This window comes from Kitasatospora sp. NPDC004669 (genome assembly GCF_040609455.1).
Classification (GTDB): Bacteria; Actinomycetota; Actinomycetes; order Streptomycetales; family Streptomycetaceae; genus Kitasatospora.
The window spans coordinates 1-47,213 of sequence record NZ_JBEXKB010000047.1; the positions used below are offsets into that span (position 1 = coordinate 1).

A 47,213-nucleotide genomic window follows, 5' to 3' on the forward strand; every position below is an offset into this window, starting at 1 on the left:
GATCCTGAGTCTCGACACCTCAAGATCTGCACAGGGGACGGCGTGTACTGCGTCAGGCGCTCCTCAGCGACCCACAGATGGAGCAGAAGAGCCCCATTTCGCCGTCCCCGCCGATCGGCTCGCCGGCTTCCGAAAGGCCGCTCTGGCCCAGGGGTACCCGCTGGAACAGGTCTGATGACCACCGGACGCCAGGGCCAATCGCTCAAGTAGCAGCCCGAACCCGCTCATCCGGAGACGGCAGGGAACCGACTCGGACGAGGTGAGCCGCAGTGAAGAAGTTCACTGCGGCGATCGTGACGTGCTGGGCGACGTTGCGCACCACCAGGTCGCGGCGTACAGCGAGGTTCAGCGCGGCGCACAGGCGGCCAAGGACCACCGCCCCGCTTCGAGTGCCTGGTGAAGCGCGACATGAGGCATTCCTTAGCGGAGTCGGAAGTTCGGGCTGGAGAGCGCTCCACGCGCCGAAAACCGTCTATGTTCGTTCTCGCCAGGTCGCGGACCAGGGCAACTCGTGAGCCGATCCGGCCTCTTCGCGCGTACCCGGAAGAAGGCTGGGCACCACTCCGTGCCGGCGCGCAGACACCTCAACCACCGCGAAATACGGAGGCACCGACAGATGAACGTCATCCGTGCTGTTCCAGGACCCGCTGCTGGCGGGTCACCTCTCGGCCAAGTGGCTCGGATGCCTGGCCGACATGACGCTGTAGCAGGGGGAGTGGGTGGAGGAGATGTCGCCGGCCCGGTTGACGGGCAGCGGCACGCTCCCGACCGCCCGCCTGCTCCGCATCCACCCGCTGGCTGTACGGAACCGGCTGCGCATCCTGGAGAAGATCTTCGGCAGCGGTCTGCGCGACCTCCGGGCCAGGTTCGAGCTCCTGCCGGCGTTGAAGATCGAGATCATGACGTCCGAGTAGTCGTGCCTGCGCCGCAGCGGGGGATTCGGTCTCTGCTCCAGGCGACAGGGCCCCAGCGGAACATCCGGACGAACGGGCGTTGAGGCCGGCCCGCTGACGCTGACCGATCCCTCACCGACGACGCACGGCACGCGGTGCGCCCCACCCCGGGACCGTCCTCGCCCTGACCGGGCCGGACCGCGGCCGCCGGTGATGCTGTCCGCGATCAAGCCCGTCACACCGTCCGTGACGCCGTCCCTCGTGCCGTCGGCGATCCAACCGTTGATCCCGCTGTGGTTCCGTCGGTGGGCCTGGTCGTGATCCCTTCCGGGGCGACGCCAAGCGTTCGGAGCCGGACCGTCCCATCGTGGCAGCCGTCCCGTGCTGCCGCATCATCCCCTCGTCGGCCGCGCCGTCCGTGGACCGTTGCGCGTGGGTCATCACCGCGCGGACCATCAAGGCCCACCCGGACCGGTTCCCGTGGGTTCCCCACGGCCCTGACCTCCGGGTGCAATAGAGGAAGAGCCCTATGTCATCCATGCGGAAGAAGCGCGGACCGGGAACGGTCGCGGCCGCCTACGGACTCCCTCGGGTGAGTCGTCTTCCGAGGTCGTTCGCCACCCTCCTGATCGTCGTCGCGATGATCCTCACCGCGGCGGCCCTGGTGTACCCGGTGGCGAAGTCGGCCGGTGCCTATCGCAGCGCGCCGGTGAGCGAGGACCAAGGAGTGACGCAGACGCCCACCGGGCCGCTCACCGCCCAAGACCGTGACTTCGTCAAGCGGGTTCGGCTGGCCGGACTGTGGGAGATTCCCGCAGGCCGGATGGCCCTCGCGAAGGGCACCAGCCCCGAGGTCAAGATGGCCGGCCAGCACCTGGTCCAAGGTCACACCGACCTCGACAAGGCGGTGTTGACCGCCGACCAGACCCTGAACCTGGAAGTGCCCAGCGAGCCCTCGGCACAGCAGCAGGGCTGGCTCAAGCAGTTGGATGCCGCGCAGGGCGCGGATTTCGACGAGCAATTCGCGAACATCCTGCGCAGCGCCCACGGGCAGGTGTTCGCGGTCGTGGCCCAGGTGCGCGCAAGCACCCAGAACTCCACGGTCCGGGATCTGGCGACCACGGCCAACGGCACGGTGCTCGACCACATGAACGTCCTGGAGGGCACCGGACTCGTCAAGTTCGACAAGCTCGCCCCGCTGCCGACCGGTTCGGTCGCTCCGTCCGCGAGCGCCACGCCGGCGCCCGCCGGATCGACCCACTACTAGGCGCGACCCGCTGGGCGACGACCCGGATGAAGGCTGTCCGTGGCCTGCCAGGCAGGCCCGATCCCGTCTGAGGAGTGTTGAAGTACATGAAGTCTCATAAACGCGGCACGTCGAAGCGAAGGGCCGGTGCCCTGCTGTCGGCGGTGATCCTGGGCGCCGGCGCGGCGGGGACGGTCGCGGCGGTGGCCTTCGCCGGCCAGCGTCCCCCGAGCGAGCCGTCGGCGTCCCCACAGCTCGGCACCGTCGCCTGCGCCGACGCCAGCGTGGCCCTGAACGAGGTGCCGGAAGCGTCCCAGGACGCGGTCGACAAGAACCTCGCCGAGCTCGACGTCCAGGTGGCGGACGCGTACAACCGACTGTCCGCGCCCGCCCCGGGCGACAACGAGAACCGCGTCATGGGCGATCTCGCCAACAAGCGCACGGACACCCTGAAGAAGCTGGCGGACGGCGCCGGTCCGGACTCCGGTCTGCCGAAGGACCTCTCGGGCATGGCGAAGTGCACGGTCAGGCACGACCTGGTGGCTCAGGACGCGGCCAAGGGGTTCAGTGCCGACGGCGTGGGCGGCGCCGTCGCCCAGACCCAGGCGGCCGCGCAGGTGAAGTCCTTCCCCAAGAAGGGGTTCGTCGACATCAAGAGCGTGTCCCCGAACGTCCCGGCGCCCGTCAAGAAGGGGTCGGCCACCGGCTCCTTCACGTCCCAGTGCGGGCGCAACGAGAACCGCCACCTCAACCCCGACAACGTGATCGTCGCCCCCGGTGTGAGCAACGGCGCGCACCACATGCACGACTACGTGGGGAACGTGGCAACGGACGCGTTCGCCTCCAACAACAAACTCGCCGCCTCGGGCACCACGTGCACCAACGGCGACGGGTCGGCCTACTACTGGCCCGTCCTGCGCGTCTTCGACGGCACCAACGAGAAGGACGCCAAGGCGCCCGGTGGTGGCAAGGACAAGAACGTGGGACGGATCCTGCAGCCGGCCGAGGCGGACATCACGTACACCTCCAGCGTCGGGAACCCCGTCCAGCCGATGAAGCGCTTCATGCGCATCATCACCGGCGACGCCAAGGCCTTCACCAACGGGCCGGCGAACGCCCATGCGTCGTGGAGCTGCACGGGCTTCGAGAACCGCCAGGTCGTCGACAAGTACCCGATCTGCCCGCAGGGGAGCAGGGTCGTCCGGACGCTGAAGTTCCCGGACTGCTGGGACGGCAAGAACATCGACAGCGCCAACCACCGGACCCACACGGCGTTCTCCGACAAGTCGGGCGCGTGCCCGAAGAACTTCAAGGTGATCCCGCAACTGACGCAGCGCATCACCTACGACGTGCCGGCCGGGGTCCGGTTCGCCGTCGACAGCTTCCCCGAACAGCTCCACAACCCGATCACCGATCACGGTGACTTCGTCAACAACATGAACCAGGGCCTGCTGGACCAGATGGTCAGTTGCATCAACCAGGGGCGTCGCTGCCAGTGACCCACCCCTTCCGGGGCCGACCCGTGCAGGGTCGGCTCCAGGAGAGCAACGGGCGGGCCCGGCCGGAACGGGGCGGCGATCGCGACCCCCGCGCCGCCGGCGCCGGGACCCCGACATCCGATTCGACAGCAGGTTCAGGACGAGGCCGGAGGGCTCAGCAATGGTGAGAGGGCAGAGGCGGCGGTCACGGCGGTTCGGCCCGGTACCGCGGGGCGTCGAGCGGGCCGGTCGGGCGCGCGCGGCGGCCGAGGGCGCCCAGCCCGCGGAGGGTGGTCGCAGGCGGCCGAGCCCGTGGTCGTTCCTGCCGCCGCTGGCGGCGGGCCTGGGCGTGACGGCCGTCGTGGTCGACCCCAGACTGCAGTCGTTCCTGACGTACGCCGTCGGGGTGCTCGCACTCGTGTCGTTCACCTCCGCGGTCCTGTGGGGGCTGGTGGCGACCGACCGGCTGATCCTGAGCCCGGTCCACCGGCTCGTCGCGCAGACCGTCCACCGTGCGATGGGCGTCGCCGGCGTCGTCTTCCTGGTCCTGCACGTGTGGATGAAGCTGGTCGTGGGACAGATCGGCGCGCTCGCGGCCTTCGTGCCGTTCGCCGACCCGGCCCGACCGGTGGTCCTGGGACTGGGCACCGTTGCCGGCTACCTGTTCCCCGCGGTGGCGCTCGCCGGGGCGGCCCGCGGAAGGCTCGCCCGCTCGGGTGACGCGCGCCGCTGGAGGGCCATCCACCTCGGCTCGTACCCGGCCTGGGGCGCGGGCCTGGTCCACGGGCTGCAATCGGGGCGGCTCGCGGCCTCCTGGGTGGTGCTGCTGTACGGCGTGGCCGTCGTGGGCGTGATCGTCGCGCTCACGCTCAGGCTGGTCCTCCAGGACCGCAGCGGCCCGCGCAGGGCCCCCGCCCGGCCGCTCCCGCCGGAGGCCGCCGGCCCCGAGGTCACCGTCCCGCGCCTGCCGGTGGCCGCGGGGCAGGCCATGGCCGCCGGGCCGGGCCTGGCCGGCATCGGACCCGGACGCGGGCGGCAGGACAGGTGAGCGGCCTCCCCCCGCCCGTCATCTGGTTCGGCCGGCCGGTCCTCTTCGCCGGCCTGGAGAGCCTGGACCGGGTCGACTACCGCTCCCACCTCGTGGTCCACGGCCAGCTGCCGGCACTGCGCGCGGAGGAGCTGGCCGAACTGGCCGAGAACGTGGACCTGCGCGGCCGGGGAGGTGCCGGATTCCCCTTCGCCCGCAAGCTCAGGGCGGTCGTCAAGGCGGTCGCCCGGCGCCGCACCAGTCCGGTCGTGGTCGTCAACGGAACGGAAGGAGAACCGAGTTGCCTGAAGGACACCACGCTGCTCCTGCGCACCCCGCACCTCGTGGTGGACGGTGCGCTGATCGCGGCCGCCGCGCTGAACGCGGAACAGGTGGCGATCGGCGTCACGCGGACCGACACCGAGGAGTCCCTGCGCCGGGCGCTGGCCGAACGGAGGTCGGTGAAGCCGCCGGTGACGGTGGTGCGGCTGCCCGAGCGGTTCGTCACGGGCGAGGGGAGCGCCCTCGCCCGCGGCATCACCAACGGGATCGCCCTGCCCCGGGGAGGCGGCGTGCGCACCAGCGACAGCGGTGTCGGGGGAGCCCCCACGCTGCTGTCCAACGCCGAGACGTACGCCCAGCTCGCGGTGGCGGCCCGGTGGGGCGCGCTGCCCTTCCGGGAGATCGGCACCCCCGAGGAACCCGGCACGGTGCTGCTGACGATCGCCGGCTCGACCGTGGTGGAGACCCCCACCGGAGTGCCGCTGGAGACCGTCCTGGCGGCGTGCGGCCTGGACGTCGGGCAGGGGGTCCTGGTCGGCGGCTACCACGGCAAGTGGCTGACCCCCGAGGCCGCCCGTTCGGCCGTGGTGTCCCGACAGTCCTTCCAGCGCCTCGGAGGGGCGCTGGGTGCCGGGGCGATCCTGCCGCTGCCGGAGACGACCTGTCCGCTGTGGGAGGTCGTCCGGATCTCCCGCTGGATGGCGGACGAGACGGCCGGCCAGTGCGGGCCCTGCTACCTGGGGCTCCCCGACCTGACCGGGTCCCTGGAGGACCTGGTGCGCGGCGGTGGCCAGCGCGCGTTCGACCGGGTGCAGGCCGGGATGCGGGCGGTCACCGGGCGGGGTGCGTGCAGCCACCCCGACGCCGCCGCCCGTTTCGTGGCCTCGTCCCTGGCCGTGTTCGACGACGACCTGGTCATGCACACGTACCAGGGTGGCTGCGGGCGACCCTCGCAGGACGTCCTGCCGCTGCCGGAGGTCGAGAGCGCCGGCACCATCGTGGTCGACTGGACGCTCTGCGAGGCCCACGGCCTGTGCACCGGTGTCCTGCCCGACGTCATCCGGCTGGGGGCGGACGGGTTCCCCGCCGCGGGCGTGATGCCCGTACCCGCGAAGCTGCTCTCCCAGGCGGCGCGAGCCGTCGACCGTTGTCCCGCGCTCGCGCTGCGGATCCAGTGAGGCCGGCGCGGCTCCGGGCGCTGCCGCTCCTTCCCGAGCGTGGCCCGTGCGGCCCGTGCGGCCCGGGGCGCCCGTCGGGGCGGCGGGCCGATCGAGAGGTTCCGGAGGGCTATCGACCCTGAAACCCCCATCCCGGGTCCGCGGACCGGCGTTCGACGCCGGACCGGATCACCGGGGACGCACACATCCACGGAAGGCCAGATTCCACCGATGGAAAGGCAAGGAACATGTTGACGAAGCGATACGGACTGGTGGGGCTCTGCATCCTGCTGGTCGGGCTCGTGGTGATGGCCCTGATGGGCAGCATGAGCAGCAGCGCGAAGACGCCGTCCGGGTCGGGCACCGGTCAGCTGGTGGGCGCGCAGGACGCCGCGCCGGCCGGATCCTACGACTCCTACGGCGGTGGCAGCGCGTCGCCGTCCGCCGGCGGTCAATCCGGCGGCGCGCCGGCGGGCGGGGGCCAGGCCGGGGGAGCGCTGACCGTGCGCAACGACGCCAAGCTCGGCATGGTGGTCACCGACGGCCAGGGCTTCACCCTCTACCGGTTCGACAAGGACACCGCCAAGCCCCCGATGTCCAACTGCAACGACGGCTGCGCCAAGACCTGGCCGCCGGTCACCAAGGAGGGCACGACCGCGGGCAGCGGGATCGACGCCGGCGCGATCGGCGAGGTCACGCGGGCCGACGGATCGAAGCAGCTGACGCTGGGTGGCTGGCCGGTCTACCGCTACGCGCAGGACACCGCGGCCGGCGACACCAAGGGCCAGGGCGTCGGCGGCGTCTGGTTCGCCGTGGCGCCCGACGGCAAGAAGGCGGCCGCCCCGGCCCCCGGTGCGTCGGCCTACCCGTCGGAGATGCCGACCAGTGCGGCGCCGCAGCCCGCCCCGGGTGGAGCCCAGGTCTCCGTGACCACCCAGCCGCAGCTCGGCCCGATCGTCGTGGACGCGCAGGGCATGACGCTGTACCAGTACGCCAAGGACCCGTCCTGGCCGATGCGTTCCCTCTGCGAGGGCCAGTGCGCGATGACCTGGAAGCCGGCGCCCGCCGTCGACCCGACCCAGGTCAAGGGCGTGAACCCGAAGCTGATCGGCAAGATGCAGCGCCCCGACGGCACCTGGCAGCTGTCCGTCAACTGCAAGCCCGTCTACACCTACACGGGTGACAAGGCCCCCGGTGACGCCAACGGGAACGGCAAGGACAACCTGTGGTCGGCGATCAACCCCGCGGGGAAGCCGGTGACCGGTAAGTGACGGCCGGGGACTCCACCGTGGCGGCCGTCCGGCCGCAGCGGACCGTCCGTCGCGCGCTCCAGTGGCTCGCGCTGACCGTCCTGCTCGTCCTGGGCGTCGTCGAACTGCTCGGCGGGGCAGCAGGGCTGCTCGCCTCGCCGCAGACGTCGGCCCACGCCGCCCGGGCCTCGGTGGAGGACCTGGCCCAGCGGATCGGCTGCACGGCCGACATCACCGCCGACACCACGGACCTCCGCCAGGGGCTGTGCACCCTCGGCGAAAACGAGGTCTGGATCGCCACCTTCCCGACCAGCGGGGCCCAGACGGCCTGGACGTCGGAGGCCGAGGCGTACGGAGGGTCGTACCTGGTGGGTGACCGGTGGGTGGTCGTCCTGTCCGACACCACGGCGGACCTCCTGCACGCGAAGCTGGGCGGGGTCATCACCAGCGGCGCCGACCACACCGGGCACGCCGATCACGGCGATCACACCGGCCACGATCCGTCAGGGGCCGGCTGACCCTGGCGAGCGTTTGATCGATCGGGCGGTGGCGGCGCCACGGGACTCCCCGGCCCTGGGCCGCGGAAGTCTCCGTGGCTCGCCACCGCCGTCGCAGTCCGGGCGTCCCCGGGGGCGCCCAGTCCCCGCACAGGGCTCCGAGATTGCCTCACGCTGCTGACCTCGGGCGCCCGAGCGGCATCGCCGGCCGGCTCGCCGAGCAGTGGCAGACCCTGCTCGGCACCCCGGTCGGCGGCGACGGCGACTTCTTCGCCCTCGGCGGCACCAGTCCGGCCGCCGCCAAGCTGGTTCGGCGATTCTGGTCAGAGGGTCCGCACTTGACGCATCTGCCATCGATCAAGTGCGCGGCGGCGGCATCGGCGATGTGCGTCCGCAGGCACGGCCTTCCACTCGGATCACGGCTTGTGGGCGTTTACGAGTGCCGGTGTACGGATCTGGGGGCGAGCTGGTCGGCGGTGGTGTAACCGAGTGTGAGGCCACCTGCGATGGCCAGGCCGATGGCCGCGGCTTGGCCGATGGTCAGGAGACCGGGGGCGAGTTGGCCGTGGCTGAGGCAGAGCATGCCCTGGTAGATGGTGTAACCGGGGGCGAGCGGTGCGATGCCCGCGACGGTGAGCAGCAGGGCCGGGGTGTTGGTGCGGTGTGCGAGGGCCTGGGTGCCGAGGCCGACGAGGGTGGCCGCGACCGCCGCGGCCAGTGGCGGCGGGAGGCGGTACTCCTGCCAGAGCACCAGGTAGACGGTCCAGGCCAGGGCGCCGGCCAGGCCGGCGGTGAGCAGGTTCCACCGGGTCGCCTGGAGGCAGAAGGCCAGGCAGACGCAGACCATCATCGCGGCCGGGATCTCCAGGAGGAGTGCGGCCCAGCCGTGCAGGGCGAAGTCGCCCGGCTGGACCTGTGGGGCCCGCAGCCCGGAGCGCACCGCTGTGTAGAGGACCGCTCCCACGCCGGCGACGATCGCGGCGACGGTCATCGCCGCTTCCAGGGCGCGTGCCGCGGCGGTGACCAGGTACCCGGCTATGGCGTCCTGCACTCCGCTGACGAAAGCCAGGCCCGGCAGCAGCATCGCGATGCCGCCCGCGACGACGAGCGGTGCCTGGGTGGTCGCGTCGGTGAGGAAGAGCGCCGTCGCCGTGGCGGTGGCCACGGCTCCCCCCAGGACCACCTGGTGGAAGCCGGGCACGCCGCGGTGCGACAGGTGGTGGTTGGCGCGATCGATGAAGGCGGCCACTGCGGCGGCGGCGGCGAACGCCGTCGGCCCGCCGCCCAGCATCACGGTGAAGAAGCCGCCCAGGGCCGCCCAGGCCAGGGTGACCTGCCAGGCGGGGTGGGCCGGTCGGGCAGCCTCGATCTGCGCCAGGCGGGACCGCACGCCACGGACGTCCAGGGGGCCCCGCCCGACCTGTTCGACGAGGCGGTGGACGGCATCGATGCGCGAGTAGTCGAGGGCAACGGTGCGCACAACCCGGATCTCGGTCAGGGGTACCGCTCGCGGCCCGCTGCGGTAGGACAGCGAGAGGGAGCCGGCGGTGACGTCCGCCGCGCAGCCGTGCAGTCCCAGGGCTGCCGCCATCGCGGTCGTCGTCGCCACGACGTCGGCCGCCGGCGCGCCGCCGGCCAGCAGCAGTTCACCGGTGCGCAGGGCGAGTAGCAGACGTTCGCCGGCGTCCTCGTTCGCCGGGGTGGTACGGCGGGCGAACTGGCGGACGGTCAGGGGCTCGTACGTGGTGGTCATCGGGTCGTGTTCTCGTCGAGGAGCCGCAGGAGCGGCTGGAATCCGTATTCGGCGCTCTGCCGGTCGCCGGTCACAAGGAAGTCGATCGGCAGGCCGCGGACGGCGGCGTTGATCGGTTCGGCCTGGCCTCGCGCCGTCGCCTCGTCCGGCCCCCGGCGATGTCCGGTTCGGCGAGCAGGCCCACCCACTGGTTCAGCGGGCTTCCGTGCCATCGGGGTGTGTCTGCAAGCAGGCCTCGGCGATGGGGAAGTGACGGAGGGCCTCGAAGCCTTCAGGAAGGTCGAGGTGGCCTTCGGTGACGCCTCTGGGACGTTCGGCGACGAGGCGACGTGCGTGGGCGAGGTAGCCCGCCAGGGACTTCTCGCCGTGGCGGGCCGGCCTGTCGGCGCGGTTCCAGTCGGGGCCGTCCAGGGTGTAGAAGCGGAAGTCGGCCAGGCTCAACGGGGCTTCCACCGGGCCGCCCTCGTGGCGCCAGAGGCCGGCGCCCGGAGTGAAGCGGTAGTCGGGAAGCAGGCGATGACCGTCCGTGGCTATGAAATCGACCGCGTCGATGATGAAGTCCCGGACCGTGTCGGACATGAAGTACGGAAAGCTGACTCGCGTCCAGCCGGGCTTGATGCCTTCGTGGCCGTGTGTGACGATCTCGTCGCGCAGTGCCGCCGAATGGTCGTCGTCGATCCTCAGCAGACGGTGCCCGTACGGGCCGGCGCAGGAGCAGCCGCCGCGGGCCTGGATGCCGAACAGATCGTTGAGCAGTGCGACCACGAAGTTGTGGTGAAGATAGCGGTCGCCGTGTCGGATCAGGAACGAGACGATCGGTAGGCGTGGCACGTGGGTGGCGCCGAGGATGACGATGTTCGGGTTGTTCTGCCAGCGGGCCAGGACCGCGTTCCAGGATCGCTCCTCCCTGGCGTGGATCAGCTCGGTACCGACCATCTCCTTGACCCCGAAGGCGAGGCCGGCGCGGATCGACTCGACGATGGCCGGCGTGCCGCCTTCTTCCCGGGCGACCACGTCGTCGAGGTAGTACTGATGCTGGGGATCCACGAAGGCCACGGTGCCGCCGCCCGGCATGGTGGGTACCCGATTGCGGACGAGGCTCCGCCGAACGATGAGCACTCCCGGAGACTGCGGGCCTCCGACGAACTTGTGGGGTGACAGGAAGACGGCGTCCTTGTGATCGATGCGGCCTGGTGCCGACTCGGTGACACGGATCGGCACGTATGGCCCCGCGGTCGCGAAGTCCCAGAAGGACAGGGCTCCGTGAGCGTGCAACAGGGAGGCGATGCGGTCGGTGTCGGTGAGGATGCCGGTCACGTTGGAGGCTGCCGAGAAGCTGCCGATGCGGAGTGGCCGGTCCGCGTGGCGGCCGAGTTGGGTACGCAGATCGTCCTCGTCGATCTGGCCGTTCGAATCCATCTTGATGACCACGACATCGGCGATCGATTCCCGCCAGGGCAGTTCGTTCGAGTGATGTTCGTAGGGGCCGACGAAGACGACCGGCCGCTGATGCGCTGCAATGGCGTGCGCCGGACCGTGTTGTCTGGCCAGCCCGACGGGGCTCTGCAGTTCCAGAAGGCCGACGAGTTTGTTCACGGCGGCTGTGGTCCCCGAACCGCAGAAGAGCACGACGTGGTCGTCGGTGCCGCCGACCGCGCGGTGGATGAGCCGGCGAGCGTCCTCGCGCAGGCTGGATGTCTGCAGACCGGTGGCGGAGCTCTCCGTGTGGGTGTTGGCGTACTGGGGGAGGACCGTCGCGCGGAGCCAGTCCTCGATGAAGTCCAGCGAACGCCCGGAGGCCGTGTAGTCGGCGTAGGTGATGCGCCGCGGCCCGTAGGGGCCCGGCAGCACGTCGCCGTCACCGATGAGGCCGCGCCGGATTCGGGTCAGGCGCGCCATGGCAGCGCCCGACGGTGCCTGTGCGTCCGACCGGTCGGCAGCCGTGCGTCCGGTCGCCTTGCTCCCGCCCGAGGCGTCCTGACGCATGCCCGGCTTGTTTCGGCGGGACCGGCCGATCAGCCCGAACGGTTTCCTGAAGGCCGTGATGACAGTGCTCTTTTCCACGCAAGGCCTTACGACGGTGTTCGGTCGAAGGTTCAACGTGACGCTGGTCACGGATGCCGCGCTCGGCGTGTTTCCCGCGCTCGTCAGGCCTCCAGGCCGACACGGCTCTGCCGGGCGGCCTCGGCGGCGATCTCGACCCGCGACCGGAAGGAGAGCTTGGCGAGGATGTGGGAGACGTGCGTCTGGACCGTCCGGGTGGAGAGCATCAACTCGGCGGCGATCTCCGGATTGGAGCCGCCGTCGGCGATCCCCTGGGCGACGCGCAGCTCCGTCGGTGTCAGGCTCTGCCAGCCGGAGGCGGCCCGGGGCCGGGGGCCGCGCGCGCCGAGGCGCAGCCCGGCCGCGCGCAGCCGGGCCTGCGCGCGCCGGAGCCCCCAGGTGGCGCCGAGTCCGGTGTAGACGGCCGCCGCTTCGTCCAGTCGGCGCCTGGCGTCCGCCGCACGCCCCTGCCGGGCCAGCAGCTCGGCCGCGTCCTCCAGGGCGTTCGCCCGTCGCAGTGGACGGGAGGACGCCGCGTAGTAGTCGGCGGCGGCCAGCAGCGGCGCCGGATCGGCCGCAAGCAATCCGGCGGCGTGCTCGGCGGTGTGCTCCCGGTAGGCGACGCCGGGCGCTCGGGACGAAACGGTGCCGGTGGCCGGGGTTGCGGCGGCGTGTTCGGCGGTCGCGCGGTCACCGACCGCCAGCGCCAGCCGGACGACGGCCGGCAGCCAGGCGAACCGGTCCTCCGGTTCCGTCGCGATCTGCCGGTCGAGGGCGGGCAGTAGAGCCGCCAGTGCCTGGTCCGGCCGCCCGGCACGTTCCGCGGCGATCGAACGCGCCATCGCGAGCCACTGTGCGGCTCCGGGGTCGGCGGGAGTGCGCAACGGGTGGTCCCGCAGGAGCCGCAGCCGTGCCTCGGACGCGGAGGTGTCATCCCGAAGGCCGGCCACCAACGCGGCCAGGCCGTGTACGTGGACGGCGGTGGGCGGGAGCCCCTCCCCGGCGAGGTGCTCGGACGCGGCCAGGTGCTCGATCTCGGCGAGTGCCTCGTCCCACTGCCCGGTGCGGAAGAGATGGGCGGCGATCGCGACCGCCGAGTGCTGACCGTGCGTCCGGGGGCTTTCGCCGAGGCGGCGAAGTTCGGTGATCTCCGTCTCGGCCTCGGGGATCCGGTCCCGGAGGCCGGCGATCACGAGTCGCTGGGTCCGGAGCAGCCGCTCGACCCGGGGCTGCGCGCCGTCCACGGACAGGGCCAGGCCGCGCTCGCTCAGGTCCACGGCGCCGTCGAGGTCGCCGTCCCGGGCCCGGGCGATCACCGTCCGCATCCAGGTGGCGTAGGCGACGGCGAAGGCCTCACCCGAGCGGCCACCCACGGCCACCGCGTCGACCGCCGCCTCGGCGGCCTCGTCGAGCCGGTCCGACCGGAACAAGTAGAGGGAGCCCTCGGCCTGCAGCCGCGCCCTGGACCGCTCGCTGATGCCGTCGATCCTGGTGGCGGAGGCCACCAGCTCCGCGGCCTCCCGAGCCCCGGTGCCGGTCGGCGACCGGGCGTACAGCGCCTCGCCGAGCAGCCAGGAGGCCTCGGCCGCGGCCTCGGGTTCGATGGAGGGCGCGGCCAGCAGCCGACGCGCGATCACCTCGGCCTCGTGGGGCCGGCCCAGTGCGTTGAGCGCCTCGGCCATGCACAGCCACAGGCCGGTCCGGTCGGCTTCCCGACCGGCCCCGGCGTCGGCTCGGGTCAGGATCTCCAGGGCGGTGGCCGGCGAGCGGGTGACCAGTTCGCGGGCGTGGCGCGCCACCCATCCGTGCAGCCAGGGGTCCGTGGCCGCGGAGGTGGCCTGGGTCACGTGCCCGGCCACCTGGTCGAGTGGTGCACCGGTCAGGTCGAGCGCCTCCGCCGTCTGGCGGTGCAGCGCCCCGCGCAGAGCCGTCGGGGTGCTCGCCACGAGCGCCTGCCAGATCAGCTGGTGACGGAACCTGAGCCGTTCTCCGGCCGAGTCCAGCACCGCCCCGGCGAGGGCTTCCTCAAGCACCGGAACGAGGGTGACGAGCGGACGGCGCGACACCGCGGCGAGATCGGCCGGCCGGAACTCGGCGCCCAGTACGGCGGCGATCCGCAGGACCGCGCGCAGCTCGGCGGACAGCCGCTGGAGACGGTCGGTGATCGCCGTCCCGAGCGAGAGGTCGCCGTGGTCGGGTGCGACCTCGAACCCGTGCGGCCCCCTCGTCAGCGCGCCCTGGCGGTGCAGCAGGGCCAGCATCTCGGTGAGGTGGAGCGGATTGCCACCGGCCCCGCCGAGTGCCTCCAGCAGGGCCGGCCCCACCGGGCCGCCCAGCTGACGGGCCGCGAGGGCCGACACCTCGTCCGGGACCAGCGGCTCCAGATCCACGATGAGACCGCCGCAGTGTCGTAGTGCCTTCGCCGCGGCGGCCTCGGCTTCCCCTCCGGTGCCGGGCGTGACGGCTGCCGCCACCACGAGCGGAAACCGTTCGGCATGGTGGGCCAGGCGCGTCCAGAGCGCCGCCGAGGTCTCGTCCGCCCACTGGAGATCGTCCACCACGACGAGGACCGGGCTCGTCGCGCACTGCCGTTCCACCACCTGGAACAGCCGCTCGGCCGCAGCCGACACCGGATCCGTCATGCCGGCGGCCGTGCGCAGTGCCGGGGCCGCCACCGCGGCCCGGTACTCCGCCCGCAGTTGCCCGGAGCACGACTGGTCCCGTTCCAGGAGGTCCAGGAACGTCCCCAGGGGGAAGTACCGCTCCGACTCGTTCGCCGTACCCCGGAGCACGGCGAAGCCCGATTCCGTGGCGTGGTCGGCGCAGGCTCCCAGCAGGGTGGACTTTCCACTCCCGGCTTCACCCCGGATCAGGACGGCGCGTCCCTGGCCGGCTGCGGCTCTGGACAGTACCTCGTCGAGCTGCGACGACTCGGTCCTCCGACCGATCGGCGCCGCTCCCGCCCGGGTGGTTCTCATTCGCGGGATTATCGCATCGGCGATCGTCGACGATGCACCGGCGAGATGTCGGCTGGTCCCGAGCCTCCGTTCCCGGAGTCCGGGTGTCCGCCGACGGTCTGGGATACTTTGTCCGGTACCGGGGTGGCCCGGCGAGCGCCGGCCCGAGGCGCTGAGCAGCTGTGATGGCCGGGCGACGGGGAAAGTGAAGCTGGATGGCGGTGACGGTGCAGGGCCGTGAAACCGAGCGGACGCGCCTTGAGCTCATGGTTCGACAACTGGCGGCGGGCACGGGCCAGGCGATGGTGATCCGTGGTGAGCCGGGCATCGGGAAGTCGGCCGTGCTCGACCTCGCCGATGCCCTGTGCCGGTCCGCCGGGATCACGGTCCTGCGCGGTGAGGCCGGTGAGATCGACCGGTCGCTGCCGTTCGCCGTGCTGAGCGAGTGCCTCGACGTGGGGGCCGCGGAACACCCCGGGGTCGCCCGGATTCGCAGGCTGCTACGGGGCGACGAGCGGGTCAGCGCACCGGCGGGGGCCGTCGGTCAGGAGTTCCTGATCGCCGAGGCCATCCTCTCGACGCTGGACGACTGGTGCTCGGCCGAGCCGCTGGCCTTGCTGGTGGACGACCTGCACTGGGCGGACCCGGCCAGCTTGGCCGTCATCCGTCGCCTGGCACGCGCGTTGGACCAGCTGCCACTCCTCGTACTGGTCACGTGCCGTCCCGCACCGGACGGTGCCGCCATTGCCGGGCTGCTGCGCGACTTGGAGGAGTCCGGCGTCCCGACGACCGATCTCGCTCCCCTCGCCGACGCCGGGGTCGCCGCCCTGGTCGCCGACCTCGCCGGCGGCCTTCCGGGCGACCGGCTGCGGTCCCTGGTCGCGGGCGCGGCCGGCAATCCGCTCTACGTGACGGAGCTGATCAGGGACCTGTCGGGCACGGGCCGCATCGAGCTCCGGGGATCGACCGCCGAGATCGGCGCGCAGACACCCCTCGTACCGGCTTCGCTGAGTGCCACGGTCCTCCACCGGCTCGAAACCCTGAGTGCGCCGACCCGCGAGATGCTCCGCGTGGTGGCACTGCTCGGCCGCGCCTTCAGCGCGGCCGAGATGACCGCCGTCCTCCAGCTCCCGGCCACCGACCTGGTGGAGCCGGTGGTGGAGGCGCTCGCGGCGGGAGTGCTGGAGGAGCGTGGGAGCGGGCTGGCGTTTCGGCACGACCTGATCCGACGGGCCGTGGTGCAGAGCCATTCCCAAGCGGTCCGGACGGCTCTGCACGAGCAGATCGGGGTCTCGCTGGCCGAGGCGGGCGCGCCCGTCGAGCGTGTCGCGGAGCACGTGCTGGAGGCCGGGCCGCCCAGCCGACGGGACGTGGCGTGGCTGCGCGAGTCGCTGGATCCGCTCCTGGTCCGGGCGCCGGCGCTCGCGGTCGAGCTGTTGCGCCGTGCCACCGCCACCGCGGGCGACGACTTCCGGGACTCGGACGTCGAACTCGCCCGGGCACTGCTCTGGGCCGGTCTGCCGGCGGAGGCCGAACACGCAGCCAGAGCCGCACTCGCACGGTCCCTCCCGATCGATCGTGCGGGTACCGTGCGCGGGTGGCTCGCGCAGGCCCTCATGGAGCAGGGGCGACTGGACGACACGGTGGCGGAGGTCCGTTCGGCGCTCGCCCTGGAGGGCCTCCCGCAGAACCAGGTGGCCCGGTTCCACGCTGTTCAGGCGCAGGCGCTCCACTTCATGAGCCGCATGGAGGAGTCGGAGGCCGCCGCTCTCCTGGCGGTGCGGAACGGGCAGGAGAGCGGCGACGGCTTCGCGACGGCGTACGGTCTCACGACCCAGGCGGCGGTCCTGGTGGTCACCAGGCGGGTCGAGGAGGCCCTCGCCCTCACCACTGAGGCCCTCGACAATCTCGGGGCGACGGGGATCTCCTCCGATTTCCAGCTCTCCCCGCACCTGGCCCGGGCCTACTGCCTGGCTGACCTGGACCGCCTGACGGAGGCCCACGAGCACCTGCGCACGGGCGCGCGCGAGAGCGAGCGGGCCGGTGTGGCGCTGCTGGCCGGGTACCAGTGCGCCATCGCCAAGGTCGAGTTCCTGCGCGGAAACTGGGACGACGCCCTGGTCGCCGTCCAGAGCGGCCTGGACTCCATCGACCCCCTGGACATCGGCCCCGATCTGCACGCGGTCGCGGCGCTGATCGAGGTGCGCCGCGACCAGCGGTCCGAACACACCGACGCCGTGGTGAACGCATCCGAAGCCCGGCCCGCGCGCTCCCACACGGAGTTCCTGCACTGGTGGGCTCGGGCCCTGGTGCTGGACGCCGAAGGCGACGGCGCGCGAGCCTTCGACCTCCTTGAGTCGTACCTGTGGGCGTCAGGAGGACTGCGCACGGTGGTGAACCTCGATCACCTCTTCCCGGACGCCGCCCGGATGGCCTTCGGCCTGGGCCGCTCGGACCGGCTGGCCGCGCTCGCCGCGCACGCTGAGGAGATGGCCGACTTCCAGCCGTCCCCGAACAAGCTCGGCACCGCCGCGCTCTGCCGGGGGCTGGCCGACGCGGACGGCTCGTTGCTCGCTGAATCCGCCACGGCGTACGACACGGCGGGGCGCCCGCTGTTCGCGGCGTTCGCCCGCGAGAACGAAGCGGTGCTGTCGGCCCGCGCCGGCTTGTCGGCCCGAGCCACCGCCGCCTCGGCCGAAGCCGTCGACGGCTATCTCGCACTCGGCGCCTCGTGGGACGCCCGCCGCACCCGGCAGCGCCTGCGGGCGGAGGGGATCACCGTCAGGAACCGACGGACGGTCGCCAGGAGTGAGCTGGGCTGGGACGCCCTGAACGCGACCGAGCGCACCGTGCTGACCATGATCGCGGAAGGCTGTTCCAACCCGCAGATCTCCGAGCGCCTGTACATGTCCCGCCGGACGGTGCAGGTGCACGTGTCGCGCATCATGGCGAAGCTCGGCGAGTCCTCGCGGGTGGGGCTCGCCGTGACGGCGACGTTGCGACGACCTCGGTGAGCAGCGGGGCCGGGCGCCGATCCGTCCCTACCGGGGGGCGGATCGGCGTGCACCGTGCAAGGCCCGCGGGATCGTCTTCCTGTCCCGCCGGGTCTCGGCCGCGGCCCTGATCCGCGTCAGTCGTGGGAGAAGCGGAGGGTCGGCAGGATCCTGCCGAGCCAGGCCGGGGTCCACCATGCGGCACGGCCGGTCAGCCGGAGCAGGACGGGCAGCAGGACCAGCCGGACGAGGACGGCGTCGAGCAGCACGGCCAGGCCCAGGACGATGCCCATCTCCTTCGGGGGCAGCGGGCCGGAGAGGGCGAAGGTGAAGAACACGGCGACCATGACGGCGGCGGCCGCGAAGACGACCCGGCCCGAGTGGGTGAGCGAGGCGACCATGGCCGTGCGGGGGTCGCCGCTGCGCTCGTAGTGTTCCTTGGCCGAGGCGAGGAGGAAGACGGTGTAGTCCATCGCGATCGCGAAGATCATGGCGAAGAAGAAGACCGGTGCCCACCCGTCGAGGAAGCCCTGCGGGGTGAAGCCGATCAGTCCTGCCCCGTGCCCGTCCTGGAAGACGAGACGGGCGGCGCCGAAGGCGGCCGTGGTGGCGAGCAGGTTGGTGACGGTGCCGATCAGCGCGACCAGTGGGGCTTGCAGGGCGAGCAGGAGCAGGACGAATCCGAGCGTCAGGATGACTCCGACGACCAGGGGGGTCTTGGCGTTCAGGACGTCCTGCAGGTCGAGGTTCTCGACCGCGGCGCCGCCGACCAGCGTCTGCTGGGGCAGGTGCCCGCGCAGTTCGGCGACGGTCGTCCTCAGGGCGGGGTCCGCGGGGTCGGCGGCCGGGACGGCCTGGAGGAGCGCGAGGTCGGAACCGTCGGCCGCGTTCGTCGCCGGCATCACGGCCGTGATCCCGGGGTTGCTCTTGAGGACCGCGGCGGCGGTCTCGGCCCGGGAGATCGGCGTCACGATCTGGAGGGCGCCGGGAGCCCCGGGGCCGAACGCCTTCTGAACGGCGACGTAGCCCGTCCGCGCGGAGGAGTCCGCGGGGATGACGGTGACGGACGGCATGGCGGTCCGCAGCCCGATCACGGGCACCGCGAGTGCCAGCAGGGCGACGAGAGCCGGGACGCCGTACCGCAGGGGGCGCGCCCACAGACGTTCGGCCCAGCCGGCGAAGCGAGGCGAGCCGGCGGGGTCCGCGGGACGGGTGAACGGCAGGGGCGCCGCGTTGACCCGGAGGCCGAGGCTTCCGAGGACCGCCGGCAACAGCGTCAGGGTCGCGGCCAGGACGAACGCGACCGCGATCATGATGCCCAGCGCCATGGACCGGAACGCGGGTGACGGGACGAGCAGAACCGCGGAAAGGCTGACCAGGACGGTGGCGCCGGACAGCGCGACGGCCTTGCCGGCAGTGTCCATGGTCTCGCCGACGGCGTGTCGGGCGGCGCCGTGTCGGGCGAGCGCCCCACGGAACCGCACGACGATGAACAAGGCGTAGTCGATACCCAGGGCGAGGGCGAACATCATCGCGAAGTTCATCGCCCAGATGGACGTCGGTGTCAGGTGGTTGAGCAGCACCAGCGCACCCGCCGAGGCCGCCAGTCCCGCCATGGTCAGCAGCAGCGGGAGCCCGGCGGCGACCAGCGAGCCGAAGGCCAGCACCAGGATCGCGAGGGTCACCGGCCACGACAGCATCTCCGAGCGCATCATCGCGTCGTGGTTGGCGGCGTTGAAGTCGCTCCACAGGACGGAGGCGCCCGTGGCGCTCACCCGGACACCACCTCCGGACAGCGCCCCGAGCGGACCCTTGAGGTCGTCCGCCGCACGGACCATGGCGTTGGTGTCGGCCTTCGCGCCGGCCAGCACGACCGCGGTGCGCCCGTCGGGGCTGATCGTGGCGCCGGGTTGGGGTGGCACCACCGTGCTGATGCGCGGGTCGGCCCTCAGCAGCGCCATCGCCCGATCGACGACCTGCTGAACGACGGGATCGGCCACCGGCCGGTCGGCGGCGACCACGACCTGGAGAGCCGAGGAGGTGTTGCCGTCGAAGTGCCGCTCGGCGAGCTCACGAACGCGGACCGACTCCGAACCGTTGGCCTGCCAGCCCGCGCCGGCCAGCGCGGACGTCACCTGCGGGGCGAAGGCACCGAGCCCGGCGACCACGACGAGCCAGAGCGCGGCGACCAGCCGCAGGCGGCCGGCAGCCCAGAGACCGAGACGGCCCAGGAGACCCGGCGGGCCGCTCCGTTCGGGATGAAGGCGCTCATCACGCCCGCCCTTCGTCGGGCGGGGAGGGTGGTGCACCGGGTCGTGGTGCAGCGCGTGCGGGTGGTCGGTCGTCGTCATGCGGGGCCTCCGTGGGGGCAGCCGAAAGCGGGTGTGGGCAGGCGTGGTTCTCGGCACGGCGGCGTGCGTTCCCGATGCCCACCGGCGGGCCGTACGTATCGCGCCGGGTCGGTCATGCGACCGATCGGTGCTCTCGCAGGGTCGTCCGAAGCGAGCGAAGCGCGTAGTGGCAGCGGGACTTGACGGTGCCTGGAGGCACGCCGAGGATCTCGGCCGCGGCGTTGATGGAGCGGTCCTCGAAGTAGACCTGTGTGACCACGGCGCGGTGCTGATCGCTCAGGGACGCCAGCGCCGAGCGAACCGACCAGGCCGTCAGGAGCAGGTCGATCTCGTTCGTGGCCGCGCTTTCGTCGAAGAGCGTGTCGGGGGCGTCGAAGCCGACCTCGACGGGCCGGTACCGGCGCGAGCGCAGGTGATCGATGAGCAGGTTCCCGGCCACCCGGTAGAGCCATGGCAGCGCGCTCTGGTGGTCGGACGACAGCACCTCGGGATGGTGCAACGCGCGGAGGAAGGTCTCCTGCGTGAGGTCCTCGGCCAGCTGCGGATCCCCGAAGGTGCGCTTGGCGAGGTAGGAGAGGACCGCGGGGCGGTGCATGGCGCTCAGTCGGCGAAACGCGACCTCGGACATCCGGGCCCGGACGGCCGGGGAGCCGTTCACCCGCGTGGGCCTGTTGTGGGTGAGCGTTCTCATGAAGGTCCTCGCGCGTCGATCAGGGAGTTGTGCCGGTCGTGCCGACGATCGAGGTTTGCATGGCGGAAAAGAGGGAAACATCCGCCAGCCGGGCACGCCTGGGCAGTCGGCCGGTTGGCAGGTGGGGACACGGCCGGGGCGGTCGGGCTTGGCATCGGCTACACCGGCAGCACCCGGCGACTCCCCGGCACAAGCCGTCTGACCTGCGCTTTTGTGTCGACTGGCGGATATCTGGTGCATCCGCGCACTCAGGCCGGGCCGGGCGCGGCGCCGGACTACGCGGCAGGCCTGTCGCCACGGTCGGGTGGGCGGGTGCTCCTCCGGTGAGCGGCACAGCCTGAGGGCGGGGCCGGACGACGCGGTGCGGGGGAAGTGCCGGCGATGAACCGATGGGCCGTGGTGGGCGTGGACCCGTCAGAGCCGAACCGGGCCGTGGCGGACCGGGTGGCCGCCTCGCCCTGGCTTCCCTCGATGGAGGACAAGGGGACTCGGGCGTAGGACAGCCAACGGACTTGGCGAAACGAAGAGGGCGTTCAGGCAGCCTGAGTGAGTCCTGCAAGAGGGCGGTGAGGCAAATCGCTCTCGAAGCCCTGGTTGTTCACTGCCTCTCACACGCCTCTCACGGATTGCGTGTCATGGGGTGGTATCAGGCGTCCTGTGCGGCGGACGTGACAGGCCCTGACCTGCGGGTTCCGGACTGAGTGGACGGACCGTCACGCCCTTCGGCCGCTGGGGGGCAAGGGGTCGCCGGTTCAAATCCTGTCGTCCCGACCGGAGTTCGCTCCAAAGTCGCAGGTCGGAGGCCGTTTTCTCCTTCGCGAGGAAGCGGCCTTCGGCGTGCGTTGGGGCCTACCTCTCACATTCCAGGCGTTGGGCCGCTCGACGACCTGCCGCACGGCTCCGAGGCCGGAGCCGTGCGGCGCGCCTCGGCGGGCGATGCCCGGCTTGATGCCCCGCTTCCACAGGCGGCGGCGGTACTTGTCGAAGTCGTAGCCGCCCTCGGCGAACAGCTGCCGGGTCCGGTGGCGCGGACGGCCGGTCCTGCCGTGAATGTGGGGGATCGCGTCCGGGAGCGGCAGGAGCTGGGTGACGTCGTGGCGGTTGCCGCCGGTCAGCGTGATGGCCAGCGGTGTGCCCCGGACGTCTGTGATCACGTGGTGCTGCGAACCCGGTCGGGCGCGGTCGACCGGGCTCGGTCCCGTTCTGGGCCGCCGCGGCGGGCCTGGCGGTGCGAGCCGTCGATCACCGCAATCCGTGGGTTCAGGGTTTGAGCTCCTGGAGGCGCACCGAACTGGGGCCAGGTCAGATACCTTCTGAACTGGCCTTTTCCAGCGCCCGGAGCCTCTCGGTAACTGCTCGGAAAACTCGGCGGTCCCATCCGCCGCATCCCCGGCCAGCAGGCGAGATTGCGTGGTCGGCGAAGCGGCGCGGCTACTCGGGTGGGAGCCGTTCGGCGCGCGGAGCCTCCGGTGCGGCGAGGTGGGCGCCGGTGCGGGTTCCGGGCAGCAGGCCGAGCCGTACGAGTTCGCCGTAGGGGTCGACGCTGAGGACGTCGGGGACGGGGCGGTCCCCGTCCGTGTGGCGGAGGGTTGCGGCGGTTCGTTCCTTCACGCTGATCGTTCCTTCACGCTGATCGGCTTCTGGGGTGTCGGCGGGACTGGCGGACTGCGTTGTGCCGGGCGGCTGAGCGGATCTCGAACACGATCTGGTCGATGACGGTCCGGATGTCGCCGCGGAAGTAGAAGTGGCCCCCGGTCCGCACTCTGAGGCCGAGGAAGTGGTCGGTGTGCTCGGCCCAGCTGGCGGCCTGGGCCGGACGGGCGAGGCGGTCCGCGGAGCCGCAGAAGGCGGTCAGGGCGACGGGCAGCGGGGCACCGAGCCGGTCCCGCGACCAGGAGGCCACCAGGTCCAGGTCCTGGCGCAGGGGAGGCTCGACGAAGGACCAGAGGGTGTCGTCGGCGAGGAGGCGGGGCTCCAGCCCGCCCCACTCGCTGACCAGCGCCCGCAGTTCCTCGCTGGGCAGGGCGGTCGGGTCGGCCCGGCCGCCGACGTGGTGGGCGGGGCCGGGGTGTGCGGAGACGCCGAGCCACAGCGGCGCAGGCAGGCCGTGGGCGATCAGGGTGCGGGCCAGGTCGTAGCAGACCAGCGCACCCATGCTGTGGCCGAACAGGGCGAGTGGCCGGTCGGGCAGCGAGGAGAGTTCGGCGACGAGCCGGTCGCTCAGCTCCGCGATGGTGCGCACGACCGGTGCTCCGCGGGAACCGCCCCGGCCGGGCAGTCCGACGGCCAAGACGTCCCACTCGGGCGGGAAGTGCCGGGCCCACCGCCGGTACTCCACGTCAGAGCCGCCGGCGTGGTGCACCAGCACGACCCGGTGGGTCGCATCCCGGGGGCCCGGAGCGCGGGTGGTGTCGGCGTGGAGGAGGGTCATACTGGGTCGGCCGACAGTCGTGGCGTGCGCCGGGCGGGGGCCAGCTCCCGGATCCGGCGGGCGATCCGGGGATCGTCGAACCGGCAGGCCAGCGCGATGATCCCGTCCGGACGGACCAGGATGACGCTCGGTTCCCTGGCGCCCAGCGCGGAGTGTGCCGCGCCGGTGGAGTCCGCGGGGTCGGTGGCGGCCTCCCGCCGGGACAGGACGACCGGACGGATCCCGACCGGGCTGGAGGCGGCGTGGTCCCGTACCCGCGCGACCAGTCGCTGGGCCGACGCGAGCCGGCCGGGGTCTCGCCGGTCGGCGGGGAGGACCAGCAGGAGCAGGTCGTCGGGCGACAGCAGGTCCCGCAGCCACCCGCCTTCGAAGCGAACGTCGGGCAGGCGCATGCCGGGCCGCAGCGAGCCGATGCCGGGCCCGTCGCTTGGGTAGGCGTTGCTCAACTGGGCGAACCTGGCGGGCATGTAGCGGTTGAGCAGCCCGGTGCGCTGGGCTGCCGCGAGGGCGAGGTCGCGGACGGTGGCCCGCCGGCCGGTCAGCATCCACATCCGGGTCTGCCGGTCGGTGTCGGCGACCACGATGCCGGCCATGTGGCGCCGCTCGGCGGCCCATTCCTCCAGCACCTCGTCGGAATGGATGCCTCGTTGCACCTGGGCGAGCCGCCAGCCGAGCCCGTGGGCGTCCTCGATGCCGGTGTTGAGCCCCTGGGCGCCGACCGGGCTGTTGACGTGGGCCGCGTCGCCGAGGATCAGCACCCTGCCGACCTTGAAGGAGCCAGCCAGTCGCCGCTGGACCCGGAAGTCCCCGGTCCGCTGCTTTCCGAGCAACTGGAGCGGCACCGGGCAGCGTTCGGCGGCGGCCGCCTGGACGAAGGCGACCGGGTCGTCGATCTTCATGTCCGCGGCCGCACTGGCGACGACCCGGTAGTCGCCTCCGGGCAGCCCCAGGACGGTCAGGACGCCGGTGGCGGTCATGAAGTGGTGGGCCTCGTCGTGGGCCAGCGAGGTGGCGCAGGCTCCGTCGGTGAGTACGAACTTCTGCTCGTACGGCGCGCCCTCGAAGCTGACCCCGATGAGTTCGCGGACCTTGCTGTGCGCCCCGTCGCAGCCCACCAGCCAATCGGCCCGGGCGATGTCGGCCTGGTCTGATCCCCGGGATACCAGCGTCGCCTCGACCATGTCGCCGATATCTTTCAGGTCGGCCAATTCGATGCCGAACTCGATTCGCCCGCCCAGTTCCGCAAACCGTTCCCGCAGCACCTTCTCGGTTTCCTGTTGCGGGATTGAAACCGGCGAGGTGAAACGGGACCCGGCCAGCCGTTCGAAGTCGACCCTGGCCTTGCGGCTTCCGCCGGAGTAGTAGACCTGGCCGTGGACGGGCATCGACCGGCCGGTCAGGGCCGCTCCGGCCCCGAGCCGGTCGAGCACCTCAAGGGCGCGCGGCCAGAGCACGAGCGCGCGGGAGTGCGGGTGCGGACGTTCGGCGCGGTCGACCACGCGCACCGGGACGCCGCGGGAAAGCAGTTCGACGGCGAGGGTCAGACCGGTCGGGCCGGCGCCGATGACGAGAACGCCGCCGGATGAATCAGACATCATGAATCCTTTCGGGAAAACTTCTATGAATGCAGGGCGCGTCGGCCTTCAAACGCAGAGCTTTCGTGAGCTTCCTTACACGGGGCCCATGCCGTGCTGGATGGCTGGTTTTCGATCAGCTGTGATGCGTCAGATGGATGAGAGGCTGGAGGGTTGATCGGCGGGTTATGATGATGGAAAGGCAGGCTTTGGGATTGTAAATATTCCCCACGGGAGGATTGTCTGTGCTTTCAACGGTGGAAAGCCCTATCCGCATCCTCGTTGCCGACGATCACACACTGTTACGCGAGGTGCTGTGTGAGGTCCTCGCGGCGCAGTCCGACTTCGATGTGATCGCCCAGGCGGGGGACGGGTCCGACGCAGTCGCGCTGAGCGCCAGGATCAAGCCGGACATCGCGCTGTTGGACATCGAGATGCCCGGCAGTAAACCGCTGCTCACCGTGCGCCGGCTGCGTGAGGCCTCACCCCGGACGCAGGTGATCATCCTCAGCATGTACGCGGACCCGAGACTCATCCAGGAACTGCTCGAACTGGGCATCCGCGGCTACCTGCACAAGACCATCAGCCGGCACGATCTGGCCGCCGCCATCAGGAGCGTCTGGCAGGACCGCGACCGGGTGATCCTCTCCGTGGCGAGGGACAGCATCCAGCTCGCCCCGGCCGTCGGCGACGCCGAGCTGCTGTCGACCCGCGAGCAGGAGGTCCTGGCCCTGGTCGCGGACGCCATGAGCAACCGTCAGATCGCGGCCCAGCTGTCGATCGCCGAGGGCACCGTCAAGCTCCACCTGCGCAACGTCTTCCGCAAGCTCGACGCGGTCTCCCGGATCGACGCGGTGAACAAGGCCGTCGAGGCCTCGCTGATCAGCCGACCGGAGCCGGTGCGCGCACCACGACACATCCCGCATTTCCGTCGGAGCCGACCGCGGTGACGAGCCCGACCCGGCCGGCCGACTCCGGCCTCGCCTGCCAATCGCCCAGCAGGGCGGCCAGTTGCAGGGACCCGGCCGCGCTGTAGCACTCGCCGATCGCTTCTCCGGCGCGCAGGAGCCGTTCGGGCACCCGCCCCAGCGCCGCGGTCACGGCGCGCTCCTCGATGCGCCGCAGTCCGCGTCGGCCGCCGGCACCCATGGAGACGAGGTCGACCTCCTCGGGATGAACGCCACTGCGCCCCATGGCCCGCTCTATCACCCCGGCCAGGCCCTCGGCCTGGCGGCCCCGATGGACTTCGCCCCCCAGATACGCGACCTCGCAGGCGAGCAACCAGGCGAGTGCCGGGGCGGTCGGTCGACCGTCCCCGGCAGGGGCCGCGGCTCCGCCGTCCGGGTCCGTCTCCTGGGGGCCGGAGACGGCGAACACCGCGCATCCCTCGCCCAGCCCCGCCTCGGGCGCCAGATCGCCCGCGAGGTGCCAGGCCCAGGCCGATTGCGGTCCGAGTTCCTCTACGCCGCCGACCAGCAGGCGTGGGGACTGCCGCCCGACCAGGGCGTTGCGTGCGTAGCGGAGGGCGAGCAGGCTGGACAGCTGGCCGCCTGCGAGGGTCGCGTTCACGCCGTGCAGGCCGTAGCGGATCGCGATCTGGCCGGCGCAGCAGTTCATGACCGTGTTCGGGAACGAGCCGGCGTCCACCAGGTACGGACGGTCGTGGACCAGGGTGTCCCGGCAGAACTCCGCAGTGCTGCGGATGCTTCCGGTGCTGGTGCCCATGACCACGCCAGTGGCCGGATCCGAGGTCTGCTCGCCCGTGCCGTCCAAGGCCAACTTGCAGGCCAGCAAGCCGAGTTTGGTGGTCCGGTCCAGGTGACGCAGCCCTTTTCGGCCGAGGTGCTCGGTGAAGTCCACCGGCGGCACGGGCATCATCGGGCCGGCCGGGTAGTCACCCGGCTGCGGGTCGGCCGGCGGCGAGTCGGCGAGCGGCTTCCCAGCGATCGCGTCTCCGAGCGCCGCGAGGCCGAGCCCGGCCGCCGACACCACGCCGGCGCCGGTGATCGCGAGGGGCTCGACCGTCCCCCGAGTATGGGTCTTCGGCATTACGTCAACCTCCCCAGAATCGTGATGGCGTTGTTCCCGCCGAAGGCGAAGCCGTGGTTCTGCACCACGTCGAGCCGGGCCGGCCGGGCCTGCCCCGGGACGCAGTCGAGCCCTGGGCCCAGCGCGGGGTCGACGGTCTGCACGTTGGCCGTCGGGGGGAGGAAGTCGCCCTCCAGAGCCTTGCAGCAGACCAGCGCGCCGAAACCACTGGCGGCTCCCATGGTGTGGCCGATCATTGACTTGATCGAACTGATCGGTGGCAGCCGGTCCCCGAACACCTCGCGGACCGCCCGTACCTCGGTGGCGTCGTTGGTGGGGGTGCCGGTGCCGTGCGCGCAGATGTAGTCGACCTGGTCGGGCTCGATCCCCGCGTTCCGGTGTGCCTGCCGGATGCAGTTCGCGATGCTGGTCGGGTCCGGGTGCACCATGTGTGCGGCGTCGCAGTTCACGGCGTATCCGAGGACCTCCGCGTAGATCCGCGCGCCGCGCTGGACCGCGTACTCCAGCGGTTCGAGGAGCAGCGAGACCCCGCCCTCGGCCGTTATGATGCCGGCCCGGTCGACGTCGAACGGCTGACAGGTGCTCTCGGCCAGGGCGCCCAGCCGGTAGAAGCCGGCGTGGGTGTAGCGGTTCACCGATTCGGCGCCGCCCGCCAGCATGTAGTCCGCCTCGCCGGTGCGGACCAGGTCGTAGGCGTAGCCCAGCGCGTAGTTGCTCGCGGAGCAGGCGGTGGGGATGGTCTGCGCGTCCCCGGTGAGCTGCAGCTCGTGGTTGACGGCGTTGGCGATCCGGCTCGCCGGGGCCTGGGCGATCAGGGCGGGGTCGAGCCCCTGGAGGCCGTGGGCCACCCACTGCTCGGTGAGCTGCTGGACGACGGTCGACTCCCCGCTCGTCGTTCCCATCACCGAGCCGGCGGCCGAGCGGGACAGCTCGCCCGGGTCCAGGCCCGAGTCCTGGACGGCCAGCCGGGCCGCGGCCGCAGCCAGCAGGCTGCTGCGGCCCCAGCGCTCGGGGCGGATCCGCTCCAGGACCGCGGACGGCTCGAAGTCCTTCACCTCGCCGGCGTTGGTGTACGGAAATCCGGCGGCGTCGAAGCTGGTGATCGGTGAGACGCCGCTGCGGGCGGCGCGGATCCCGTTGCTGAAGGCGTCGGCGCCGATGCCGAGGCTGCTGACCGCGCCCAGGCCGGTGATGACGACCCGTCGGTGCGTGAACTCAGGCACCGGTCGATCCCCCGTCGATGTACTGGGCGACGACCTCCTCGAGGGCGTCCAGGCTGACCATCGCCGTCATCTGGCTCTGCGGGATGGAGACCGCCAGCTCCCGCTCGATGCGGGAGAAGACCTGGATGAGGGAGAGCGAATCGGCCTCCAGGTCCTCGATGAAGAGCGCGCTTCCGCTCAGCTCGGCGGTCTCCAGGTCCAGTTCCTCGGCGACGATCCGGCGGATCACTTCCTGTTGGTCGGTGGTGAGCTCGGTGCTGTTCGGGGCCATGGTACGAACTCCTTCCGGGTTTGCGGACGTCAGGCACGCTAGGCGGGGTCGATCCGCTTCGGTCGCCGCCTATCACCAAGAGGAGTGCCGGATATAACCAAAGTGATAGATGCACCTGGCTCTTGGGCCGATCGCCCAGGTGAAGGGGCACGGCGGTGGCCCATCCTGCGGCTATGACGTCGAATCAACTGAGCGACACCGCGCCGGAGGCAATCGGCGAAGTCAGCTTCGGTCGAACCGTGGAGCGGCAGTTGGTACACCGCACCGCGCTCGCCGAGGTCTTCGTGACGGACATGAGGCCGGTCGGTGGCGACCGATACCTGGCCGGCGCACAACTGCCGCTGGCGCACTCCTACTACAGCGATCACCCGGCCGCCGCGCCCTTCGATCTCCTGCTGCTGCTCGAAGCGTCCCGCCAGGCCGCCGTCTACGGGGCGCACCGTTTCCTCGAAGTGCCGGTCCGGACCGCGTTCCTGGTCAATACCCTGGCGATCGAACTGGACGGCCCCACGGCGGCGCTCCGCGGCCGGCTACCCGGAGAGCTGCACATCAGCGTCGGCTACCCGGAGGTCTCGCGGAAGAGCGACCGGATCCGGAGCATCGCCGTGGACCAGCGGCTCTACCTGGACGGGTCCCCGGCCGGTTCGGCGACCATGGCCGTCAGCGCCCTCACCGCCCGGGAGCACGACGCCCTGCGCTACCTGCAGCGGCGCGCCCCCCCGCCCTCCACCTCGGACGCCGGACCGGCCCCTGCGGGGACGGCGGTGGTGCCGGAACGCGTGGGACGGGGACGGGCGGACAACGTGGTCCTGGCCGATCCGGGGTGGGCAAGAGGCATGCTCCGCGCCGTCGTAGCCCCGCGCTTCGACAACCGCAGCCTGTTCGACCACGCCTACGACCACATTCCGGCGATGGTGCTGCTGGAAGCCGCCCGGCAGCTCGCGCTGCTGGCCTTCGCCGAGGGCGCCGGCCAGTCGGCAGGCCGCGTCGCGGTGGTGGGTGCCACCGCCGTGTTCCTGCGGTTCACCGAGCTGGACGAGCCGGTGACGGCGGCCGTACCCGCGGCCCTCTCGGAGGGCCCGGCCGGTCGGTGGACGATCCCGGTGACGTTCACCCAGGGGGACGTGACCGTCGCGAAGACGACGGTGACCCTGGCCACCGCCAACCCCGTCGAGGAGGACTGACATGGCGATCCGCGCGGTCTGGACCGACTTCGGGGGTGTGCTGACCCCACCGATCGAGGCGACCATGGCGGCGTTCTGCCGTCCGATGGGCTTGGAACCGGAGCTGCTCCGGCGGGCCATGTACGAGGTGGCGGCGCGGTACGGCACCGATGTGATGGCCCCGCTGGACACGCCCATCGTTTCGGAGTCGGAGTGGTCCCGGCAGGTGGAGGAGGTACTGCGGACCGAGCACGGCACCATGGTCGACCTCTCCGACTTCGCCGCCAAGTGGTTCACCGACCGCCAGGTCAACGAACCGTGGCTGGCGCGGCTTGCCGAGCTCCGCGATGCCGGGTACCGGATCGGCGTGCTGTCCAACATGGTGCCCAGTTGGGACGAGCACTGGCGGCGGATGGTCCCGGCCGAGCTGTTCGACGAGATCGTGCTCTCCTTCCAGGTCGGGCACCGCAAGCCGGAGCCCGGGATCTTCCGACTGGCTGCCGAACGCCTCGGGTTGAGGCCCGAGGAGTGCCTCCTGGTCGACGATCTGGGCGTCAACTGCACGGGCGCCCGGGCCGCGGGCTGGCACGCCGTGCACTTCACCGGTACGGCCGAGGCCCTGGCCCGGCTGGCCGGCTTCACCGGTGCCGGCGGCGAGACGCCGGCGGATCAGTTGGCGTCCGCCCAGGAGGGGAAGCGATGAGTCGTTCCGTACTGGTCACCGGTGGCAATCGGGGAATCGGGCTGGAGGTCGCCCGTACTTTCGCGGAGGCCGGTGACAAGGTCGCGGTCACCTACCGGTCCGGGGAGCCGCCGACCGGCCTGTTCGGCGTCCGGTGCGACGTCACCGACCCGCAGTCGGTCGATCGGGCCTTCGCCGAGGTGGAGGCCGAGCAGGGACCGGTGGAGGTGCTGGTGGCCAACGCCGGGGCCACCCGGGACATGCTGATGCTCGGGATGTCCGAGGAGGACTTCGCGGCCGTCATCGAGACCAACCTGATGGGGGCGTTCCGGGTGGCCCGTAGGGCGGCCGTCCGGATGGCCACGGCACGGTGGGGCAGGGTGCTCCTGGTGTCCTCCACGGTCGGGATGGCGGGCTCGCCCGGCCAGACCAACTACGCCGCCTCCAAGTCCGCCCTGATCGGCCTGGCCCGGTCGATGTGCTGGGAGCTCGGCCGGCGCAACATCACGGTCAACGTGGTGGCACCCGGGCTGATCGAGACCGACATGATCGCCCACCTCACGCCGGAGCGCCGCGCCGAGCTGGTGTCCGGGACGGCGTTGCGCCGCCCTGGTACCGCGGCCGAGGTGGCCGCCGTGGTCCGCTTCCTGGCCAGTGAGGAGGCGAGTTTCGTCACCGGCGCGGTCGTCCCGGTCGGCGGCGGCCACGGGATGGGGCACTGATCCGCGCTCCACGATCCACGACGAGGGGCACCCGTCGGGCCATCGGCCCGACGGGTGCCCCTCGCGTTCCCCGGCCAGGGCGGCTACCGGCCCGCGGGCTCGGCGGCCGGCGCCTCCGTCGGCTCGTCCGCCTCCGACGGCTTGCCGGAGGCCGTCGGCTCGTCCGTGCGGCGTTCGGCGAGCAGGAACCACACCGCGATCGTGGCGACGGCGCAGAGGCCGACCACCACCCAGAGGATGGTGTGCATCGCGCCGGTGTAACCGTTGGCCAGCAGGTCCGTGAACGCACCCCGGTCGGCGGCGGGCACCTGGGCGGCCGGCCCGGTGAGGTCGCCGCTCGCGACGCTGTCGGCCAGGTTGCCGGCGCTGCTCGGGGTCTTCCCCGCGAAGGCGTCGATGCCGTCCGCGAGCCGGCCCTTGACCAGCGAGACCAGCACACCGCCCATGGCGGCGATCGCCACCGCCTCGCCCGCCAGCCGCATGGTGTTGAACATGCCCGCGGCCATGCCCGCCCGGGCCGGTTCCACGGCGGAGACGGCGGCGCCGTCCATCAGACCGGAGGACAGGCCCTGACCCACCCCGATGGTCAGCAGCGGGCCGGCCAGGGCGAGCGGCCCGATGCCGGGGTGGATGATCGTCAGCCAGGCCACCCCCAGGGTGGTGACCAGCAGGCTGACTGTCAGCAGCACCCGGCTGGACAGGCCGCGTTGGAGCATCCGGGAGGCCAGCAGCGGAACGACCAGGACGGGCCCGGTGAGCAGCAGCATGGTCAGGCCGGCGTCGCCGCTCGACAGGCTGTCGGCGCCGATCAGATACGAGGGCACCAGCACCACCAGGCCGACGAAGCCGAAGGAGAAGATCACCGGGAGCAGGCACAGGGCCACGAACCGGGGACTGGTGAGGAGGCCGAGGTCGAACATCGGCTGGGCCTGTCGGCGCTCGGCCAGCACGAAGGCCGTCATCAGGACCACGAAGAGGACGACGAGCGCGATCATCTCCGGCCCGGTCCAGCCGAGTTGGGATCCCTCGGCGGCCGCGATGGTCAGCACCGACAGGGCCGAGGTGAACAGCACCGTGCCGGTCCAGTCGACCTTGCCGCCTTGCGGGTTGCGGGACTCCGGGATGATCCGGGCGAGCAGCAGCACCACGGCCGCGATGGCGAGCTGGGTCAGGAAGATGCCGCGCCAGCCCATGACGGAGATCAGCCAGCCGGAGGTGGTCGGTCCGAGGGCCAGGCCGGCCCCGATGACCACACCGGTCACGGCGAACGCCTGGTTGCGCGCGGTGCCGTCGAAGGTGCTCGCCAGGACCGCGGTGCCGGCGGTGAGGATCGCGGCCGAACCGATGCCGGCCACCGCGCGCGCGGCGTCGAGCAGGTAGATGTCGCCGGCTAGTGAGCAGGTGAGCGAACCGGCGGCGAAGAGGGCGGTGCCGATCACGAACATCCTGCGCCGGCCGATGATGTCGGCCAGCGACCCGGCGGCCAGCATGAAGCTGGCCGCCGTCACGTTGTAGGCGTTGACCGCCCATTGCAGCGGGACGATGTCGGCGTCCAGCGACCGGCCGATCGCGGGCAGGGCCAGCGAGGTGCCGCTCAGCGACACCGGGACCATCAGGACGGCGAGACAGATCGCGAGCAGGACCAGTCGTTCCCGGGGCTGCGTGGTGCCGCCCGGTGGTGAAGAGCTCATGGTGGGTCGACTCCCTGGCGTGAGGGGCGGGTGGACGGAGCGGTCTGAGGAGGGGGCCTTCCGGGCCCGCGCCGGGGCGGGCCCGGAAGGTTTCACCGGGCGCGGGGGTCGCCCGGAGCTCGGTGGGCCGGTCAGCGGCGCGGGAGCGTCCGCAGGAACTCGGCCAGGGTGCGCAGGAAGAGGTTCTGCTCGGGGACGGCGTACAGCAGGTCCTGGTGCGTCAGTTCCAGGTCGGTGTAGGTGGTGACCGCGGGAATCGCGGTGCTCGCCGCCAACTGCTCCGCGGCGGCGGCCACCGTGCCGTTGGTGAGGCTGCTGCCGAAGGCGTACAGCGGGATGTCGATGGCCTCGACGTGGTGAAGGCGCAGGCCGAGTTCCCGGGTGACGTCGTTGTCCGCGAAGGCGTTGCCGGCCACGTAGTCGAGCATCACGCGGTTCAGGGTGTACCAGATGAAGGCCCCGGACGGACCCTCGGCGTGGGCTTCGGCGATCCGGGCGAGCGGCGTCGGGCCGTCGTCGATCCAGTCCCCGTCCTGACCGAGCCGTCCCGAGTGCACGGCGTACCCGGGGTGGCCGACGGCGGCATCGACGAGCTTGCCGAAGAGGCCGGCGTTGGTCAGCGGACCGTCCGTCGCGTAGGCCGCCGGGAGCCCGCCGGTGAGCAGGGCCGGACCGTGCGGGTCGGTGAGGGCGCAGCGGGCGGCCAGGTGGTAGAGGATGGCGGCGTCCTCCGGGCGGTCGCCCGCCCGGACGGCCAGGCTCGTCGCGTTCTCGAACACGGAGCCGTCGGCGATGACGTTCCGCCAGCCGACGGCGTCCTGAGCGGTCAGCGAGAACTCCATTCCCGCGCCCTTGAAGGCGTCCCGGACGCCGCCGTCGATCTGCACCAGCCCGGACAGGCCGATGTAGCCCGGGGTCCCGTCGAAGTCCCAGGCGGCATAGTGGGCGACGGCGGCGCCGCCGACCGAGTGGCCGCCGAGGACGACGTCGCGGCGCCCGTCGTCGGCCGCCGCCTTGACCACCTGCCGGACGTCCCGGAGCAGTACGTCGAGCCCCCAGGAGCCGGCGAACGGTGCGCCGGAACCCTCCACGTTGGTGTACTTCCCGCCGAGGTAGTAGCCGATGGCGGTGTTCAGGTCGGCCTGGTAGTCCCGGAGGTCGGCGAGGTTCTGCTCTCGCCGGTCCACCGCCCAGACCTGGAGTCCCGGTACGGTGCGGGCGAGTTCACGGGCCAGGACGCGGAATCCGCCGGCCGCGCCCTCCCGGCCGCCGAGCAGGACCAGCACCCTGGTCGCCTCGGCCGGGCCGACCTTCAGCACCTTGACGTGCTGCAGCTCGTCGGGCCCGGCGGCGGGTGCGCCGGCGATCGTCTCGACCGTCTCCAGCCAGCCGTCTTCGCCCGCCGGGCGGCCGGTCGAACGGTGCGGTGCGTCGTGGGATGTGGACATGGCACTCCGAATCTCGCGCTGTCGGGTCCGGCCTGGCTGCTCCGGCCGGGCATCCACCAGCGTTCCGTCGGGCGCTCGCCACAACCAGTGCTCAACTCTGCCTAGGCATCGTGTTACCAGGCTGGTCCTCGTGGTCGCACTCGCACGGCGGCAGCGGGATCGAGAGGTCGATCACCGTTCCCACGTCCGGGACGCTGGCGAGCCGCATTCGGCCGCAGAGCAGCTCGGTCCGTTCGTGCATCGACGCCAGCCCGTGCGAACGGCCCTGTGCGAGGGCGGTGGCGACATCGAACCCCACGCCCTCGTCCTCGATCACCACCCGGGCGCGGTGGGGCGTGACGTCCAGCCGGACGGTCGCCCTGGTGGCGTGGGAGTGGGCGAAGATGTTCCGCAGCCCCTCACGGATGATCACGAAGATCTGTTCGCGGTGCTCGCCGGGCAGCCAGCACTCGTTCCCGGTGACCCGGATGTCGACCATGTCGCCGTTCTGGACCGAGGCCAGGAAGGTCTGGAGACCGCTCGCCACCGTGCCCGGAGGATTGAACATCCGCAGTTCGGCGATGGTGCTGTGCATGGCGCAGAGCGCTTCCAACAGCACCGCCCGGGCCTGGTCGAACCGATCGGCGGCGACCGTCGGCGCGTTGTCGCGGTAGATCTCGTACAGTTCGAAGCCCCGCAGGGCGGCGCTCACGCTGTTGCTGATGTGGTCGTGGATCTCGCGGGCGAGCCGGCGCCGTTCGGCGAGGTGGCCGTCCTTGAACCGGCGGTAGAGGAAGGCGTCGTAGCCCGTCATCATGGCCTCGGCTCGCTGGTTGACGCTCCGGTTCAGCACGTGGGCCAGGGTTCCGAGCAGGTCCTCGGAGTCCGGGTGCCCGTCCAGCGCCTTGGTGATCTCCGCCATGATCACGTCGAAGAGCAGCGAACTCGCCCGCAGGGCCTCGATGGGGTGCAGATGGCGCACCGCCCGCCCCGCGTTGATCAGTTCCAGGGGGTCGGACGCCACCCGGTCCGGGACGGGCACTCCCCGGGCGAGCGTTGCCACGCAGACGCTGATCACCTGGCCGGCCTGACGCTCCAGCTCCTGCCAGGTATCCTCCTGGCTGTCCAGCACGCTGCCGATCTCCCATAGACCGGCCCGGTACGCCTGCAGGATGTCGGCCCTACGGCTGTCCAGGTATTCGGCCGCCGACGTGACGGCGGCGCCAGTGCTCCTCGGCATCTCCATAACCCCCATGCGTCACATGCCGCTTCATGCATGTACCTGACGGACAGTCGGCTTCCGTCGGGCACAGTCCGGACCAGCATGCCCCAGGGCCGGTTCCGCAGCCTGGTCAAAATTGGGCCAGGCTGGGCGCGGGGAGCCGGGCGATACTCGATCACATGAACCTGAGCGCCGAACTCAGCGAGTTCCTGCGGACCCGACGCGCGCGCCTGCGGCCCGAGGAGGTCGGCGTGGTGCCGGTCCCCGGAGTCCGTCGGGTCGCCGGACTGCGTCGGGAGGAGCTGGCCCAACTGGCCGGAATAAGCGTCGACTACTACACCCGGGTCGAGCAGGGCCGGATCCGCCGGGTCTCGGACAGCGTGATCGAGTCACTGGCCGGCGCACTGCGGTTGGACCAGCACGAGCAGGAGCACTTCCGGAACCTCGCGCAGCCCCCCCGCCAGGCGTCGCGGGAACCGGGGCAGCAGCGTGTCCGGCCGGGGCTGCGGATCATGCTCGACGCGCTGACCGACGTCCCCGCCTACATCGTCGGGCGCCGGCTGGACGTCCTCGCGTGGAACGAGATGGCCCGGGCGCTGGTCGCGGACTTCCCGGCGCTGACCCCGAAGGAGCGCAACCTGGCCCGCCTGGTGTTCCTGGACGAGCGCGCCCGGGAGATCTATCCGGAGTGGGAGCACATCGCCAGGAACGTGGTGGGCAACCTCCGGCTGGAGGTCGGGCGCCACTTCGACGACATCCGGCTGGCCGGACTGGTCGGCGACCTGTCGCTCCGGAGCCCGGAGTTCCGCAGCTGGTGGGCGGGGCACGACGTCAAGTCCAGGACGTTCGGCACCAAGACCTTCAGGCACCCCGAAGTCGGGCTGGTCAGGCTTCACTTCAGCACGTTCCAGCTGGCGGAGGACCCGGAGCAGAAGCTCATCGCGTACGCCGCCGAGGCGGGCTCCGACGCGGCCACCGCGCTGCGGCTGCTGGCCAGTTGGAACGCCACCCTGGCACCCAGGCCGGTCTCCGCCGCGGACCCCGCCGACGCCATCGACCGCTCGTGACGCCCCAAGGACGTAAATCGTGATCATCACTGTGTTCGGCGCGACCGGCCGGACCGGCTCCCGGGTCGTCTCCCTGCTGCTCGACGCGGGTCACCGGGTTCGTGCGGTCTCGCGCGACCGCAAGCGCACCGGGACCGGAGGGCAGCAAGGGCCGGCCCCGGTCCTCGGTGACCTGACCGCGGGGACCACCGCCCTGGCCGAGCTCCTGACCGGCAGCGAGGCCGTGGTGAACTGCGCCGGGGTGTCCAGCCCCCGCTCGCGCGACCTCCTCAGGGTGGACCGAGACGGAGCGATCGCCGCTGTGGAGGCCGCCCGGATCACCGGCGTCCGCCGTTACGTCCAGGTCTCCGCCATGCCGGCGGACCGCGCCGACCAGGCACCGCTGGGCTTCCGCTCCTACTTGCGCGCCAAGCACGAGGCCGACCTCGTGCTCGCTCGCTCCGGCCTGGAGTGGACGGTGTTGCGCCCGGGCGGCCTCACCGACCGCAGCGGCGACGGGTGCATCGCCCTCGCCCCCGCGCTGTCCGACGGAAGCATCCCCCGCGACGACCTCGCTGCTGTCGTGGTGGCCGCCCTCGCCCACGAGGCCGCCCGGAACCGCGCCCTCGACGTCACCTCCGGTACCCTGCCGGTCGAGCAGGCCCTGGCCGGCCTGGCCGCGGGTTGACGGTGCGAGAGAGGCCCCCGAGAGTCATCGGACCCGTCGAACCAGGGCGCGAGCTCGCGGACCCGCTGGGATAGGAGCTTCCAGTCGTCGACCACGCCTTCCAAGCGGATACGCGGGATCCCGCAGAGTGAGACCCATTCGGAACGGTAGTAGGGCCCGATGACGGACATCAGCGGGACGAGCGCCGAGGCCTATCAGTGGTGATGCCGGGCAGGTCATCACCCTGCTGCCGTGCTTGCACAACTGGAGCCCTGACCGTGTGGTGGCCCAGAGCATCCGCTCCAACGGGGTCTCGTACTCCGCCCGGGCGACCCGGAGGCCGTCCGGGCCGGCCGTGACGAGCAGCCGCGAGCCGCGATCGGTGAACGGCCGTTCGGCGCGGTCCAGTTCGTCGAGGTCCGGGGTGACCGTCAACGCCCTCCGAGGCCCCAGGGGGCCAAGCCGCAGAACGGGATCCAGGCGAAGGCGCAGGCCGCCGTGGCACCGGTGAGCAGGGTGGCCGCGACGGTGGCGGCCGCGATGTACCTGCTGTTCCAGTAGACCCGCCCGATCGGCACCTTGTCGAGGACGCCCGGGTAGTTCTGCGGGCACCACGGCGCGGGCCGCGTTCGGCGGGCCCGGCCGCCCGGGCTGGCTGTTCGCGGACAAAATTCCTTGCCGGGAGGCCGCTTCCTGTCGTAGCGTCAATTCCGATCTTCATCCGTACCAGCAACCCGGCCGTCCTGAGGTGCTCCGCGAGGACCCCGACGGCCGGGAACCCCGCGCGAAGGGCCGACCGCATTGCCTCACGGATCGTTTTCGACGGGCGAATCCCGCACTGTCGAGCCGCTGTTCCCGTACGGATGGACCGACGAGATCGCCGACCTCTTCGCGCCGCACGGCGAGGCCGGTTCGGTCCTGGGCCGGATCGTGCGGGTGGACCGGGGGCGTTGCGATGTCGTCGTCGCCGACGGGGAGTCGGTGGCCGTGGTGCACGCGGACACCGGTCCGGTCGCCGACCCGGACCCGACGCGGATGCCGTGCACGGGCGACTGGGCGGCGCTGTCGGTCAGTGCGGCGGGCACGTACGTGCAGGCCCTCCTGCCGCGGCGGACCGCGGTCATCCGCTCCAGCGCCTCGCAGCGCTCGGAGGGACAGCTGCTCGCGGCGAACGTCGACACGGTCGCCGTCGCCGTGTCCCTGGCCGTCGAACCTGACCTGGGCCGGATCGAGCGTTTCCTCGCCCTCGCCTGGGAGAGCGGCGCGCAGCCGCTGGTGGTGCTGACGAAGGCCGACGTCGCGGAGGACGCGGACCGGGTCAGGGAGGAGATCGAGCAGGTCGCGCCGGGGGTGGACGTCCTCGTCGTGAGCGCCGCGACCGGTGAGGGCATGGACGTGCTCGCGGCCTGCCTGAACGGCACCAGCGTCCTGGTCGGACAGTCCGGTGCCGGCAAGTCCACCATCAGCAACGCGCTGCTCGGCCGCGCGGCGATGGAGGTCCAGCAGACCAGGGGCGACGGCAAGGGTCGGCACACGACCACGACGCGCGAACTGCTGCCCCTGCCGGGCGGCGGAGTGCTGATCGACACCCCCGGTCTTCGCGGCGTCGGCATGTACGACGCGGCCGACGGTCTTCAGCAGGTGTTCTCGGAGATCGACGCCCTCGCCGACGACTGCCGGTTCCGGGACTGCGAGCACGTCTCCGAGCCCGGGTGTGCCGTGCTGGAGGCCGTCGAGGACGGGGTGCTGTTGCAGCGGCGGCTCGACAGCTACCGCAAGCTGCTCCGCGAGAACCGGTGGATCGCCGCCCGCTCGGACGCCCGCCTGCGGCAGGAGCAGCTCAAGAACCTGAAGCAGCAGGGCAAGGAGGGCTGGGCGAACATGATGGCCAAGCGGGGCTGACCGCTACGCCCGTTCCGCCGTGCTGCGCACCACGAGGCTGAGGAAGCCGAAGCAGTCGCGGTACTCGGTGAGCCATTCGGCGCGGCGGGCGGTGGCCAGCGCCAACGCCTCGTCACTGTCCGGGGCGTCGGGGTGGTCCAGTGCCCACGCGGTGAGGTCGCCGGTCCAGCACCACTCGTACTCGTCCAGCTCCGCGCGGGTGCTGACATGGCCGTACACGGGAGCCCAGCCGCGGCCCACCACGTGATCGACGGTGGTGGCCAGATCGTGGTACTCGCCGAAGATCTCGCGCGCGACCGGACCGGGAGGCCGCTCCCAGAACGCGTCCCCGATCAACACCCGTCCGCCGGGGGCGAGATGGCGGCGGATTGCGTCGAGCGCCGGCCGCACGCCGCCGAAGGCGTAGGCGGAGCCGACACACAGCACGGTGTCGAACGGCTCGGGCGAGACGAATCCGGCGGCACCCTGGCGGTGCAGCACGAGGCGGTCCGACACGCCCGTCTCCTCCGCGACCTGGCGGGCCCGGGTGAGGGCGGGCCGGGAGATGTCGACACCTTCCGCGGTGACGCCCGGGTTGGCGGCCAGCAGCGGCAGCAGCCACGCGGCCTCGCCGCAGCCGAGGTCGAGCACCCGCTCGTCGCCGCGCGGGGCGGCCTCGCGCAGCAGCCGGCGTACCGACTCCTCGCCGACGGGGTTGGAGACCGGGTGGCTGGTGTGCGTCAACTCGTAGATCCGTTGGGATCGCATCCGATGGGCTCCCATCTGCGGGCACTCCGGGGAACCGCCTCGGCTCGCGTCGGGCGAGGCGGCTCCCCGGGGCGTGAACGACCGGGTCAGACCAGCGCGCGGCCGTGGGCGGTGTACCGCCGGCCCTCCGCGCGGCGCAGGTCGGCAAGCACGTTGATCCGGCGCAGCCAGCGGTCGGTGCCGTCGTACCGGGCGCGGAACGGCCGACGGCCGTGCACCGACCGCTTGTTGTCGACGATCAGGAGGTCGCCTGGGCCGAGGACGATGTCCCGAAGCTTCGCGTCGAAGCCCGCGATGACGGCGTCCAGGGCGGCCACCGCCTCCTCGTCGAGGTCCTTGGGCATGAACGCGGGGTCGATCCGCACGAACGGAGCCGCCGGGTCACCGGACAGCACCGCGGCGCGGCGCGGGCTCTCGTTCATCTCGGCGATCTTCCGGAACGCCTCCTCGATCCAGCTGCCCTCGTCCATGCCGGTGGTCTCGCTGTTGAAGGAGGCCGTGTGCGACTCGTCCGGCAGGATGACGAACCGCTCCTGGAACAGCAGCTCCCGGGTGCGGTCGTCGAGTTCGAGGTCCTGCACGGGCGCGAAGGTGGTCGGCACGCGGTCGTGGTTGCGCAGTCCGATCAGCATGATCCAGTCGGCCCGCAGCGGGTGGAACGCGTCCTCGTTGTGCCACTCCAGGTTGGTGGTCGAGCTGGAGCCGAGCTGCTGGTACTCGTGGCCCTTGATCGGGAAGACGTCGAGGACCATGCGACCGCGCTGCTGCGTGAGGTAAGAGACGGGATCCCCCAGCAGCGAGCCGAGCAGGAGCAGCAGCGCGGTGGCCCGGTCCGCCTCCCGGCTGTCCGGCTCGGCGGTGTAGCTGGTCGGCGTCGGGCCGGCGAGGGCCTCGTCGATCGGGAGGTTGGACAGGACGAAGCCGCCGTAGGGCCGGCCGGTCAGCCGGAAGTCGACCAGCTGCGCGCGGATCCGAGCGGGGACGTCGTGGGCGGCGAGTGCCAGCTGGTCGAGGCGGTGGTCGAGGGGGAGGCCCCGGGGATCGTCGAGCAGGCTGTCCGCGAGATCCTTGAGTGCCGCGCGCTCCTCGGAGGTCAGCTCCAGGCAGGGAGCTCCGTCGTCGGCACGCAGCGGAAGCTCGCCCGCGGAGCGGTGGGTCGGGAGGTCCATCGGATACTCTTCTCGTTCTTCGGGTGGAGTGGTCAGTGGCGTGGGGAGGCCTCAGTGACCTGGTGTCCGGCGGCTCGCAGCGTCTCGACGGCCCGGGGCAGCCGATCGCGCGGAACGAGGATCAGATCCGCGTCGTAGGTGGAGGCGACGAAGACAGACACGCCGTCCGCCGCCAGGGGCGCGAGGAGTGCGGCGAGCATGCCCGGCACGTCCAGGCCGTGCGCGGTGTCACCGCTGTACAGGGCCACCCACGACTCCCGCGGCTCTTCGCTCCGGTGCTCCCCCGCCCTGCGCACCACGGTGAGGCCCTCGGGCCCGCGGACCGCTGACAGCCAGTCGCCGGCCGGCGGTCGGTCCTCGTCGAGGAGGTCGATCAGGTACGAGCCGGGGAGCACCCGGAGGCGTTGCGGAAGCATGGCTGCCTTTCTGTCGCACGTGCGGATCCGGCGGTGCCTGGCGGGGCGGCATCGTGCCTGCGCCACGGGCGCGGCCGACCGGACGTCATGCAGCGGGGTGGGATCCGCGCGGTGCGCGGTACCGGTGCCCGCACCAACGGGCCACCGCTCGGACGGAGGCTGTGGCGCGGTCCTCAGCCGGAAAGCGGCGGAGCGACCCAAAGGACACCGACGATACGTCTGATGTGAGATCGCCGACGGCTATCACTCACCCCGTCCGTCGGCCCAACTGCTTAGGAGAATGCCAGAGCGACGATAGATCAGCAAGGCTGTTCGGACGGTGACTTGATGCCGATTCCGAGCCGGGTCGACAGGCTTCTGATGTGCTCTTGACATGGCTGATCACCGGCGGGGTATCGTGCGAAGACGGCTGCCCGATTTCCGTCGGAGGCCGTCGTCCGCGGCCGAAGAGCGAGCGATTTCGGGCATGCTCCTTCCCCGGTCCCTTTCCTGGATTCCGCGGCGGCATCCGATTCCCCTCCAGATGGTTCGTCTACTGACCATTGGGGTGGTGGTCGACGTTTCCTCCCCGCTCGGCAGGGACCTTCCGAGAGCGGGAAGACGGCCGGGGTGCCGGGAGGCCGGCCATGGCCTGCCGGCGCCCCGGCCGCCGTCTCACATCCAACCGTCGGCGCGGGCCGAGAAGGTCCGACCTCGCTGACGCAGCGTCTGTTCTGGAGGCACATCACATGATTCCCGAAGTCGGGTTCCCGGCAGGGGAGACTGGGGCACCGGAGGACCTGACGCCCGTGCGCGCGCGCCTGACCGCGCCCGGTCCGCCCGGACGGGCGCATGCCTTCGTGGACCTCCCGGACACCACGACCGCGGGCCTCGACCGGGTCGCGGGCGGCCGGCCGGTGGAGGAGCTGGTCGTCGTGCTCGCGGCCGCGGCCCTCGTGCTGGCCGCCGCGGAGGCGCAGGAGCGCGTGATCCTCGCCACGGCCGGCCCGCACGGCCCGGTCGCCTGCCCGGTGGAGACCGCGGCGGCCGGCTCGCTGCGCGACCTCGTGCTCGCCGTCGACGCCGGACTGCGCGCGGCCCGCCCCACCGACCTGGCCGCGGCCGGCGCCACATTCGCGCTGTCCGTCCGGACGGAGCGGCTGGCCGGGACGGCCGTGCCGACGACGGCGCTCGACCTCACGCTGACCGGCGGCCCCGGCGAACTCCGCCGCCTCACCGCCGACTTCGCCACCTCGCTGCTGGAGCCGTGGTGGGTCGAGGTCGTGCTCCGGTCCCTCGCCACCGTGCTGGCGGCGTTCGCCGAACCAGGCCGGTCGCTGGCTCAGCTCGACCTGGCGGCTCCGGAGGACCTCGCGGCGGTCACCGACTGGGGCCAGGGCGGCTACCGGCCCGAGGCCGAGCCCGGCACCCTCCTGCGGTCCGTCCTGGAGCGGGCCGCCGAGGACCCGGAGGCGGTCGCCGTGATCGACGGCGGCCGCGAGGTGCGGTACGGCGCGCTGGTGGCCGGTGCCGACCGCGTCGCGGCCCGGCTGCGGGCCCTCGGCGTCCGCCCGGGCGACCGCGTCGCCACCGTGTTGGGCAAAAGCGCCGACGCGGTGGCCGTGATCCTCGGCATCCTGCGCGCCGGCGCGGCGTACGTGCCGCTCGCCCCGGACCTGCCGGCGGACCGCCTGGCGTTCATCCTGGCCGACGCGAGGTGCGCGCTGGCGGTGGTCGACGATCCCGCGGTGCCGGTCGGCGCGGACCTCGCGACCGCCACGGTCACGCAGCTCGCCGCCCCCGGCGAGGGGCCCGCGCCGGACGCCCTGCCGACGGCCGGCGACCTCGCGTACGTCATCTACACCTCGGGCTCCACCGGGCGGCCGAAGGGCGTCCTGGTCCGGCACGGCGCCATCGACAGCTACCTGGCGTGGAAGCGGCGCTACCACGGCCTCGGGCCGGACACCCGCCTCGTCCAGGTCCCGTCGTTCTCCTTCGACAGTTCCGTCTCCGACCTGTTCTCGGTCCTCGGCAGCGGTGGCACCCTGATCCTCCTGGCGGAGGCGGACCGGCTCCAGCCGCAGCGGGTGCGCGACCTCGTCACCCGGCACCGGGCCACCCACATCACCCTCGTCCCGTCCCTCTACGAGGTCCTCCTGGACGCGCTGGCCGAGCCCGGCTGCCTGCGGCTGGTGACCGTGGCGGGCGAGGCCACCCCGGAGGAACTCGTCGAGCGGCACCGGAAGCTGCTTCCGGATGCCCGGCTGGTCAACGAGTACGGGCCCACCGAGAACTCGGTCGGCGCCACCGCGTTCGACTACGACGACCGGCCGCGGCACGGCTTCCCGATCGGACGGCCGATCGACAACACCGTGGTCCGGGTGCTCGACGACAGCGGGCGCGTCGTCCCGCCGGGCTTCCCCGGCGACATCCAGTTGGCCGGCCCCGGCCTCGCCGACGGCTACCTCAACCGGCCCGACCTGACCGCCGAGGCCTTCCTCACCGCGCCCGACGAGCCCGGCGGCCGCCGCTACCGCACCGGCGACCGCGGCTGGTGGACGCCGGCCGGCCTCGAGTTCCTCGGCCGCAGCGACACCCAGGTCAAGATCCGGGGCAACCGGGTCGAGATCGGCGACGTCGAGGCCGGACTCTGTGCCCTGCCCGGTGTGCGCAGTGCCGTCGTCCTCCCGGCCACCGGGCCGGACGGCTCGCTCGCCCTGGTCGGGTTCCTCACCGGCCAGGTCGACCCGGGCGAGGTTCGTACGGCCGCACGGGTGGCGCTGCCCGGCTCCATGGTTCCGGGCCGCCTGACCGTCCTGGACGAGCTGCCGCTCACCCGCAACGGCAAGGTGGACCGTGCCGCGCTCGCCGCACAGGCCACCGAGGAGCTCGCGGCGGCGGCCCGGTCCGCCACCCCGGAGGACGGCCCGAGGGCCGCACAGGAGGGCGCCCAGGGCGCGGTGTCCGCGGTTTTCGCCGAGGTGCTCGGTCTCGACACGGTGGGCCCGGACGACGACTTTTTCGACCTCGGCGGGCACAGTCTGATGGCTGCGTTGCTGCTGATGGAGCTGGAGACCCGCGCCGGGCTCTTGGTGGACCTGGACGACTTCTTCGCCGAACCCACGGTGGCGGGTATCTGTCGGGCGCTGGGCGCGTAGCATCCGGACAAACGATGAGGGCCGGCGGGAGGAGATCCCGCCGGCCCTCATCGTTTCGGTCCGGGTCGTTTCGGTTCGGTCAGCGGCGCAGCTCCACCGGGAGGCTGGTGATTCCGTTCAGGAAGTTGGAGTAGAAGCGCCCGATCGGCCCGGTGACTTCCACGTGGGAGACCTCGTCCCGCAACGCCTCGAACAGCGCCGCCAGCTCGATCCGACCGAGCTGGGCGCCGACGCAGAAGTGCGGGCCGAAACCGAAGCTCACATGGCGGTTCGGCCGACGCGAACCGTCGAAGACCTCCGGCGCGGTGAAGACTGCGTCGTCCCAGTTGGCCGACGTGTTCCACAGCGTGACCACATCGCCCTCGGCGATCCGCCTCCCGCCGAGTTCGGTGTCGCGCAGCGCCGTCCGGGCGACGTGGACGGCGGGTGTCGTCCAGCGCATCACCTCCTCCACCAGCAGCTCGACCGGGATGTCGCCGTCCTTGAACCGCTTCCACTGGTCCGGGTGCTCGGTCAGCGCGACGAGGCCGCCGACCATGCCCAGCCGGGCGGTCTCGTCGCCGCCGAGCACCAGGCTGTAACAGTTGAAGACGATCACGTCGGCGGGCAGCGGGCGCCCGTCGATCTCGCTGGTCACCAGCATGCTCACGAGGTCGTTACCCGGCGCGGCGCGCAGCTGCCGGGCGTGCTTGGTGAAGTAGACCAGGATCTCGCTCTGGGCCAGCTGCGCGTCCCGCAGGGTCTGCCCCGGCGCGTCCGAACCCATGGCCGAGTTCGCCAGTTCCATGAGGTATGTGCTGTCGGCCTCGGGAACGCCCAGGAGCTGGCAGATCAGGGCGATCGGGATGCGCGCCGCGACGTCCTTGGCGAAGTCGCAGGAGCCGCGCTCTACGGCCTCGGTCACCAGCTTCCGGGTGGAGATCCGGGTCGAATGCCCCAGCTCGTCCAGCATCTTGGCGGAGAATCCGCGCTGGACCACGCGCCTCACCTCGCGATGCTGCTCGCCGTCCGAGACCGCGAGCATCCGCCCGGACGACGAGTCGCCGCCGTGCAGCAGGGTGTCCATGACGTTACCGGCGGCCGAACCGAAGTCCTGGGGACGCCGATAGGCGTCCATCACGTCGGCGTGCCGCGAGACCACCCAGAAGCCCTGCTGGCCGGGGACGTGGTCGTGCCAGAGGACCGGGTCCTCGGCGCGCAGCCGACGCCACATCTGTGTCAGGTCGAGCTCGGCGTGGACGGAGGGATCGGCGAGGTTCACATTCCGCAGATCGGTCGGCCGGGGCCGTTCCGATGTCTGGTACGTCATACTGCTCATCCCTTCACGCCGGCGTCGGCCGGTGAGTCGAACCGGAAGCCGCCGAAGCCCGTCACCGTGGGGCCCTTCGGTGGGACAGGGGCACCCAGGTCCACCTGCGACCACGGTTCGTCCGGCGCCCCGGCGAAGGCTTCGAGGGCGCGCCGCCACTGGTCCACGAGCAGGCGTGCGGTGTCCTCCTGGTAGAGGTCGCAGTCGTACTGGAGGATCAGAGTGAGCCCGTCCTGGTGCTCGCAGCCCTGGAAGGACAGGTCGCACAGGCCGGAGTCGAGCTTGATGACTCGTCCGGAGAGCGTCAGGCCGGGCTCGGTGCCAGCCTCGCTCTGGCCGTAGCAGGTCACGAACACGTCGAACAGCGCGTTGCGCAGCGGCTCGACCGGGACGTTGAGGCGGTCCACCAAGTGGTGGAACGGGACACGCGCGTGGTCGATCGCCTCGTGCATCAGGTCCGCGACCTGCCCGAGCAGTTCGGCGCGGGAGGCCGGCCGTAGGTGGAGACGCAGCGCCGTCGAGTTGGCGCCGTTGGTGAGGTGCTCGGTCAGGCCGAGTTGGCCGCGCAGATTGACGGGAGTGCCGAGGCAGATGTCGTTCCGGCCGGTGGACCGGTGTAGGAGGACGGCCACGGCGGCGGCGAGCGGGGCGGCGAGACCGGTGCGGGCCCGCTTGGCGAGGCCGCGCAGCGCCTCGGTGTGGGCAGCGCCGAGCTCGACCTCGACGGCTGCGGTGCGGGTGCCGCCGGGGCGGGTGCGGGGCCGGTCGACGGGCAGCGGCAGCGGGGCGGGCGCGGGCAGCAGCCGGGAGCGCCAGTGGTCGAGCTGGTCGTCGAACCGCCCCCCGGCGAGCAGGTCCGACTCCGTGCGGCCGACGATCAGCGGGTCGCGGGTCAGCGGCGGCAGCTCGGCGTCGGTGTTCTCGTACGCGGCGACCAGGTCGCGGGCGAGGACGTCGATGCCGGGGCCGTCGCTCACGATGTGGTGGCAGACCGTCAGCAGCTCGTACCGGTCGCCGGGGAGCCGCAGCAGCGTGGTGTGCAGGGCGGGGCCGTTCGCGAGGTCGATCGGGCGGTTGGCGCGGACGCGGATCGCCTCGGCGCGGGCGGCCTCGGGGTCCGCCTCGGTGCGCAGGTCGAGGACCTCCAGCGGGAGGCCGGGACCGTCCAGGGCGACCTGCGGCGCCCCCTTCACCTCGCGGATGGTCGCGCGCAGCATCGGGTGGCGCTGCCGCAGGGCGGCCAGGGCGTGGCGGAGCCGCTCGGGGTCGGGAGTGCCGCCGCAGCTGAACAGCGTCGGCACGTTGTAGGCCGCATCTTCCTCCGGCCGGGCCTGGCGGAGCAGCCACTGCCACGACTGCACCGGGAGCAGGCCGAGTTCGTCGTCACCGCTCGCCGGCTCGGCCGCCGACCCGCTGGCTGTGGGGAGGAGTTCGGTGATGCGGGTGGCGAGGGTGGTGGGGGTGGGGCATTCGAAGAGGTCGCGGGCGCGGATGTCGATGCCGTAGCGGTCGTTGAGGCGGGCGGCGATCTCGGCGACGCCGAGGCTGTGGCCGCCGGAGGCGAAGAAGTCCTGGTCGGGCGCGACGTCGGAGGTGCCGAGGACGGTGGCGAACGCGGCCCGTACCTCGGCGAGGGTGGGGTCGTCCGTGGTGGGGAGGAGTTCGGTGATGCGGGTGGCGAGGGTGGTGGGGGTGGGGCATTCGAAGAGGTCGCGGGCGCGGATGTCGATGCCGTAGCGGTCGTTGA

At 71.9% G+C, this 47,213-nt stretch carries 36 protein-coding genes and 2 pseudogenes; 16 read left to right on the forward strand and 22 right to left on the reverse strand.

What is annotated here, in order from left to right; all coding sequences use genetic code 11:
- The first annotated feature begins 728 nt into the window (after positions 1-728).
- The 7 genes from ABZW30_RS31415 (at position 729) to ABZW30_RS31445 (ending at position 7,851) form a co-directional block, all read left to right on the forward strand.
- The gene (locus ABZW30_RS31415) at positions 729-914 is read left to right on the forward strand and encodes a helix-turn-helix domain-containing protein (RefSeq protein ID WP_355674661.1); all 186 of its coding nucleotides are present in this window, start codon (positions 729-731) and stop codon (positions 912-914) included.
- A 571-nt stretch (positions 915-1,485) separates the two neighbouring features.
- Positions 1,486-2,160 carry a DUF4142 domain-containing protein gene (locus ABZW30_RS31420; protein WP_355674611.1) on the forward strand — a complete coding sequence of 225 codons (675 nt, stop codon included), beginning with the start codon at positions 1,486-1,488 and terminating at the stop codon, positions 2,158-2,160.
- An 86-nt stretch (positions 2,161-2,246) separates the two neighbouring features.
- The gene (locus ABZW30_RS31425) at positions 2,247-3,638 is read left to right on the forward strand and encodes a DUF1996 domain-containing protein (protein ID WP_355674662.1); all 1,392 of its coding nucleotides are present in this window, start codon (positions 2,247-2,249) and stop codon (positions 3,636-3,638) included.
- A 160-nt stretch (positions 3,639-3,798) separates the two neighbouring features.
- The gene (locus ABZW30_RS31430) at positions 3,799-4,665 is read left to right on the forward strand and encodes a hypothetical protein (RefSeq protein WP_355674612.1); all 867 of its coding nucleotides are present in this window, start codon (positions 3,799-3,801) and stop codon (positions 4,663-4,665) included.
- Positions 4,662-6,104 carry an NADH-ubiquinone oxidoreductase-F iron-sulfur binding region domain-containing protein gene (locus tag ABZW30_RS31435; RefSeq protein WP_355674613.1) on the forward strand — a complete coding sequence of 481 codons (1,443 nt, stop codon included), beginning with the start codon at positions 4,662-4,664 and terminating at the stop codon, positions 6,102-6,104. Before ABZW30_RS31430 ends, ABZW30_RS31435 begins: the two co-directional genes overlap by 4 nt.
- A gap of 227 nt (positions 6,105-6,331) precedes the next feature.
- Positions 6,332-7,354: an SCO0930 family lipoprotein gene (locus ABZW30_RS31440; protein ID WP_355674614.1), complete on the forward strand. Its 1,023-nt coding sequence runs from the start codon at positions 6,332-6,334 to the stop codon at positions 7,352-7,354.
- Positions 7,351-7,851: a hypothetical protein gene (locus tag ABZW30_RS31445; protein WP_355674615.1), complete on the forward strand. Its 501-nt coding sequence runs from the start codon at positions 7,351-7,353 to the stop codon at positions 7,849-7,851. The genes ABZW30_RS31440 and ABZW30_RS31445 overlap by 4 nt, the downstream gene beginning before the upstream one ends.
- A 412-nt stretch (positions 7,852-8,263) precedes the next feature.
- Here ABZW30_RS31445 and ABZW30_RS31450 read toward each other — a convergent pair whose 3' ends face one another.
- The 3 genes from ABZW30_RS31450 to ABZW30_RS31460 form a co-directional block, all read right to left on the reverse strand.
- Complete coding sequence (locus ABZW30_RS31450; RefSeq protein ID WP_355674616.1) at positions 8,264-9,583, reverse strand: threonine/serine exporter family protein; 1,320 nt, start codon at positions 9,581-9,583, stop codon at positions 8,264-8,266.
- Positions 9,584-9,775: 192 nt separating this feature from the next.
- Positions 9,776-11,698 carry an aminotransferase class V-fold PLP-dependent enzyme gene (locus ABZW30_RS31455; protein WP_355674617.1) on the reverse strand — a complete coding sequence of 641 codons (1,923 nt, stop codon included), beginning with the start codon at positions 11,696-11,698 and terminating at the stop codon, positions 9,776-9,778.
- A 32-nt stretch (positions 11,699-11,730) separates the two neighbouring features.
- Entirely contained in the window at positions 11,731-14,604 is a 2,874-nt protein-coding gene (locus ABZW30_RS31460; protein ID WP_355674618.1) for a BREX system ATP-binding domain-containing protein, read from the reverse strand.
- Between the two features lie 194 nt (positions 14,605-14,798).
- Here ABZW30_RS31460 and ABZW30_RS31465 point away from each other — a divergent pair, with 194 nt between their 5' ends.
- Positions 14,799-17,597, forward strand: coding sequence for an AAA family ATPase (locus ABZW30_RS31465; RefSeq protein WP_355674619.1), 2,799 nt, complete (start codon positions 14,799-14,801; stop codon positions 17,595-17,597).
- A 116-nt stretch (positions 17,598-17,713) separates the two neighbouring features.
- On the opposite strand, the gene ABZW30_RS31470 is transcribed toward ABZW30_RS31465, so the two are convergent.
- The 6 genes and pseudogenes from ABZW30_RS31470 to ABZW30_RS31495 all read right to left on the reverse strand — a co-directional run bounded on the left by ABZW30_RS31470 (position 17,714) and on the right by ABZW30_RS31495 (position 24,644).
- On the reverse strand, positions 17,714-19,927 hold the full coding sequence (locus ABZW30_RS31470; RefSeq protein ID WP_355674620.1) for an MMPL family transporter: 2,214 nt from the start codon (positions 19,925-19,927) through the stop codon (positions 17,714-17,716).
- Between the two features lie 112 nt (positions 19,928-20,039).
- Positions 20,040-20,618 carry a sigma-70 family RNA polymerase sigma factor gene (locus ABZW30_RS31475; RefSeq protein ID WP_355674621.1) on the reverse strand — a complete coding sequence of 193 codons (579 nt, stop codon included), beginning with the start codon at positions 20,616-20,618 and terminating at the stop codon, positions 20,040-20,042.
- 863 nt (positions 20,619-21,481) lie between these two features.
- Positions 21,482-21,861 (reverse strand): annotated as a pseudogene (locus tag ABZW30_RS31480) (transposase); the annotation flags it as partial.
- A gap of 188 nt (positions 21,862-22,049) precedes the next feature.
- Positions 22,050-22,229 carry a hypothetical protein gene (locus tag ABZW30_RS31485; protein WP_355674622.1) on the reverse strand — a complete coding sequence of 60 codons (180 nt, stop codon included), beginning with the start codon at positions 22,227-22,229 and terminating at the stop codon, positions 22,050-22,052.
- Positions 22,230-22,242: 13 nt separating this feature from the next.
- The gene (locus tag ABZW30_RS31490; protein WP_355674623.1) at positions 22,243-23,049 is read right to left on the reverse strand and encodes an alpha/beta fold hydrolase; all 807 of its coding nucleotides are present in this window, start codon (positions 23,047-23,049) and stop codon (positions 22,243-22,245) included.
- The gene (locus tag ABZW30_RS31495; protein ID WP_355674624.1) at positions 23,046-24,644 is read right to left on the reverse strand and encodes an FAD-dependent monooxygenase; all 1,599 of its coding nucleotides are present in this window, start codon (positions 24,642-24,644) and stop codon (positions 23,046-23,048) included. Before ABZW30_RS31495 ends, ABZW30_RS31490 begins: the two co-directional genes overlap by 4 nt.
- A 236-nt stretch (positions 24,645-24,880) precedes the next feature.
- On the opposite strand from ABZW30_RS31495, the gene ABZW30_RS31500 reads away from it, so the two are divergent.
- Entirely contained in the window at positions 24,881-25,573 is a 693-nt protein-coding gene (locus ABZW30_RS31500) for a response regulator transcription factor (protein WP_355674625.1), read from the forward strand.
- On the opposite strand, the gene ABZW30_RS31505 is transcribed toward ABZW30_RS31500, so the two are convergent.
- From ABZW30_RS31505 to ABZW30_RS31515, 3 genes are read right to left on the reverse strand one after another with little or no spacing between them, the layout of a single operon-like run.
- Positions 25,506-26,672, reverse strand: coding sequence for a beta-ketoacyl synthase N-terminal-like domain-containing protein (locus ABZW30_RS31505; protein ID WP_355674626.1), 1,167 nt, complete (start codon positions 26,670-26,672; stop codon positions 25,506-25,508). The two genes, ABZW30_RS31500 and ABZW30_RS31505, sit on opposite strands and share 68 nt — an antisense overlap.
- On the reverse strand, positions 26,672-27,895 hold the full coding sequence (locus tag ABZW30_RS31510) for a beta-ketoacyl-[acyl-carrier-protein] synthase family protein (RefSeq protein WP_355674627.1): 1,224 nt from the start codon (positions 27,893-27,895) through the stop codon (positions 26,672-26,674). The genes ABZW30_RS31505 and ABZW30_RS31510 overlap by 1 nt, the downstream gene beginning before the upstream one ends.
- Positions 27,888-28,166, reverse strand: a complete 279-nt coding sequence (locus ABZW30_RS31515) for a phosphopantetheine-binding protein (RefSeq protein WP_355674628.1) — start codon at positions 28,164-28,166, stop codon at positions 27,888-27,890. Before ABZW30_RS31515 ends, ABZW30_RS31510 begins: the two co-directional genes overlap by 8 nt.
- A gap of 173 nt (positions 28,167-28,339) precedes the next feature.
- Between ABZW30_RS31515 and ABZW30_RS31520 the strand changes: the two genes are divergently transcribed.
- From ABZW30_RS31520 to ABZW30_RS31530, 3 genes are read left to right on the forward strand one after another with little or no spacing between them, the layout of a single operon-like run.
- On the forward strand, positions 28,340-29,350 hold the full coding sequence (locus ABZW30_RS31520; RefSeq protein ID WP_355674629.1) for a ScbA/BarX family gamma-butyrolactone biosynthesis protein: 1,011 nt from the start codon (positions 28,340-28,342) through the stop codon (positions 29,348-29,350).
- Position 29,351: 1 nt separating this feature from the next.
- Positions 29,352-30,032 carry an HAD family phosphatase gene (locus ABZW30_RS31525; protein ID WP_355674630.1) on the forward strand — a complete coding sequence of 227 codons (681 nt, stop codon included), beginning with the start codon at positions 29,352-29,354 and terminating at the stop codon, positions 30,030-30,032.
- A complete protein-coding gene (locus ABZW30_RS31530; protein WP_355674631.1) occupies positions 30,029-30,733 on the forward strand; it encodes an SDR family oxidoreductase in 705 nt (234 codons plus the stop codon). Before ABZW30_RS31525 ends, ABZW30_RS31530 begins: the two co-directional genes overlap by 4 nt.
- Positions 30,734-30,816: 83 nt before the next feature.
- Here ABZW30_RS31530 and ABZW30_RS31535 read toward each other — a convergent pair whose 3' ends face one another.
- The 3 genes from ABZW30_RS31535 to ABZW30_RS31545 form a co-directional block, all read right to left on the reverse strand.
- The gene (locus ABZW30_RS31535; protein ID WP_355674632.1) at positions 30,817-32,424 is read right to left on the reverse strand and encodes an MFS transporter; all 1,608 of its coding nucleotides are present in this window, start codon (positions 32,422-32,424) and stop codon (positions 30,817-30,819) included.
- Between the two features lie 131 nt (positions 32,425-32,555).
- The gene (locus tag ABZW30_RS31540) at positions 32,556-33,872 is read right to left on the reverse strand and encodes an alpha/beta hydrolase (RefSeq protein ID WP_355674633.1); all 1,317 of its coding nucleotides are present in this window, start codon (positions 33,870-33,872) and stop codon (positions 32,556-32,558) included.
- A 91-nt stretch (positions 33,873-33,963) separates the two neighbouring features.
- On the reverse strand, positions 33,964-35,091 hold the full coding sequence (locus ABZW30_RS31545) for a histidine kinase (protein ID WP_355674634.1): 1,128 nt from the start codon (positions 35,089-35,091) through the stop codon (positions 33,964-33,966).
- A gap of 161 nt (positions 35,092-35,252) precedes the next feature.
- On the opposite strand from ABZW30_RS31545, the gene ABZW30_RS31550 reads away from it, so the two are divergent.
- Together ABZW30_RS31550 and ABZW30_RS31555 are read left to right on the forward strand one after the other, a co-directional pair.
- Positions 35,253-36,140: a helix-turn-helix transcriptional regulator gene (locus tag ABZW30_RS31550; protein ID WP_355674635.1), complete on the forward strand. Its 888-nt coding sequence runs from the start codon at positions 35,253-35,255 to the stop codon at positions 36,138-36,140.
- A 19-nt stretch (positions 36,141-36,159) separates the two neighbouring features.
- Complete coding sequence (locus ABZW30_RS31555; protein ID WP_355674636.1) at positions 36,160-36,807, forward strand: SDR family oxidoreductase; 648 nt, start codon at positions 36,160-36,162, stop codon at positions 36,805-36,807.
- A 53-nt stretch (positions 36,808-36,860) separates the two neighbouring features.
- On the opposite strand, the pseudogene ABZW30_RS31560 reads toward ABZW30_RS31555, so the two are convergent.
- Positions 36,861-36,977, reverse strand: a pseudogene (locus ABZW30_RS31560) (DUF4419 domain-containing protein); the annotation flags it as partial.
- Between the two features lie 240 nt (positions 36,978-37,217).
- Positions 37,218-37,364, reverse strand: coding sequence for a hypothetical protein (locus ABZW30_RS31565; RefSeq protein ID WP_355674637.1), 147 nt, complete (start codon positions 37,362-37,364; stop codon positions 37,218-37,220).
- A 223-nt stretch (positions 37,365-37,587) separates the two neighbouring features.
- Here ABZW30_RS31565 and rsgA point away from each other — a divergent pair, with 223 nt between their 5' ends.
- Entirely contained in the window at positions 37,588-38,688 is a 1,101-nt protein-coding gene (gene rsgA / locus ABZW30_RS31570; RefSeq protein ID WP_355674638.1) for a ribosome small subunit-dependent GTPase A, read from the forward strand.
- 3 nt (positions 38,689-38,691) lie between these two features.
- Here rsgA and ABZW30_RS31575 read toward each other — a convergent pair whose 3' ends face one another.
- The 3 genes from ABZW30_RS31575 to ABZW30_RS31585 all read right to left on the reverse strand — a co-directional run bounded on the left by ABZW30_RS31575 (position 38,692) and on the right by ABZW30_RS31585 (position 41,020).
- Positions 38,692-39,435 (reverse strand): class I SAM-dependent methyltransferase, encoded by a 744-nt coding sequence (locus tag ABZW30_RS31575; protein WP_355674639.1) that lies wholly within the window; start codon positions 39,433-39,435, stop codon positions 38,692-38,694.
- Positions 39,436-39,521: 86 nt separating this feature from the next.
- Positions 39,522-40,604 (reverse strand): guanitoxin biosynthesis L-enduracididine beta-hydroxylase GntD, encoded by a 1,083-nt coding sequence (gene gntD, locus ABZW30_RS31580; protein ID WP_355674640.1) that lies wholly within the window; start codon positions 40,602-40,604, stop codon positions 39,522-39,524.
- A 32-nt stretch (positions 40,605-40,636) separates the two neighbouring features.
- A complete protein-coding gene (locus ABZW30_RS31585) occupies positions 40,637-41,020 on the reverse strand; it encodes an ACT domain-containing protein (RefSeq protein ID WP_355674641.1) in 384 nt (127 codons plus the stop codon).
- A gap of 788 nt (positions 41,021-41,808) precedes the next feature.
- On the opposite strand from ABZW30_RS31585, the gene ABZW30_RS31590 reads away from it, so the two are divergent.
- Positions 41,809-44,157, forward strand: a complete 2,349-nt coding sequence (locus ABZW30_RS31590; RefSeq protein WP_355674642.1) for a non-ribosomal peptide synthetase — start codon at positions 41,809-41,811, stop codon at positions 44,155-44,157.
- 79 nt (positions 44,158-44,236) lie between these two features.
- Here ABZW30_RS31590 and ABZW30_RS31595 read toward each other — a convergent pair whose 3' ends face one another.
- On the reverse strand, positions 44,237-45,466 hold the full coding sequence (locus ABZW30_RS31595) for a cytochrome P450 (protein WP_355674643.1): 1,230 nt from the start codon (positions 45,464-45,466) through the stop codon (positions 44,237-44,239).
- Between the two features lie 5 nt (positions 45,467-45,471).
- Positions 45,472-47,213, reverse strand: a 1,742-nt coding sequence (locus ABZW30_RS31600; protein ID WP_355674644.1) for a condensation domain-containing protein, incomplete at its 5' end; no start/stop codon positions are given.

Excerpts from the sequence above, each read along its gene's own strand:
- ABZW30_RS31595 (WP_355674643.1), bottom strand. The coding sequence starts at position 45,466 with ATGACGTACCAGACATCGGAACGGCCCCGGCCGACCGATCTGCGGAAT.
- ABZW30_RS31490 (WP_355674623.1), bottom strand. The coding sequence starts at position 23,049 with ATGACCCTCCTCCACGCCGACACCACCCGCGCTCCGGGCCCCCGGGAT.
- ABZW30_RS31470 (WP_355674620.1), bottom strand. The coding sequence starts at position 19,927 with ATGACGACGACCGACCACCCGCACGCGCTGCACCACGACCCGGTGCAC.
- ABZW30_RS31430 (WP_355674612.1), top strand. The coding sequence starts at position 3,799 with ATGGTGAGAGGGCAGAGGCGGCGGTCACGGCGGTTCGGCCCGGTACCG.
- ABZW30_RS31465 (WP_355674619.1), top strand. The coding sequence starts at position 14,799 with ATGGCGGTGACGGTGCAGGGCCGTGAAACCGAGCGGACGCGCCTTGAG.
- ABZW30_RS31425 (WP_355674662.1), top strand. The coding sequence starts at position 2,247 with ATGAAGTCTCATAAACGCGGCACGTCGAAGCGAAGGGCCGGTGCCCTG.
- ABZW30_RS31575 (WP_355674639.1), bottom strand. The coding sequence starts at position 39,435 with ATGCGATCCCAACGGATCTACGAGTTGACGCACACCAGCCACCCGGTC.
- ABZW30_RS31515 (WP_355674628.1), bottom strand. The coding sequence starts at position 28,166 with ATGGCCCCGAACAGCACCGAGCTCACCACCGACCAACAGGAAGTGATC.
- ABZW30_RS31535 (WP_355674632.1), bottom strand. The coding sequence starts at position 32,424 with ATGAGCTCTTCACCACCGGGCGGCACCACGCAGCCCCGGGAACGACTG.
- ABZW30_RS31505 (WP_355674626.1), bottom strand. The coding sequence starts at position 26,672 with ATGCCGAAGACCCATACTCGGGGGACGGTCGAGCCCCTCGCGATCACC.
- ABZW30_RS31520 (WP_355674629.1), top strand. The coding sequence starts at position 28,340 with ATGACGTCGAATCAACTGAGCGACACCGCGCCGGAGGCAATCGGCGAA.
- gntD (WP_355674640.1), bottom strand. The coding sequence starts at position 40,604 with ATGGACCTCCCGACCCACCGCTCCGCGGGCGAGCTTCCGCTGCGTGCC.
- ABZW30_RS31495 (WP_355674624.1), bottom strand. The coding sequence starts at position 24,644 with ATGTCTGATTCATCCGGCGGCGTTCTCGTCATCGGCGCCGGCCCGACC.
- ABZW30_RS31585 (WP_355674641.1), bottom strand. The coding sequence starts at position 41,020 with ATGCTTCCGCAACGCCTCCGGGTGCTCCCCGGCTCGTACCTGATCGAC.
- ABZW30_RS31415 (WP_355674661.1), top strand. The coding sequence starts at position 729 with ATGTCGCCGGCCCGGTTGACGGGCAGCGGCACGCTCCCGACCGCCCGC.
- ABZW30_RS31530 (WP_355674631.1), top strand. The coding sequence starts at position 30,029 with ATGAGTCGTTCCGTACTGGTCACCGGTGGCAATCGGGGAATCGGGCTG.
- ABZW30_RS31550 (WP_355674635.1), top strand. The coding sequence starts at position 35,253 with ATGAACCTGAGCGCCGAACTCAGCGAGTTCCTGCGGACCCGACGCGCG.
- ABZW30_RS31545 (WP_355674634.1), bottom strand. The coding sequence starts at position 35,091 with ATGCCGAGGAGCACTGGCGCCGCCGTCACGTCGGCGGCCGAATACCTG.
- ABZW30_RS31440 (WP_355674614.1), top strand. The coding sequence starts at position 6,332 with ATGTTGACGAAGCGATACGGACTGGTGGGGCTCTGCATCCTGCTGGTC.
- ABZW30_RS31540 (WP_355674633.1), bottom strand. The coding sequence starts at position 33,872 with ATGTCCACATCCCACGACGCACCGCACCGTTCGACCGGCCGCCCGGCG.
- ABZW30_RS31525 (WP_355674630.1), top strand. The coding sequence starts at position 29,352 with ATGGCGATCCGCGCGGTCTGGACCGACTTCGGGGGTGTGCTGACCCCA.
- ABZW30_RS31460 (WP_355674618.1), bottom strand. The coding sequence starts at position 14,604 with ATGAGAACCACCCGGGCGGGAGCGGCGCCGATCGGTCGGAGGACCGAG.
- ABZW30_RS31475 (WP_355674621.1), bottom strand. The coding sequence starts at position 20,618 with ATGAGAACGCTCACCCACAACAGGCCCACGCGGGTGAACGGCTCCCCG.
- ABZW30_RS31450 (WP_355674616.1), bottom strand. The coding sequence starts at position 9,583 with ATGACCACCACGTACGAGCCCCTGACCGTCCGCCAGTTCGCCCGCCGT.